The organism is Streptomyces sp. SID5469 (assembly GCF_009862865.1).
In the GTDB taxonomy this organism is placed as follows: domain Bacteria; phylum Actinomycetota; class Actinomycetes; order Streptomycetales; family Streptomycetaceae; genus Streptomyces; species Streptomyces avermitilis.
Window position 1 is genome coordinate 6462073 of sequence record NZ_WWIN01000001.1, and the last position, 57671, is coordinate 6519743.

Here is a 57671-nt window from a genome sequence, read left to right on the forward strand (position 1 = left end):
TCACCGGAACGCGTACCTCACGACCGTTCCGTACGACGGCGACGTCCTTCGCGCCCAGCTCCATGAGGGCGTGCAGGGCCGCACCCGCGCGTCGCTTGGAGCGGGCCTCCAGATAGCGGCCGAGGAGGATGAACGCGACGACACCGGCGGCGACCTCCAGGTAGATCGTGGACGCGCCGTTCCCGCGGGAGACGGTGAAGTCGAAGCCGTGGCGCATGCCCGGCATCCCGGCGTGCCCCCAGAACAGCGCCCACACGGACCAGCCGAAGGCGGCGAGCGTGCCCACCGAGACGAGCGTGTCCATGGTGGCCGCGCCGTGCCGGGCGTTGGTGAACGCGGCCTGGTGGAAGGGCAGCGCGCCCCAGACGACGACGGGCGCGGCGAGGGTCAGCGACAGCCACTGCCAGTTGTCGAACTGGAGGGCCGGGATCATGGAGAGCAGGACGACGGGCAGGGCGAGCAGGACGGAGACGGTGAGCCGCCCGCGCAGCGACGTCAGCTCGGGGTCTTCCTCGGATGCCCGGGACGGCTGGGGTTCCTCGGGCGCCTCGGGCCGCGGTGGTGGCGGCTCCGTCGCCGTGTAGCCGGTCTTCACCACGGTGGCGATGAGGTCGGCGACCTCCACCTCCGCCGGGTAGGAGACCCTCGCCTTCTCCGTCGCGAAGTTCACCGTGGCTGTGACGCCGTCCATCCGGTTGAGCTTCTTCTCGACGCGGGCCGCGCAGGAGGCGCAGGTCATCCCGCCGATGGTGAGCTCGACCTGCGAGGCCGGGCCTATCGGTGCCTCTGCGGTGGTGCTGCTCATGTCCGTACTCCAGAGAATGTGCCGGACCGCACGGATCCAGTATCAGCTGGTCGGTACGGCCCGGTGTGGAGAGTGGGGAGAGGGGAGGTCCAGGGGGCTCGGTGCTCAGGCCCTGCCGGCGAGTTCGAAACCCGCCTCGTCGACCGCGGCGCGCACGGCCTCGTCGTCGAGGGGCGCGGCGGAGACCACGGTGACCTCGCCGGTGGACGCGACGGCCTTCACCGAGCTGACGCCGGCGATCTCGGCGATCTCGCTGGACACCGAACCTTCGCAGTGTCCGCAGCTCATCCCGCTCACCTGGTAGACGGTCGTGGTGGAACCCGGGGTTTCGGTCTCGGCGGTCATGTCGTTACTCCTCATCGAGGCGCGTGGGGCTTAGGTGACTTACAGTATACCCCTAGGGGGTATTTACCCAAGAGGGGGCGCGATGGGTCGACGGGTGCGCTCGGTTCACTCGAATCAGTGAGGCGATGAGGGCCGAGCGCCCGCGGGAAACGCCGGGGGCGCGACGGTGGGGATGCGTCGGTCGGGTGAGAGCCCGCTGGGGAAGCGAAGGAAGCGTCCGTCGGGGTGAACCCCGCTGGGGAGGCGTCCGCTCGGTGGCGGTGGCGGTGAGCGAGCCGGTGGACGCCGGTGGACGGCCGGGTGGGGCGGGTCAGCCCGCGGTGTCCTCGACCAGGGGCTTCAAGTAGCGGTACATGACCGTCTTCAGCTCGGCGATGTACGCGTCCCGCTCGGCGCCCTCATGGGACATGACCAGGTCGAGGCCCGCCTTGAAAAGGGTGACCGTCATCGTCGCCGTGCGGGTGCGCTCGTCCGGCGGGGCGTCCGGCAGATAGCCCGCGATGATCTCCTCGACGCGGGTGAGGATCGCGCCCCCCAGGACGCCCTTCTCCTCGGTGATCCGGCAGGGGGTGTCAGGGCCGTGCATCAGGACGCCGAAGGCGGGGTTCTCGACGTTGAAGGCGATCAGCGGGTCGAGGACCGCGTCGAGCATCTCGTCCAGCGGGAGCCCGATGTTCTCCGCGGCGAGCGCCTGCCCGTGCGACTCCCGCCAGTCGTGGAGCAGCCGGTCGCTGAGGCCGACGGCGATCGCTTCCTTGTTCGGGAAGAACTGGTACAGCGTGCCCGGCGAGACGCCGGCCTCGCGGGCGATCGCGTTCGTGCTCGCGCCGGTGTAGCCGGCCCGGCAGAAGACCGAGGCCGCGGCTTCCAGGAGCTGGACGATACGGCGCTCGCCGCGGGCCTGGCGGCGGCGCGGTCTGTCCTTGTCGCCCGGCCGCTGCTCCTCGGAAGTGTCCTGTTCGTCGGAGGTGTTCGGCCGCTGCTCCTCGCTCTGCTGACTCTCGGGCACGAGTTATCCCCAGCTCTCGGGACGCGATTGACAAACGCGAGTGGTCACTCGCATTCTTGAAAAACGCGAGCGACTACTCGTGTTTGCCAGTCTATGGCAATGGACGACCCATGCTGCCTGCACGGATGTACCGGGACGCGGGGTCACGGTGAAGGGGACACCGCGTCATGTCCGAAGTCAACAGCGCAGATGACGGAGAGCGACCCGACCGGGGCGGTGGGCCGGGGAGGGATCCGGGCGGTGGCGTGCGGCTGGGTGGCTGGACCCGGTTCGTGACCGCGCGGCCACGGCTCTCGCTGCTCGTCGCGCTGCTGCTCACCGCCCTCGCGGTGGTCGCCGGCGGCGGGGTCGCCGACCGGTTGGGCAGCGGGGGCTGGGAGGACCCGGCCGCGCAGTCCACCTACGCGACCAAGGTGCTGGAGCGGGAGTTCCCCGGCTCACAGCCCAACCTGCTGCTCCTCGTCGACTCGGGGCGCCGGTCCGTCGACGCTCCTTCGGTCGCCGCGGAGGCGAAGCGGCTGGCCGCGCGGCTCGCCGCCGAGCCGGGCGTCACGGGCGTCGGCTCGTACTGGCAGTCGGGCGCACCCACCCTGCGCGCCGAGGACGGCCACGAGGCGCTCGTCGCGGCTCGCATCACAGGCGACGAGAAGACGGCGAGCGAGACCCTGGACCGCTTGGCGCCCACCTATCGGGGCGCGCACGGGCCGGTGAAGGTCAAGGTCGGCGGCCCGGTGGCCGTCCGGCACGAGATGCAGACAACCATCCGGGAGGATCTGACCCGGGCCGAGCTGATCGCCCTCCCGGTGACCTTGGTCCTCCTGGTGATGGTCTTCGGCAGCGCGGTCGCCGCCCTGCTGCCGCTCGGCGTCGGCATCGTCGCCATCCTGGGGACCAACGCGGTGCTGCGCGGCATCACGGAGTTCACGGACGTGTCCGTCTTCGCGATGAACCTCACCACGGCCCTGGGGCTCGGCCTCGCCATCGACTACGCCCTGTTCATCGTGCGCAGGTTCCGCGAGGAGCTGGCGACGGGCGCGGAGCCGCCGGCAGCCATCGCCGCCACCCTGCGCACGGCCGGGCGCACGGTCCTCTTCTCGGCCCTCACGGTCGCCGTCTCGCTGGCCGCCATGCTCCTGTTCCCGCAGTACTTCCTGCGCTCCTTCGCCTACGCGGGCATCGCGGTGGTGCTGCTGGCGGCCGGTGCGGCGCTGATCCTCCTGCCGGCCGCCCTCGTCCTGCTGGGACACCGGGTGAACTCGCTGGACCTGCGGCGGGTGTTCCGACGTGGGAAGTCACGAGAGACGACCGGGGCGGGAGCCGCCGGGGAGCGGACGGCCGCCGGGGAGCGGACGGCCGACGGAGGAGCCGCCTGGGGCCGGATGGCGTCGCTCGTCATGCGCCGGGCACCCCTCTTCGCCGTGGCCACCACGGTCGGCCTCGTCGTCCTCGGACTTCCCTTCCTGGGCGTGAAGTTCGGCACGGCGGACGACCGCCAGCTGCCCTCGAGCGCCGAGGCCCATGTGGTGCAGCAGCACATCCGGGAGGGCTTCCCGGGCAGCCCCGGCGGCGGTCTGGAGGTGCTCGCCGAGGGACGGGCGACCGAGACGCAGTACACCGCCTACAAGGAGCGGATCGCCGCACTGCCCGAGGTGCGCCGCGTGGACGGTCCCCTGGTGAAGGGCGACACGGCGTACTTCGCGGTGCAGCCGAAGGGCGAGGCCGTCGACGAGGGCGCCCAACGCCTGGTGGGCGAACTCCGCGCGACGGACGCCCCGTTCGACACCTCGGTGACGGGCACGGCCGCGGTCCTGGTGGACTCGAAACACGCGATAGCCGACCAGCTGCCCTGGGCAGCGGGCTTCATCGCCGTGGTCACCCTGTTCCTGGTCTTCCTGCTGACGGGCAGCGTGCTGATCCCCGTCCAGGCGGTGCTGCTCAACGCACTGAGCCTGACGGCCATGTTCGGCGCGGTGGTCTGGGTCTTCCAGGACGGCCATCTCTCCGGCCTGCTCGGCTTCACCAGCTCCGGCTCGATCGAGACGACCCTTCCGGTCCTGATGTTCTGTGTGGCCTTCGGCCTCTCCATGGACTACGGAGTCTTCCTGCTCTCCCGGATAAAGGAGGAGTACGACCGCACGGGCGACCACCGCGACGCGGTCCGCTTCGGCCTCCAGCGCACCGGGGGCCTGATCACCGCGGCGGCGGTCATCCTGGCCGTGGTGATGGTGGCGATAGGCACCTCGCGAGTGACCAACACCAAGATGCTCGGCCTGGGCATCGCGCTGGCGGTCCTGATGGACGCGATGGTCGTACGCAGCCTGCTGGTACCGGCGGTCATGCGGCTGACGGGCCGGGCCACCTGGTGGGCCCCGGCGCCACTGCGGCGCTTCCACGAGCGGTTCGGACTGAGCGAGGGGGAGCCTCCGGCGGCGCCCGAGGAGAAGGAGGCCGACCAGGAGCGGGACAAGGTCGCGGCACCCGGCTAGCGTTCGGCCGAAGAGACGATCTCCAGGCTCTCCGGTCGGTGGGAGGTCCTGGACGCGGGCGGAAGGCTTGGGCGTATGCGTGCGGTGGTGTTCGAGCGGTTCGGGGAGCCGGCCGAGGTGCGGGAGGTGGCGGATCCGGAGCCCTCGGAGCACGGGGTCGTGGTGCGGGTCGAGGCGACCGGGTTGTGCCGGAGCGACTGGCACGGGTGGGTGGGGCACGACCCGGACATCACGCTGCCGCATGTGCCGGGGCACGAACTCGCGGGCGTGGTCGAGGCGGTGGGCACCCGGGTGAGCGGGTGGCGGCCCGGCGACCGGGTCACCGTACCGTTCGTCTGCGCCTGCGGAAGCTGCGCCGCGTGCGCGGCGGGCGATCAGCAGGTGTGCGAGCGGCAGGCCCAGCCGGGATTCACGCACTGGGGCTCCTTCGCGCAGTACGTGGCGCTGGAGCACGCGGACGTGAACCTGGTCGCGATGCCGGACGAGCTGTCGTTCGGGACGGCGGCGGCGCTGGGCTGCCGGTTCGCCACGGCGTTCCGGGCGGTGGTGGCGCAGGGCAGGGTGGCGGCGGGGGAGTGGGTCGCCGTGCACGGCTGCGGCGGCGTCGGACTGTCGGCGGTGATGATCGCGGCGGCCTCCGGCGCCCGCGTCGTCGCCGTCGACGTCTCGCCCCAAGCCCTCGACCTGGCACGGAAGTTCGGCGCGGCCGCGAGTGTGGACGCCTCGCGCGTCGAGGACACGGCGGCGGCGGTCCGTGAGCTGACCGGCGGCGGCGCCCATCTCTCCCTCGACGCGCTCGGCTCACCCGTCACCTGCGTGGCTTCGGTGAACGGGCTGCGCCGCCGCGGCCGGCACGTCCAGGTGGGCCTGCTGCCCTCGTCCACCGGCTCCACCCCGGTCCCCATGGCCCGGGTGATCGGCCTCGAACTCGAGGTCCTCGGCAGCCACGGCATGGCGGCGCACGCCTACCCGCCGATGCTGGAGCTGGTGCGCGCGGGGGTGCTGCGCCCCGACCTCCTGGTCACCTCGGCGATCCCGCTGGACACGGCCCCGATAGCGCTGGCGGCCATGGGGACGGCCCCGGGGGCGGGGGTGACGGTCATCGAACCGTGGCGCTGAGCCCGTAGTCCGAGGGCGCCGGTGCCGGCGCACGCACCCCGCCCACGTCGGGGGCAGGGTGCGGCAGCGACGCGGTCAGAGGTCTCTGCGGCCGCGGTTGCCCGGCCGGGAGGCGACCCAGGCCCGGACGGTGTCGGCGTACCAGTAGGGTTTCCCGCCCTCCACATGGTCGGGCGGTGGCAGCAGACCGTGCTTGCGATACGACCTCACGGTGTCCGGCTGGACCCGGATGTGCGCAGCGATCTCCTTGTACGACCAAAGGCGACGGTCGGTCATCAGTGGCACCTCCCCGCGCGCGCCGCGGCGTCGGCCGGGACGGCCGTCGGGGGAGCCGGACGCTGCGCTGGCGATCACAAAGCCTGTGCCCCGTGAACGACAGAGAGTGAGGAGAGGAAAGCGTCTGTTGACCGAGTGTGACCCGGGACCCGCCTACACGTGACGGATGTGACAGGAAGAGGGACTTTGTGACACGAGCGAGGTATTTCCCCGGCACGCAGGACGGGCCGGACCCGCCGCGCCGTATCCGGCCCGCCGGCTCCCCGCTTCCCCCGGGCTCCCGCTGAACGCGCAGCGTGCCGTCAGCCGATCCTCCCGGTCTCGGAAAAAGCGCACGGTCCCCCCGAGCGCCGAGCGCCGAGCGCCGAGCGCCGAGCCCCGAGTCCCGAGCCCGGTCCGCCGAGCCCCGAGTCCCGAGCCCGGTCCGCCGAGCCCCGAGTCCCGAGCCCGGTCCGCCGAGCCCCGAGCGCCGAGCCCCGAGTCCCGAGCCCGGTCCGCCGAGCCCCGAGTGCCGAGCCCTGAGTCCCGAGCCCGGTCCGCCGAGCCCCGAGCGCTCGGCGGACCGCAGAGCCCGCAGAGTCCGCACAGCCCGCAGAGTCCGCAGGGGCCAGGAACCCGGAGCCCCGCGCCTCCCGCGGCCCCTCTACGCCCCGCAGGACCGCAAGAACGCCCGGGTTCGCTGGGCGATCGGCAGTGGCTTGTCCGGCTCGCACGGGTACATGTCCTGCTCGACGATCGCGAAGAGGTCGACGTCCAGCTTCTGCGCGGCCGCCAGCACCGGCTCCAGTGCCGGTACGCCGGACGGCGGCTCGCACATCACGCCACGGGCCACGGCCGGACCGAAGGGAACCTCGCCGGCCCGGACGTCGGCGAGGATCTCCGGGTCCACCTGCTTCAGGTGCAGGTAGCCGATCCGCTCCCCGTAGGTCTCGATGAGCTTGACGCTGTCGCCGCCGCAGTACGCGTAGTGCCCGGTGTCCAGGCACAGCGACACCGCGGACGAGTCGGTCCCGTCGAGGAACCGGGTGACGTTCTCCTCGCTGTCGATGTGCGTGTCGGCGTGCGGGTGGACGACGATTTCCAGCCCGTAGCGCTCGCGCACCTCACGGCCGAGGCGCTCGGTCCCCGTCGTGAGGTGCCGCCACTGCTCAGCGGTCAGCGTGCTCGGCTCCAGTACCTCGCCCGTCTTGTCGTCGCGCCAGAAGGACGGGATCACGACGAGGTGCGACGCGCCCATCGCCTGGGTGAGTGCCGCGATGTCCGACACATGCGCCCAAGTGGACTCCCACACGTCCGGCCCCCGGTGCAGCCCGGTGAACACCGTGCCGGCGGAGACCTTGAGCCCGCGCCGCGCGGTCTCCTCGGTGAGCACCGCGGGGTCGGTGGGCAGATAGCCGTACGGGCCCAGTTCGATCCACTCGTACCCGGAGCGGGCGACCTCGTCGAGGAAGCGCTGCCAGGGCACCTGCCGGGGGTCGTCGGGGAACCAGACGCCCCAGGAGTCGGGAGCCGACCCGACGCGGATGCGGGAGAGTGAGGACTGTGGTGACAACGACGTCATGGGCGCCAGCTTCCGACCGGGAGAAAGCGCTGTCAAGGTGTCGTCCGAATGTCTGGACAAAACATTGACAGGGCTCCCGCGACCCGACTAGACCTGTGGGCAGCCGATTGCGAAGGGGAGTCGATGGCGTACGACCTGATCACCATGGGACGGATCGGAGTGGACCTCTATCCGTTGCAGACGGGCGTGCCCCTCCCACAGGTGACGTCCTTCGGGAAGTTCCTCGGCGGCTCGGCGACGAACGTCGCGGTGGCCGCGGCGCGGCTCGGCCGCAGCACCGCGGTTGTCACACGGACGGGTGATGACCCGTTCGGCACGTACATCCACGAGGCGCTGCGCGGCTTCGGTGTCGACGACCGCTGGGTCACGCAGGTCGCCGGGCTGCCGACACCGGTCACGTTCTGCGAGATCTTCCCGCCGGACGACTTCCCGCTCTACTTCTACCGGCAGCCCAAAGCGCCGGACCTGGAGATCGACGCGCACGAGCTGGACCTGGACGAGATCCGCGCCGCGCGCATCTTCTGGATGACGGGCACCGGCCTGAGCGAGGAGCCCAGCCGCACGGCCACCCTCGCGGCCCTCGCCCACCGCGCCAAGTCCGGTACGACGGTCTTCGACCTCGACTGGCGCCCCATGTTCTGGGCCGACCCCGCACAGGCCCGCCCCTTCTACACCGAGGCCCTGCGCCACACCACGGTCGCCGTCGGCAACGTCGACGAGGTGGAGATCGCCACGGGAGAGCGGGACCCGCACTCGGCCGCTCGCGCGCTGCTGGCCGCGGGTGTCGAACTCGCCGTCGTCAAGCAGGGCCCCAAGGGCGTCCTCGCCGTCCATCGCGACGGTACGACGGCCGAGGTCCCGCCCCTGCCCGTCAAGGTCCTCAACGGCCTCGGCGCAGGTGACGCCTTCGGCGGCTCGCTCTGCCACGGGCTCCTCGACGGCTGGGACCTGGAGCGGCTCATGCGGTACGCGAACGCGGCGGGCGCCATCGTCGCCTCCCGCCTGGAGTGTTCCTCCGCGATGCCCACCCCGGCCGAGGTCGAGGACGCGCTCACGGCGGGAGCGGTCCTGTGAGGGCGGGGCAGGTCGGCGGGGGCCGGCACGGAGACGAACAAGGCGCAGGAGACGGCGGCGCGCCGGCGCGAGGCAGCGACGGCCCCGCACGCGCACGAAGCGGAGACGGCCCCACGCACGCGCGCGTGGGCGACGGCACTCCGCACGCGCGCGTGGACGTCGCCCACCTCGTCCGCACCCGCACCCACCACCCCGAGGCGATCGCCGAGGCCGCCGCGCGCCGCCCCCGCCGCGCCCTCCTCGGCAACGACACCGGCCGGCTGATGATCGTCGCCGCCGACCACCCCGCCCGCGGTGCCCTTGCCGTCGGCGACCGCACCCTGGCGATGGCCAACCGTGCCGACCTCCTGGAGCGGCTCTGCCTCGCGCTGTCCCGCCCCGGCGTGGACGGCGTGCTCGCCACCGCCGACATCCTGGACGACCTGCTGCTCCTCGGCGCCCTCGACCGCAAGGTCGTCATCGGCTCGATGAACCGCGGTGGACTGGCGGGCGCCTCCTTCGAACTGGACGACCGTTTCACCGGCCACCGCCCGCAGGACATCGAGCGCCTCGGCTTCGACGCGGGCAAGCTGCTCCTGAGGATCGACTACGACGACCCGGGATCCCTCAACACCCTCGAATCCACCGCCCGGGCCATCGACGACATGGCCGCGCGCAGACTCCCCGTCTTCGTCGAGCCGTTCCTGTCCCGACGCGGGGCGGACGGCAAGCTCCGCAACGATCTGAGCGCCGAGGCCGTGATCAAGTCCATCGCCATCGCCGCCGGCCTCGGCGGCAGTTCGGCGTACACCTGGCTGAAGGTCCCCGTCACCGAGAACCCGGACGACATGGCCCGGGTCATGGAGACCTCGACGCTGCCCGCCGTCCTGCTCGGCGGCGACGTCGGCGAGGACCAGGAGGGCGCGTACGAGAAGTGGCGCGGCGCGCTGCAACTTCCCACCGTTCAGGGGCTGGTGGTCGGCCGGTCGCTGCTGTACCCGGCGGACGGCGATGTGGCCGCCGCCGTGGACACCGCCGTAGGACTGCTGTGAGGGCCGCATGACCACCAACCTGTACGTCCCCCAGGGCGCCACCTCGGGCCCCCAGTACGTCCTCGACATCGACCCCGAGCGGGCCGGCTGGACGTACAGCAGCCTGCGGATCGTGGAGCTCGCGCCGGGCGGCACCCACACCTTCACCACCGGTGACAGTGAGTGGATCGTGCTTCCCCTGGGCGGCGCCTGTACCGTGGAAATCGAGGGCAAAGAGTTCCAACTCCTGGGCAGGGAAAGCGTGTTCGCGGGGGTCACCGACTTCGCGTACGTGCCCCGTGACGCCCGGGCACAGATCGCCTCCGGCGCGGGAGGCCGCTTCGCCCTGGCAGGAGCGAAGTGCGAGCGCCGACTCCCCGCCCGCTACGGCCCCGCGCCGGAGGTTCCCGTCGAAGACCGAGGCAGCGGCAACTGCGCCCGCCAGGTGCGCAATTTCGCCTCCGCCGACGCCTTCGACTGCGACAAGCTCATCGCCGTCGAGGTCATCACCCCCGGCGGCAACTGGTCCTCGTACCCGCCGCACAAGCACGACGAGAACCGGCCCGGAGCCGAAACGGAACTCGAGGAGATCTACTACTTCGAGATCGACGGCCCGAACGGTTTCGGGTACCAGCGCGTATTCCCCTCACGCGTGGGCGGATCCGACGTCCTCGCGGAGGTCCGCACCGGCGACGCCGTCCTCGTCCCCGACGGCTGGCACGGCCCGTCGGTCGCCCAGCCGGGCCACGCCATGTACTACCTGAACGTCATGGCGGGGCCGGGTCAGGAGCGGCAGTGGCGGATCTGCTTCCACCCGGACCACGTAGAGAGCACAGGGGGGTACCGATGACCTCGACGACGAGGCTGACGGTCGCACAGGCGCTGGTGCGCTTTCTCGCCGCCCAGTACACCGAGCGCGACGGCATACGGCAGCGGCTGATCGGCGCGACGTGGGGCATCTTCGGCCACGGCAACGTCGCCGGGATCGGTCAGGCGCTCGTCGAGTACGCCGACGACATGCCGTACCACCAGGGCCGCAACGAGCAGGCCATGGTGCACGCGGCGGTCGGCTACGCCCGGCAGTCGAACCGGCTGTCCACCCACGCGGTCACGACCTCCATCGGCCCGGGTGCGACGAACCTCGTCACCGGCGCCGCCCTCGCGACCGTCAACCACCTCCCGGTCCTGCTCCTGCCCGGCGACACCTTCGCGACGCGCCCGGCGGACCCGGTCCTCCAGCAGCTCGAAGTCCCGTACGCGGGCGATGTGTCGGTCAACGACTGTCTGCGTCCGGTGTCGAGGTACTTCGACCGCGTCACCCGCCCCGAGGCGCTGATCCCGGCCGCGCTCCAGGCGATGCGGGTGCTCACCGACCCGGTCGAGACGGGCGCGGTCACGCTCGCGCTGCCGCAGGACGTGCAGGCGGAGGCGTACGACTGGCCGGAGGAGTTCTTCGCCGAGCGGACCTGGACCGTGCGCCGTCCGGGCGCCGACCCGACCGAACTCGCGGAGGCCGTGCGGGCGATCCGGGTGGCCCGGCGCCCCCTCCTGGTGGCCGGCGGCGGCGTCCACCACAGCCGGGCCGAGGAGGCGCTCGCGGAGTTCGCCGAGGCCACCCGCATTCCGGTCGCCTCGACGCAGGCCGGCAAGGGTTCACTGCGCTGGGATCACCCGCAGGACGTCGGCGGCGTCGGCCACACCGGCACCGCGACCGCCGATGAGCTGGCCCGCACGGCGGACCTGGTGATCGGCGTGGGCACCCGGTACACCGACTTCACCACCGCCTCGCACACCCTCTTCACCGGCGACGGCGTCCGCTTCCTCAACCTGAACATCGCGCCCTTCGACGGCCACAAGCTCTCCGGCCTGCCGCTGATCGCGGACGCCCGCAGCGGCCTCCAGGAGCTGACCGAGGCGCTGCTGATGCACGAGCACCGCGTCCCGCCCGCGTACGTGAGCGAGTACACGGAGGACAAGGAGCGCTGGGAGTACCGGGTCGACGCGGCGTTCGAGGCCGAGGATCCGGACATCCGGCCCACCCAGCCGCAGGTCCTCGGTGCCCTCGACGAACTGGTGGACGAGTCCGACATCGTGCTCAACGCGGCCGGCTCGCTCCCCGGTGACCTGCACAAACTGTGGCGGACGCGCTCCCGCGACCAGTACCACCTGGAGTACGGCTACTCCTGCATGGGCTACGAGATCCCGGCCGCGATCGGCGTACGGCTGGCCGCCCCCGACCGCCCGGTGTGGGCGCTGGTCGGCGACGGCACGTACCTGATGATGCCGACGGAGATCGTCACGGCCGTGCAGGAGGGCATCGCGATCAAGGTCCTGCTGATCCAGAACCACGGGTACGCGTCCATCGGCGGTCTGTCGGAGTCGGTGGGCGGCGAGCGGTTCGGCACCGCGTACCGCTACCGGTCCGAGGACGGCCAGTACACGGGGGCTCCGCTGCCCGTCGACCTCGCCGCCAACGCGGCCAGCCTGGGCATGCGGGTCCTGCGCGCGAAGACGGTCCGTGACCTGCGGGCAGCGCTCGCGGAAGCCCGCGCCGCCGACACTCCCACATGTGTCTACGTGGAGACCAAAACGGCAGACACAGTGTCGGGCGCGCCTCCGGCACAGGCCTGGTGGGATGTACCTGTGGCCGAGACCGCGACCCGTTCGTCGGCGGTCAAGGCACGTGAGCTGTACGAACGGCACGTCTCGACCCGACGCCGCCATCTGTGAAGGAGTACTCGGTCATGACGAAGATCGTCAACCACTGGATCGGCGGCAAGACCGTCGAAGGCGCGTCGGGCACGTACGGGCCGGTCACCGACCCGGCGACCGGCGCGGTCACCACGAAGGTCGCCTTCGCGACGGTCGACGAGGTGGACGCCGCGGTCGCCGCCGCGAAGGACGCCTACGCGACCTGGGGCCAGTCCTCGCTGGCCAAGCGGAGCACGATCCTCTTCAAGTTCCGGGCGCTGCTCGACGCCAACCGGGACGCGATCGCCGAGCTGATCACCGCAGAGCACGGCAAGGTGCACTCCGACGCGCTCGGCGAGGTCGCGCGCGGGCTGGAGATCGTCGACCTGGCGTGCGGCATCACCGTGCAGCTGAAGGGCGAGCTGTCGACCGAGGTCGCCAGCCGGGTGGACGTCTCGTCGATCCGGCAGCCGCTGGGTGTCGTCGCGGGCATCACGCCGTTCAACTTCCCGGCCATGGTGCCGATGTGGATGTTCCCGCTCGCCATCGCGTGCGGCAACACGTTCGTGCTGAAGCCGTCCGAGAAGGACCCGTCGGCGGCCCTGAAGCTGGCCGAGCTGCTGGCCGAGGCCGGTCTGCCGGACGGCGTCTTCAACGTCGTACACGGGGACAAGGTCGCGGTCGACCGCCTCCTGGAGCACCCGGACGTCAAGGCGGTGTCCTTCGTCGGCTCGACGCCGATCGCCCGCTACATCCACACGACCGCCTCCGCGAAGGGCAAGCGTGTCCAGGCGCTCGGCGGCGCCAAGAACCACATGCTGGTCCTCCCGGACGCGGACCTGGACGCGGCCGCCGACGCCGCCGTCTCGGCCGCGTACGGCTCGGCCGGCGAGCGCTGCATGGCGATCTCCGCGGTCGTCGCGGTGGGCGCCATCGGGGACGAGCTGGTGGAGAAGATCCGCGAGCGCGCCGAGAAGATCAAGATCGGTCCGGGCAACGACCCGGCCTCCGAGATGGGTCCGCTGATCACCAAGGCGCACCGCGACAAGGTGGCCTCGTATGTGGCGGGCGCGGCGGCGCAGGGCTCCGAGGTCGTCCTCGACGGCACGGGCCACACGGTCGACGGCTTCGAGGACGGCCACTGGATCGGCCTCTCGCTGCTCGATAAGGTGCCGACGTCCGCGGACGCGTACCGGGACGAGATCTTCGGCCCGGTGCTGTGCGTGCTGCGCGTGGACTCGTACGAGGAGGGCCTCGCCCTCATCAACGACTCGCCGTTCGGCAACGGCACCGCGATCTTCACCCGGGACGGCGGCGCCGCCCGCCGCTTCCAGCTGGAGGTCGAGGCGGGCATGGTCGGTGTGAACGTGCCGATTCCGGTGCCGGTGGGCTACCACTCCTTCGGGGGCTGGAAGGACTCGCTCTTCGGCGACCACCACATCTACGGCAACGACGGCACGCACTTCTACACCCGCGGCAAGGTCGTCACCACCCGCTGGCCGGACCCGTCCGAGGCCCCGGCGGGCGTCGACCTGGGCTTCCCGCGCAACCACTGAGCACCCCCGTAGGGTCTCCGAGGCCGTCCGCATCGCGGACGGCCTCATTTTTTTCGGGGTGCGCGCTGCGGTTCCCGCACGGGCGGAAGAGAGCGCACGGACTGACCATCCGCGACGCAAATCACATGTGGATCATCTTTCAGCTACGGATTCCGTAGATGAACACCTATTGACGCGACGGTTTTCGTCAAGGTTCCATCAGCGCCGGGAGCGGACGAAGTGACGTACGACGCGAGCCGCCGGAGGCGATAGCGCTCCCGCCCGAAACACCTGACGCACGAGTCGATCGGAACCGCTTCATGACCGACACGCTCCGCCCCGCAGAGACTCCCGTACTGGACGCCGGCCCCCTGACGTCCGACGGCCCTCAGAAGCTCAAGCGCTCCATCGGCATCGTCGGCGGCACCCTGCTCACGCTCTCGTGCGTGACGCCCGCCTCCACGCTCTTCGTGGTCGTACCGGACCTCTTCGGTTCACTCGGCACCGCGACCGCCCTCACCATCGCGATCGGCTCGCTGCTCTGTATCGCCGTGGCGTTCTGCTACTCCGAGCTGGGCACCCTCATCCCCAGCGCGGGCGGCGAGTACGCCATGGTCTCCACGATGGCCGGGCGGCTCGCGGGCTGGCTGGTCTTCGTGCTCTCCCTGCTCGTTGTCATGATCGTGCCGCCGGTGATCGCCATGGGAACGGCGGACTACCTGGCGCCGATCGTCCACCTGGACCCGGCCGTCGCCGGCGCCGGCGTGATGCTCCTCGCCACCCTCGCCGGCCTGCTGGACCTGCGCGCCAACGCCTGGATCACCGGAGTCTTCCTGGTCCTCGAAGTCATTGCGGCGGCCGTCGTGGCGGTGCTGGGCTTCGCCCACAGCGAGCGCGGAGCCGGCAGTCTGGTCTCGATGCAGGTGGCCGGCTCCGGGGGCCACACGGACACCGTGACGGGCATGCTGGTCGTCTCGGGGCTCGCGATCGCCCTCTTCGTCACCCAGGGCTTCTCGACCGCCGTCTACCTCTCCGAGGAACTGGAGAACCCGCGCCGCAACGTCGCCCGTACGGTCCTCGCTACCCTCGCCATCTCGACCGTGATCATCCTGGTGCCGGTCGTCGCGATCACCATGGGCGCCTCGGATCTCTCCACGCTCACCGGCGGCGACATCAGCTCCATGGTCACCGCCTGGTCCAACTCCGCCGTCGGCACCTTCGTCAGCCTCTGCGTGGCCCTCGCGATCATCAACGCGGGCATCGTCATGGTCATCCAGAACTCCCGCGTCCTGTTCGCCTCGGCCCGCGACAAGGCCTGGCCCGAGCCGGTCAACCACGGCCTCGCCAAGCTCGGCCGCTTCGGCTCGCCCTGGGTCGCGACCCTCGCCGTCGGCGTCCCCGGCGCGCTCCTGTGCTTCGTCAACCTGGACACCCTGTACGGCGTGACCGGCGTCTCCGTCACCGGCATGTACCTGCTCGTCGCGGTCGCCGCCCTGCTCGCCCGGCGCGGCTCCCACGCCCACACGCCGGCCTGGCGGATGCCCCTGTGGCCCGCGATGCCGGTCCTGCTCATCGTGGTCCTCGCCTACATCCTCAGTCAGCAGGAGACCGGTTACCTCCTGTGGACCGGCGGCATCACGGCCGTGGCCACCTTGTACTGGGCCTTCTACCTGCGCCCGCGCCGCGACACCCGCTGGCTGGTGTCGATCCCGGAGGACACACAGGAGTAGGCCCCGCGGAGCCCGGCCCTGCCCAGGGCGGCACGGGCGACGTCGTTCGGGCGGTCCTCTCCCCGTGTACCACGCTTGCGGTACGCGGGGAGGGGACCGTACGCCTGGGGGAGGGGCACCACTTCCGCCCGGTGGCTGCATCGCTTGTCGGTGGCGGCCCGTACGGTTGACGCATGGATCTTCGACTGCCCGCATTCCGCAGGCCGCGCCGACTGGTGGCCGCGGTGGCCGCCGTCGTCGTGCTGGCCGGTGCCGGTACGTGGACGGCCGTCGCCTCGGACGAGGCGCCACCCGTGCACCGCACCGACAGAGCCATGGCGATGGGCGACGGGGTGAAGATCAACACGTCGTACTTCACCGCGGGCTCCGGCCGCCGCCCCGCCGTCCTCCTCGCGCACGGCTTCGGCGGCAGCAAGGCCGATGTGCGGGACCAGGCGCAGAAGCTCGCCCGCGACGGATACGCGGTGCTGACCTGGTCGGCGCGAGGCTTCGGCGGCTCCACGGGCAAGATCGGGCTGAACGACCCCAAGGCCGAGGTCGCCGATGTGTCGAAGCTCATCGACTGGCTGGCCCGGCGGCCCGAGGTCCAGCTCGACAAGAGCGGTGACCCGCGCGTCGGCGCAGCAGGCGACTCGTACGGCGGCGCGGTCTCGCTGCTGGCCGCGGGGTACGACGACCGGGTGGACGCCATCGCCCCGGCGATCACGTACTGGAACATGGCGGACGCTCTGTTCCCGAACGGCGTGTTCAAGAAGCTGTGGGCCGGCCTCTTCATCAACTCCGGCGGCGGCTGCGACAAGTTCGAGGCGCAGCTCTGCGCGATGTACAACCGGGTCGCCGAGTCCGGGAAGCCGGACGCGCAGGCGCGCGCACTGCTCGACGTCCGCTCGCCGTCCGCCGTCGGCAAGCGCATCAAGGTGCCCACCCTGCTCGTGCAGGGCCAGTCCGACTCCCTCTTCTCCCTCGGCCAGGCGGACGCCGCGGCCAGGGCGATCCGCGCCAACGGCGCGCCCGTGGACGTCGACTGGATCGCCGGGGGCCACGACGGCGGCAACATGGAGACGAACCGTGTCCAGGCCCGCGTCGGGGCATGGTTCGACCGCTATCTGAAGGACGAGAAGGGCGTCGACACCGGCCCGGCCTTCCGGGTCACGCGCACCGGCGGCGTCAACTCGACCGACGGAACGGCCCAGCTGCGGGGCGCGAGCGGGGAGACGTACCCCGGCCTTCGGAGCGGGCGGCGGACGATCGCGCTGAGCGGCCGCGAGCAGAACTTCGCCAACCCGGCGGGGGCGAACCCGCCCGCGCTCTCCGCCCTCCCCGGCCTGGGCGGCTCCGGAGGCCTCTCCCAGCTGTCGTCCCTCGGCATCGGAGCGTCACTCGACTTCCCCGGGCAGTTCGCGCGGTTCGACTCGGCACCCGTCACCCGCGACCTGCGGATCAGCGGATCGCCGACCGCGACGGTGCACGTGAAGTCGACCAGCGAGGACACCGTCCTGTTCGGAAAGGTGTACGACGTCGGCCCGGGCGGCACCCAGAAGGTGCTGCCGTCGCAACTGGTCACCCCGATCCGGGTCGAGGGCGCCAAGGAGGGCAAGGACGTCACCCTGAGCCTGCCCGCCATCGACCACGAGGTGCGGAGCGGGCACCGGCTGCGCCTCGTCCTGGCCTCCACGGACCTCGGCTACGCGTCACCGACGGCACCGGCGACGTACACGGTGTCCCTGAAGGGCGACCTGTTGGTGCCGACCGCGCCCGGCGTGACGACCGCGGCCGCGCCGCTGCCCGCCTGGGTGTGGTGGCTGCCCCTGGCCGGAGTGGTCGTGGCGCTGGCCCTGCTGCTGTCGGGCCGTCGTCGTACGGCGACCCCGGCACCCGATCCCGCACTCGCCGAAGTCCCCTTGGAGATCACGGACCTGAGCAAGCGGTACGCGAAGTCCGCGGACCGGTATGCGGTACGGGACCTGTCGTTCCGGGTGGAGAAGGGCCAGGTGCTGGGCCTGCTCGGACCGAACGGCGCGGGCAAGACCACCACCCTCCGCATGCTCATGGGCCTGATCAAGCCGGACGCCGGCGAGATCCACGTCTTCGGGCACGCGATCCGGCCGGGCGCGCCGGTGCTGTCCCGGGTGGGCTCCTTCGTCGAGGGTGCGGGTTTCCTGCCGCATCTGTCGGGCCGCGAGAACCTGGAGCTGTACTGGCAGGCGACCGGCCGCCCGTCCGAGGACGCCCACCTGGACGAGGCGTTGCAGATCGCGGGCCTGGGCGACGCGCTGGCCCGCGCGGTGCGCACGTACTCCCAGGGCATGCGCCAGCGTCTCGCCATCGCCCAGGCCATGCTGGGCCTGCCGGACCTGCTCATCCTCGACGAACCGACCAACGGCCTCGACCCGCCGCAGATCCGCGAGATGCGCGAGGTGATGATCCGGTACGCGGCGGCCGGCCGCACGGTGATCGTCTCCAGCCACCTGCTGGCGGAGGTCGAGCAGTCCTGCACGCATCTGGTGGTCATGGACCGCGGCCGCCTCGTCCAGGCGGGCCCGGTGCACGAGATCGTCGGTTCCGGCGACACCCTGCTCGTGGGCACGGGCACGCCGGTGGACGAGCCCGTCGTCGAGAAGGTGGGCGCGCTGCCCGGGGTGGCCTCGGCGGTCCGCACGGACGAGGGACTTCTCGTCCGCCTCGACACCGACGGCAGCGCCGGGCGGCTGGTCGTGGAGCTCGTACGGCTCGAAGTGCCCGTGGAGTCGGTGGGACCGCACCGCCGGCTTGAAGACGCCTTCCTCACCCTGATCGGAGGTGCCGCATGAGCACGCTCGTCGAGCGGACCGAGACGGCCGACGGATACCGCGCGCGGCGGACGCTGCCGCTGCGGGTCGAGTTCGTCCGGCAGCTGAAGCGGCGCCGCACTCTCGTCATGGGCGCGATCCTCGCCGTGCTGCCGTTCGTGCTGGTCGCCGCCTTCGCGATCGGCGGCGAACCCGGCGCACGCAACGGGCGGGTGACGCTGATGGACACGGCCACCGCGTCCGGCGGGAACTTCGCCGCGGTGAACCTGTTCGTGTCCGCGGGCTTCCTCCTGGTGATCCCGGTCGCGCTGTTCTGCGGTGACACGATCGCCTCCGAGGCGAGCTGGTCGTCGCTGCGCTATCTGCTGGCGGCCCCGGTGCCCCGGGCCCGGCTCCTGTGGTCCAAGCTCGTCGTCGCGCTCGGGATGAGCCTTGCGGCGATGGTGCTGCTGCCGGTCGTGGCGCTGGCGGTGGGCACGGCCGCGTACGGGTGGGGCCCGCTGGAGATTCCCACCGGCGGCACCCTGCCCGCGGGCACGGCGGCCCAGCGTCTGCTCGTCGTGGTGGCGTACATCTTCGCGTCCCAACTGGTCACCGCGGGGCTGGCGTTCTGGCTGTCGACCAAGACCGACGCCCCGCTGGGCGCGGTCGGCGGCGCGGTCGGCCTGACCATCGTGGGGAACGTGCTGGACGCGGTCACCGCCCTCGGCGACTGGCGCGACTTCCTGCCCGCGCACTGGCAGTTCGCCTGGGCCGACGCCGTACAGCCGCAACTGGAGTGGAGCGGCATGATCCAGGGCACGGCGATCTCCCTGACGTACGCCCTGGTGCTGTTCGCGCTGGCCTTCCGGGGTTTCGCCCGCAAGGACGTGGTGTCGTAGGTCGACGGAGGATCACCCACCGGTCTCGACGAGCCTTGCCCGCGCCCTCTTCGAGACCCATCCCCAACGCTCCGTAGCGCACGTTCCCGCCGCGGCCCGCACGGACGAGGGAGCGACGCCGAAGACGGCGGCTTCGTAGCGCGCCGCGGGCGCTCACCGCGGCGGACGGTCTGCTGCTGACGGGTTGTGTGCCGTGCCGGAGCGGAGACCCCGCACGGCACGCAGCGGACCGGCTTCCCACGCAGCGCGTCCGGCCGGTGCCCGTACGCCGACCATGCCGCGGCCACCGGCCGAGCGCCGGCCCCACCTCCGTGACGAGGCCGGGCGCTCGGTCGGCCACTCCTCCCATCGGGCCTTGCTGCCTGGCCTCTTCTGCGCCGGCCTGCCCACGGTCACTGGCCTCCCGAGGGCTGCCCGCAACAGTCGCCGCCTGCCGCAGTGCGGTCCGCGCCTCCGGTATGACTAAAGGGCATATAAAACATTTAGTCGCACTCAGCCCGATCTGCCGGGAATGAAGTGGTAAGTGAGCCCTGTGTTATCGTCTGTGACTGTCCGAGCACGGTCCGTAAGGGATCCGGGCGCGCGAAGAAATCGGAGAAGTGATGAGCAAGCTCAAGAAGGTCGCGGCCGTAGCGGTCATGGTCGGTGGCATGGCTCTCGGTGGCGGGGTCGCCAACGCAGCCGGCGGCCACGGGTACGACGACCCGGCTGACGTCATCATCGGCAACCTGCAGCCTGTGAACTGCCACCAGGACTTCGAGGGTGGCCTCGCGTTCGCGCCCGTTCAGCTCGCGTCCACCGAGGGCAACTCCCAGAACATCGGCAACTTCTGCACGGTGGTCGGTCCCGTCGAGGACTGATTCCAGGGTGCTGGGAAGAGCTGGTCTCGCACCTTGGGGTGCGAGACCAGCTTGCGTTGTGCGGCCTGTACGGCCATCGCGACGCTGGTTCTCGCGGTCCCGGCTCCGCTCCGAATGGTCACTCACTATTACGGCGCAGCCTGAGAAGTCATTTGGATTAAAAAGCATATATAGACACAAACACTCACTCAAATGGATGTGCCGGAAATGCAGCGTTAAGTGAGCCCTGTGTTAACGTCTGTGACTGTCCGAGCACGGTCCGTAATGGTTCCGGGCACGCGAAGAAAACGGAGAAGTAATGAGCAAGTTCAAGAAGGTCGCGGCCGTAGCGGTCATGGTGGGCGGCATGGCTCTCGGTGGCGGGGTCGCCAACGCAGCCGGCGGCCACGGGTACGACGACCCGGCTGACATCATCATCCCCAATCTGCAGACCGTGAACTGCAACCAGGAGTTCGAGGGTGGCCTCGCCTTCGCGCCCATTCAGGGTGCGGCCCTCGCCGGCTCCAACAGCCAGAACATCGGCAACTTCTGCACGGTGATCGGGCCCAGGAACGACTGATTCCGGGGCGTTGCGAAATGCCGGGTCTCGTGCTTTTGGTGCGAGGCCCGACATCCGCTCCTCGCCCCTTGGCGCATCGGGCGCCCCGATTCAAGGCCCAGTGCCGGCTCTCCCCTTCTGAGGCGCGGGTCTCGCGCCCCTCAGGGAGCCGTCCTTGGATTTCCATGACGTCGGCTCGTCGGCCAGCCCTCCACCCCGCACTTTCCGCGGGCCCGGCTCTCACCCAAATGGTCGCTCGCTATCGCGACGCAGTTCGGTGAGCCCGATGGGGGAAAGCGCATATGGGCATGAGTCATTACTCAATATGGAGTATCAAGAAATGCAGCGTTAAGTGTGCTGCATGTTATCGTCTGTAACTGTCCGAGCACGGTCCGTAAGGGATCCGGGCGCGCGAAGGAAAACGGAGAAGTGATGAGCAAGCTCAAGAAGGTCGCGGCCGTAGCGGTCATGGTCGGTGGCATGGCTCTCGGTGGCGGGGTCGCCCACGCCGGCGATGGCCCCCTGTACGACGACCCGTCCGGCGTCATCATCGGCAACCTGCAGCCCGTGAACTGCGACCAGGAGTTCGCGGGTGGCGCCCTCTTTGCGCCCGTCCAGGGGGCGGCTGCCCTCGGTGACAACCACCAGAACATCGGCAACTTCTGCACGGTGGTCGGTCCCGTCGAGGACTGATTCCGGGGCGCCGTGAAGAGCCGGGTCTCGCACCTCCGTGCGGGACCCGCTCCTCGGCCGGTCCTCCATCCCTTGGTTCTCACGGGCCCGACTCTCCCCCGAACGGTCGCCCGCTATTGCGGCGCAGTTCGGCGAGCCGATGGGAAAGACGGATATGAGTATGAATTACTACTCAATATGGAGTATCGGGAAATTCGGCGTTAAGTGTGCTGCGTGTTATCTTCTGTAATCGTCCGGGCACGGTCCGTAAGGGGCCCGGGTGCGCGAAGAAATCGGAGAAGTGATGAGCAAGTTCAAGAAGGTCGCGGCCGTAGCGGTCATGGTCGGTGGCATGGCTCTCGGTGGCGGGGTCGCCCACGCGTGTGATGGCCCCCTGTACGACGACCCGGCCGGCGTCAGCATTGACAACCTGCAGACCGTGAACTGCCACCAGGAGTTCGAGGGTGGCCTGGCGTTCGCGCCCGTTCAGCTCGCGTCCACCGATGGCAACAGCCAGAACATCGGCAACTTCTGCACGGTGGTCGGTCCCGTCGAGGACTGATTCCGGGGCGCTGTGAAGAGCCGGGTCTCGCACCTCCGGTGCGAGACCGCTCCTCGGCCCTCGGCGCGTCGGGCGCCCCGATCGACTGCCGACTCGGGGCAGCAGGGCGGAGGGGGAAGCTTTCATGGCACACGGGATGTCGAGGCGACAACAGCTCGACGTCCCCTTTTGCGTTTCGTAGTTGCCCTGAGTCAACACATGGAGATGTATATGCACAGGTTCAAGAAAGTCATGCTGGTGACCGCCGCTGTCAGCGGCATCGGTCTGACGGGTGCCGGGACAGTCCAGGCCGACGACCGCGGTGGCGACCCGCACGCCGCCGTCGACAACACGCAGCTTCTGCAGTGTGAACAGGCATTCAACGCCTCCCTGATCACGATCAATGCGCCGATCACCGTGTTGGGCGACAACATCACGAATATCGGCAATTTCTGCTCGCAAATCGGTCCACGCCAGTGAACGGGTGATCGCCCGGCAGTCGGTTCAGGGGACGCGTCCTGTTGATGTGAACGCGGGCCAGTCCCCTGTGCCCGGCAGGTGTGTCGCGCGACCCGGCGTCTCAGGGAATCACGGTCTCCGCGAAGTCTGCGGCAGAGCGCACCTTGTCCGGACCGGCCGGCGGGGCGCCGAATAGAGCCGGATCCTTTCATGTATGCGCAGGGTTAATCCAATACTGACAGCGGCCATCCTTCTATTGGCCGCTGACCCTTTTTCGGGTCCTTTGAAGTAACGTTTTTTCTGCTGCTCCAGCCCCCTCCGATGACCGCTTGTACGTAGGCCATCGCTGCGCCGCTGATCGACTCCAGCCCGCCACGCGAGTCACAATGACTCCCCGTCGCGCCGAACGGAGCAGCCCGTACCCGCTTGCCCGGTGCAATATCATCCGATCAGCTCAATTTACTTTCAGTTGCCATACAGGGCCATGCGGATGAATTTCGATGGCCATTCATCCGCAAGAATGGCACTTGGTTGATGCGGGCTTTCCTGCTGTTGCAGTATTGATTCCCTCCTTCTAGTGAAGAGGAATGTGAGTCGAATCGCGCCTCGGAGGGAATATGAGTGATACGATCATCTTGCCGCGTTGTCCGGAGACAGGGAAAGCATCTTTCCGTACTGAATCCGAGGCGAGGATCTGGCTGATCAAACAGCCGCTGTTAGAGAGAATCCCGGACCGTATCTACCGATGTTCGGATTGTCGGTACTGGCACTTCACCGGATCCCATCACTGGACTAGCCAGAAGATCAAGCGGAGGCGAAACCACGGGAGGCGGGAAGCTGTCTCGGGTCACAGCCGTAGGAAGAGGGGAAAGAGCTGACGAGAGAGTCAGCCCTCTCGCTTCCTGTGTGCGCGGATCCGAACCCATGCCTCACCATGCAGGACACGATCTCAGGGCTCGTACGCGACTGGCGTCGATGATGCGGTGCGACCAGTCGAGCCGCGATGCGGGGTGCAGCTCGCGAGCAGGACTCGCGCAGTCGCTGCTCCCATCAGATCGCGGTGTGCAACGGCCTGTTCCTTCGGTCCGGGGCCGGCTTTTCCCACTTATTCGAGCAGGAAGACGACGAGATTGCGCAAGAACCTGAGCAAGGGAATGGTCGTGGCCGCCGCCGCGACGAGCATCCTGTCCCTGTACGCCATCCCGGCGTTCGCGGACCCGCACTCCGAGGGGACCACCGGGGGATCGCACGGCGCCCTGTCGGGTGACGCCGTCCAGGCTCCGGACGTTCCCGGAGCTTCCCACGGCTCCGACCGTAGTGACGACGACCGCGAGCACGGCGGCTACGGCCACGACAGTGATTACGGCGATGACGCCGATTACGGCGACGCCGCCAGCAGTGTTCCGACGGCGGAGGCGTCGTCGACGGCGTCCCACGACACCTACGGCAGTGGCCACAGCGAGCACGGCGACTACAGCCACGACAGTGGTTACAGCGATGACGCCGATTACGGCGACGCCGCCAGCAGTGTTCCGACGGCGGAGGCGTCGTCGACGGCGTCCCACGACACCTACGGCAGTGGCCACAGCGAGCACGGCGACTACAGCCACGACAGTGGTTACAGCGATGACGCCGATTACGGCGACGCCGCCAGCAGTGTTCCGACGGCGGAGGCGTCGTCGACGGCGTCCCACGACACCTACGGCAGTGGCCACAGCGAGCACGGCGACCACAGCCACGACAGTGGTTACAGCGATGACGCCGACTACGGCGATGACGCCGTTCGCAGCGACGCCAGCAGCACTGGCGGGGCTCCGAAGGCGAAGGCGCCGTCGACCGCGGCCCATGTCTCCGGCCGTGGTGACGACGTCCGTGACCATGGCGTTGCCCGCCAGGACAGTGGTTACGGGGATGACGCCGTTCGCAGCGACGCCAGCGGTACCGGTGGGGTTGCGAAGTCGGGCGGGTCGTCGGCGCCGAAGTCGGGCGGAGCGTCGGCCGCGCCTCGCGACTCCGGCCGTAAGCACGGCGGCGTCGGCGCCGTTCACGGCGACGCCAGCAGCACCGGTGGGGCTCCGAAGGTGAAGACGCCGTCGGCTGCGGCCCATGTCTCCGGCCGTAGTGACGACGACCGTGACCATGGCGTTGCCCGCCAGGACAGTGGTTACGGGGATGACGCCGTTCACGGCCATGACGCCGTTCACGGCCATGACAACGGCAATGGCGGGGTTCCGAAGACGCAGGCGCCGTCGGCTTCGTCCCACGAGTCCGGCCGCAAGGACGACGACCGTGAGCAGGGCGATGCCGGCCACGACAGTGGTTACGGCGATGACGGCGTTCACGGCGACGACAGTGGCAATGGCGGCGGCGACGTCGGCTACGGCGACGACAGTGGCAATGGCGGCGACGCCGGTTACGGCGACGACGGCGGCTATGGCGACGACGCCGGCTATGGCGACGACGACGACAGCGACAAGCCGCCCACGAAGCCCACGAAGCCCGCGAAGCCCACGACGCCGCCCACCACTCCGCCGACGAAGCCGCACACGTGGACGCCACCGGCCACCACGCCCGTGGCGGAGCGGCCTTCCCTTCCCGACACCGGCAGCGGGGAGCAGATGCTCGCGGCTTCGGGTGTCGCCGCGCTGCTGCTGACGGGCGGCGCCATCCTGTACCGACGAGGCCGAGCCGCGTCCCGTCGTTAGTCAGTAGTCAGTGCTTCACCTCGGGTGCCGGACGAATCGCGTCCGGCACCCGAGTGCGTTCGCGGCCGCTTATTCGGTCGGGAAAAGCAGCGACCGTTCGGCCCAGTGCTCACTCGTGCGGGTGGTCAGGGGATGCAAAGACAGAGAATCTGTTCACAGGATGGGCATACATATGACTGATTGTCGGAGGGATACGAAAAACAGGCGGCGCACACGCGTAAAGGCTGCTGCCGATGAGTGGATAAAGGATCAGTCATGGCCGCACAGCAACGGCGCCGCGGAAGATGGCCCGTGTACATCGCGGCCGGCATTGCCGCGTCGGCCGCCCTGATGCCGGGACTGGGATACGCCGTGGGCGCCCGGGAGGAAGCGGCCGCCAAGTCACCGGTACCGGTGCCGGTGCCGACGACAGCGGCGACGGCGGCGGCGACGGCGGTGCCAACGGCATCAGCGTCGGCATCACTACCGGCACCGGCACTGGCAACAGCACCGGCAACAGCACCGGCCACCGCCGAACCGCCCGCCCCGCCCCCCGCATTCGGCGCCTACCTCGACTACGGCCCCCGAGGCGTGACCCGGATGGCCAAACTCAGCCGGTGGCTGGACGGCGCCGAGCTGCGCGTGGGGCACACCTACCTGCCGGGCGACCGCTGGAGCAACATCGAAGGCGCCCCCCGCTTCCTCGACACCTGGGCGAACTGGCGTCGGGAGAGGGACGACCGGATCCTCGTCCTCAACGTGCCCATGCTGGAGCGCAACGAGGAGAGCCACTCCTACACCGAGGTACGCACCTTGCTGCGCCAGGGAGCGGCCGGGGAGTTCGACGAGCACTACCGCCAACTGGCCCAGCGGCTGGTCGACTTGAAGGTGCCGGACACCGTCCTCGTGCTCGGCTGGGAAATGAACGGCACGACGTACACCCATCGGTGCGGGCCGGACCCGGAGGCCTGGAAGACGTACTGGAACAGAATCGTCACCACCATGCGCGCGGTGCCGGGCCAGAAATTCCGGTTCGACTTCGCGCCGAGCCGCGGGCACGACGCCGTTCCCTGGACGGATTGTTATCCGGGCGACGACACGGTCGACATCATCGGCATGGACACGTACGACCAGCCGCAGGGAATGTCATTCGACGAGCAGGTGTCGGAGCCGTACGGGCTACAGAAACACGTCGACTTCGCGAAGGAACACGGCAAGCCCATTTCGTACCCGGAATGGGGACTGTTCCGCAATGGCGACAACGCGGCGTACATGCGGCGCATGCTGACCTGGATGGACGAGCACAAGCCGCTGTACAACACGCTCACCGACTACTGCCCGCACGGCGTGTGGCGGTGCAGACAGAACCCGAAGGCGGCCGAGGAGTACCGGTCCGCGCTCTCCGGCCGCACCGAGCCCGAGCCGACGTCCCCGGTGCCGACGCCGGCGCCCACCCCGGGGTCGACGTCCCAGCCCACCCCGTTGCCCCTGCCTCTCCAGGCATGCTCGCCGCTGGACCTGGGCACCTGGGCCGAGTACCTGCTCGGCGGAAAGCTCTGCGTCCGCTTCGACTGGTGGTCGCGCATCCGGTGACCCCATGACCCGGCGAGCCGCCGGTGGCGGCGGGCGGCTCAGGTCCCGCCGCCACCCCGCTCCCACCACCCGCGCACGAGTTCCTTGCCCCGGCTGCGCGCGGCGACACCGCAGACGATCGCCGACAGCAGCGGGGCGGTGCGCCGCCGGGCCAGCAGCAACCGCTGGTTGACCACGGGCTCGGGGCGCCAGTTGTACTTGTACGGCTCGTCGCCGCGCAGCAGGCTGAGCGTGTCGTGCCCACCGGTGGCGGTGTGCCGCGCGCAGGCGTCCAGCAGCATCGCGGCGACATCCGCCTTCCGCTCGCGCAGCCGCGGATGGGCGCCGTACAGATAGCCGCCCGCAAGACGCGGCGACAGCAGCGTCAGGTCGACCGCCATCACCTCGCCTTCCAGCAGGAACTCGGTGACCACGGCGTCGCCGGAGCGCACCATCGGGCCGACCGCGCGCACCAGATGCGCGGCGAACCGCTCGTGGAGGTGCTCCGGCGTCACCCTGCGGCCCTGCCACTGCAACCGGTGCAGCGCGAGGAGGAGCCGCAGCGCCGCGTCCACCCGGTCCGGGTCCGTGGTCCGGCGCTCCACGCCCAGCGCGGTCAGTTTGCGCAGCTTGGCCCGCGCCCGCTGGGCCTTCGCCGCGGGCAGCCGGGCCGCGAGCTCCGCCATCGGTAGGGCGGGCAGTTCGAGGCAGAGCGAGTCGCCCGCCCGGCGGCGCGGTCCGCGCCAGCACTCGTAGACGCGCTCGACCGCGCCGCCCGGCCGGACCTCCCGGAAGTCGATCAGTGTGGTGCGGGCGGCCCTCGACAGTGCCTCGGCGAGCGCGGCCGCCGCCTGGTCGGCGTGCTCGTCGTCGAGCAGCACATCGCCGTAGTCGGAGATCGTCCCGCCCAGCGGGACGAGCCGGGGCAGCGGACGCCCAACCCGCATCAGCGGCGCGACCGCCCGCAGTTCGCCGCCGTCGCGCACCAGTACCAGCCGCAGCCGGCCGGGCCTGCCGTACGACGTCCACCAGGAGTGCAGCCAGGCATGGCTCTGGAACGGGGTCGCCGCACCGCACCTGCGGTACAGGCGCCCCCAGGCCGGGCCCAGCGCGGCGAACTCCCGCTCGTCGGTGCACAGTTCGGCCCGCAGAGTGCCGCCCTCGGCCCGCGGCGCCCCGCTCACAGCTGGCCGTGTGCGTCGGCGGCGGTGGCCGGGCCGGGCACGGCGGCCGGACGCGCGTCGTCGTCGGCGGCGCGCCGCGGGCGGACCAGCAGCGCGAGGCCGCCCAGCAGGCCGCCCGCGCTCGCGCCCACCAGACCGGTCAGCGCCGGGGACGCCGAGGACGGCTTGGCGGGCTTGACGGCCCGGGAGAACTGGAGGAGTTCGACGTGCGTGGCGTTCTTGGTGTCGTTGGCGTGCCGGATCAGCGAGCGGGAGACCGCGTTGGCCATGTCGGTGGCGAGATCGGCGCGTGCGGAGGTGGCCGTCACGGCGACCATCGGCGCGTCCGGCGAGGTCGCCGACTGCACATTCTCCCTCAGCGTCTTCACCGGCACGCCCGCCCACACCTGGGCGTCGCCGAGTACCGCGAGCTGCGTGGCGACCCGGCCGTACGCCTGGGCGAGGCCGAGCGCCGCCTGCGGATCCGATGTGGCGGTCGGTACGGCGATCACGTAGGCGGTGGCCGAGTAGGCGGGCGGCGTGAGGACGCCGTACGCGCCCCCGGCGAGGGCTCCGGCGAGAGTGCCGGCCGCGAGCAGGGACCACGGCGGCAGCGCTCGCAGGCGCCGGTGCGCCGGATGCCGCCGGGCCGGGGGTGTCGCGGAATCGGCCATGGAGGTCATGAGGTTCATCAGACGGTCACTCCCAGGGGTGACGGGGACGGGGACGAACAGGAGACGGCGGCCGCGTACACGTCCATGAGCTGTGCGGCGCTGCGGGTGATGCAGTAGTGGCGGGCAGCGACGGAGACCGTGCGGCTCGGCGGGCACGAACTCCGGGCCTCGGCCAGGGCGCGCGTCTGCGCCAGTGCGTGGGCGAACGCGTCGGCACCACCCCGCACCCGGCGGGCCTCGGCGGAACGCGGCGGCAGGTCCTCGATGGCCGGACAGGAGGCGTACAGCACCGGCAGCCCCGCCGCCAGGCCCTCCACGAGAGCGAGGCCGAAGGCCTCCTCCGGGCTCGGCGAGGCGAGCACGTCCATCGCCGAGGTCAGCGCCGGCAGATCAGAAACGGGGGTGCCGTCGGGCTCGTACGGCCGCTCGCCCGTGAACAGCACCCGGTCGGTCACCCCCGCCCGCTGGGCGGCGCGGCGCAGCACGTTCTCCTCCGGGCCACCGCCGACCAGCAGCAGCCAGCAGTCACCGGGGAGGTGGGCGAGCGCGCCGATCAGGACGTCGAACCGCTTGCCCGCGGTCAGCCGGCCGATGCCGCCGACGACATACGCGCCCTCCGGCAGCCCGAGCCGGCGGCGGGTGCGTTCGCGGGTGACCGGGTCGAAGCGGAAGCGGGCCACGTCGATGCCGTTCGGCACCACCTCGATGCGCGGCTCGGGTACGCCCCAGCGCCTGAGCCGGTCGGCCACCGGGCCCGAGACCGCGACCGTGGTGCGGCCCAGCCGCTCGCTGGCCAGGTACAGCGCGCGCACGCCGGCGCTCAGGGCGCGGCCCTCCAGCTGCGTTTCGCCGAGGGAGTGTTCGGTGGCCACCACGGCCCGGACGCCGGCCAGGCGCGCGGCCGTCCTGCCGTACACGCAGGCCCGGTAGAGGTGGGTGTGGACGAGGTCGTAGCCGCCGGACCGGATCAGGCGCACGAGGCGTGGCAGCGCGGACAGGTCGCGGTTGCCGGTCATGCCGAGGTGGACGACACGGACGCCGTCCGCCGTCAGGCCGTCGGCGACCGTGCCGGGGTTGGTGAGCGTCACGACGTCGCAGTCGACGGGCAGGTGGCGCAGCAGCAGCCGGAGTTGCTGTTCCGCGCCGCCGACGCCGAGGCCGGTGATGATGTGCAGTGCCTTGAACTCGGGCATCGCGGGAGGCTCACACCCTCTCGGCGGGGCGGTGGTGCAGCCGGCGCAGTTGGTGCAGCCGGTGCTTGAGATGCAGCCGCCAGGCCGTGTCGTGCTCCCCGACGTGGACGCGGGGCAGGGCGAGAGGGCCGGTCAGGTCGCCGGGACCGGTGGCGCAGGCGTACGTGTAGCCCGCTTCCCGTACGGCGTCCACGGCGCGGCGGTCGACCCTCCCGTACGGGTAGCAGAAGCCGTCGACGAGAGCACCGGTCATTTCGGAGAGCAGTGCTCTGCTGTCGCTCACCTCGGCGCGGAGCAACGCGTCGTCGGCCCGGATCAGGTCCACGTGCGTGAGGCCGTGCGAGCCGATCTCGACGCCCTCGGCGGCGGCTTGCCGGATGCCCGCCGCCGACAGCAGCGGCTTGCGCGGGCCGAGCGGGTCCCAGGCGTTGTCCCCGTCCAGCCTGCCCGGCAGCACGAACAGGGTGGCACCGCAGCCGTGGCGGCGCAGCAGCGGCAGGGCGTGCGCGACGAAGTCGGCGTACCCGTCGTCGAAGGTGAGCCCCACCAGGTCCTGCCCCGCGCCGCGGGCGCGCGCGGCGAGCAGCTCGCGCACGCCGACACCGCGCAGACCCCGGCGACGCAGCCAGCCCAGCTGCCGGTCCAGGCGGCGGGGCGAGACGGTGACGCGGTACGGGTCGTAGGAGCAGTCACCCACGGAGTGGTACATCGCCACCCACGGGGGTGGGCCGGGTCTGCGCCGGGTCGGGTCGGGCGCCGGGCCGGCGGACGGTGCGGGGTCAGCGGATACGGGCATACGGCAGCCTTCGGGTGACGGTACGGAGTGCGGGTGCGAGGTCCTGCACGCCCAGGACCCGGGCGAGCAGGAGGAAGACGACGGTCACGGCCGTGCCGCCGGCCGCGAGCCCGAGGGCGGGGGAGTCGATACGGCTCGCGCAGAACCCGCCCACGACACAGGCGACCACCGCCGCGCGCAGCGGCTTGCTCATCTCGGCCAGCACCCGCCGGGTACGGATCGGCACGCTGCGCGCCCCCATGCCGTACAGCAGGATCAGTGCGGTGAGGGTGATGCCGGCCGCGTTGGCCGCGGCGATCCCCAGCACGCCGAACGAGCCGACCGCCCACGCGCCGAGCCACGACGTGGCGACGATGCCGGCGGTCATGGCGGCCATGGGGTACCAGGTGGGCCGCCCCGCCGAGAAGTACGAGCGGACGAGCGCGCCCACCAGTGCCTGGCCGAGCAGCCCGAGCGCGTACACCCGCATCACGGCGGCGGTGGCCGCGGTGTCCCGCGCGGTGAACGCGCCCCGCTGGAAGAGGAGGTGGACGAGCTGCGGGGCACACGCGACGATGGCCGCCGTGCCGAGCAGTACGACGCACGACACCACCCGGAGGTCGCACTCGACGCGGTCGCGTGCCCGCTCGGTGTCGCCCTCGGCCAGCGCCTGCGCCACGACCGGAAAAGTGACCGTGCACAGCATCAGGGAGAGCACCATCGGCATCTGGGCGACCTTCTGGGCGTAGTTCAGATGCGAGATGGCGCCGGCGGGGAGCGTGGAGGCCAGGAACCGCTCGACGAGGACCTGGGACTGGCGGCACAGGGCGAAGAGCAGGACGGTGACGATGAGGGTGAGGTTCATGGTGCGCCGGTCCTTCGCCGGGGCTGCCGCGTCTGCCGTGTCCGCCGGGTCTGCCGTGACTGTCGTGTCCGCCGGGTCTGCCGGGTCTGCCGTGACTGCCGTGTCCGCGGCGTCCGTCTTGTCCGTCGGATCCGCCCTGTCTGTCGCGGGCGCCGTCTGCCTGCGGTGCAACTGCCTCAGCAGAGAGGGCAGTTGGGTGACGACCATGAGGGCCCCGCCCACCGCGACACCGACCGCGGCCGCCCGTACGCCCCAGCGCGCGCCGAGGGCGAACATCGCCGTGATGATGGCGGTGTTGTACGCGACGTAGATGGCCGCGGGCGCGACGAACCGGCGGTGCCCGCGCAGGGCCGCGCTGCAATATCCGGCGAGCCCGAAGGTCAGGACACAGGTGCCGGTCAGCCGGGTGCAGTCCACCGCGAACCCCGGGTTGTGGAGCCCCGGCGCCAGCGCCTCGACCAGGTACGGCGCCCCGAAGACGAACAGCGCCGACGCGACGGCGAACGCCAGTGACAGGCGGGGCAGGGTGCTGCGGACCAGGGCGCGCACCGGGTCGCCCGTATCGCCGTGGGTACGGCGGCGGGCCACGGCCGCGCTGAACGCGGGGACGAGCGCGAAGGCCAGCCCGTCCTCGATCAGCAGCGTCGCCGCGAACTCCGGTACGGTCCAGGCGACCAGGAAGGCGTCCGTCTCGCTCCCGGCCCCGAAGAGGCGCGCCAGCACCTGGTCCCGGCCGAGGCCCAGCAGGGCACCGGCCAGGGAGAGGCCGACGGTGACGAGCGCGGCCCTGGCGAGGAAGCCCTGTGAGACGGCCCTGGCGCTGCCGGGGTCCGGGCGGTCCGCGCCGAGGCGCGCCGGGGGAATCGTGGCGTCCCCCGCCTGCGGAGGGGTGACCGTCATCGTGCGGCGGCCTCCTCGGCGACAGCCGTACCGGGGTACGCCGGCGCCGCCTCGGCGACAGCCGGACCGGGACTCGCCAGTGCCCACCACGCCGTCAGTCCGAAGCAGACGGCGCTGAGAACGGTCGAGGGACCGCCGATGTCGGCGTACACGAAGTCGATCAGCTGCCAGACCAGCAGGCCGCAGGCGATGAGCGCGCAGTCGAGGCCGGGGTCGTTCGCCCCGCGGGCGCGGACCAGCCTCCGCAGCCCCAGCACCAGCAGCGCGAGCCAGCTCCCCGCCAGCGTCAGCAGCCCGATGAGCCCCTGCTCGCTGAGCACCAGCAGATACATGTTGTGCGGTGACAGCAGCGGCTGCCTCCGGTACGCCGCGTTCGCGCCCTCGGTGTCGCTGCCCGACGACAGTGCCAGCGAGGCGTGCCCGTCGCGGTGGTCGGGGAAGCCCTTGAGGCCGATGCCCGTCAGCGGCCGCTCGCGCCACATGTCGGTGGCCGCCGCCCACATCGTGTACCGGTCGGTGACCGACTGGTCGGGTGCGTCGGCGACCTGCCCGATGCTGCTGAGCCGCTGCTCCAGCAGCGTGGAGCCGACACCGAACCCGCCGACGAGGATCACGGCGACGGCGGCCACCACCGCGCCCGCCCTGACCGCCCGGCGCAGGCCCGCCAGTACCAGTTGCGCCCCGCAGGCGAGGGCCGTCGCGATCCACGCGCCCCGGCTGAAGGACACCGCCAGCGGCATCACCAGCAGCAGCGCGCACACCCCGGCCCACACCCTCTGCCGTGCCGACGCGGGTCCCAGCGCCAGCCCCACCGCGCACACCAGCCCGAAGGAGACGACGGTCGCCATCCCCATGATGTCGCCCGGCCCGAAGGTGCCGACGGCGCGGATGTCCCGGCCCGTGTACGAGGCGCCGGTCCCGGTCGCGTACTGGTGCACCCCCAGGGCCCCCTGCCACACCGCGAGCCCCACCATCGACCAGACCAGCAGCCGCAGGTCGCGCCGGTCGCGGACGAGCAGCAGCACGGCGGCCGGGACGAGTACGAAGATCTGCAGATAGCGCCCGAAGCCGGCGACCGCCGCGCCCGGCGTCGCGGCCCCCGTCGCCGCCACCGCGAACCCGACCACGGGCAGGCCCAGCACCACGGCGGCGGTACGCGACAGGGGGCGCCGCCGATGCCGCAGCAGACGTACCGCGCAGCACAGCACGACGACACCGGACGCGGCGTCGGCGAGGGTCGCCCCGCCCTCGCCCCCCGGCGCGACGGGCAGCGCGAGCAGGGCGACCACCGCCACCACCGGCAGGACGGGCGTCAGCCCGCGCGCGGCGGGCGGGGCGCATGCGTGGCTCACCGGCGTTCAGCTCCCCGTCGCGCGGACCAGCGCGGCGGCCGTGCGCAGCAGGACGCAGATGTCCTGCCACAGGGACCAGTCGTCGATGTAGGCGTTGTCGAAGCGGGCGCGGTCCTCGATGGACGTGTCGCCGCGCAGCCCATGGATCTGGGCGAGCCCGGTGACGCCGGTCCGCATACGGTGGCGGGCGGCGTAGCCGGGGTGGAGCTGGCTGAACTTGGCGACGAAGTACGGGCGCTCGGGGCGCGGCCCGACCAGGCTCATGTCGCCCCGCAGGACGTTCCACAGCTGGAGAAGCTCGTCGAGCGAGGTGCGGCGCAGGAAGCGGCAGAAGCGGCTCATGTTCCGCTCGTCCGCCACGCTCCAGCGGGTCGCGGCCTCGTGCGCGTCGGCCGGGCGATGGGTACGGAACTTCAGCAGCGTGAAGGGGCGGCCGTCCTTGCCGACACGCTCCTGGCGGAAGACGACCTTCGGCCCGTCGCTGACCCGCAGTACGACCGCGCAGGCCAGCAGCGCCGGGCCGACGAGAAGGAGCAGGACCCCGGAGACCAGGACGTCGAAGGCGCGCTTGGCGGGACTGCCGAGGTGTCGGCGGACATCCAGGCGGCGGCAGCGGAAGCCGGCGATCCGCTCGCCCGGGGCCCGGTCGCGGGTCGTGCGCCCGGCCCCTTCGTACGCGGCTCTCCCCGCCCGGTCGTACGCCGGTACGTCCGCGTCGACCTCCCACAGCGCGCAGCCCGACTCGGCCAACGCCCGCAGCAGTGGGCCGTGTTCGCCGACCGGGCCCACGATGAGCACGGCCCGCACGCCGTTCTGGATGACGGCCCGCTGCGCCTCCTCGCCCGTGCTGAGCTCCGGCAGCCCCTCGCCGCCGGCCGCGTCGTCGGCGAGGATGCCCACCGGCCTGAGGCCGCATCCGGGGCGGCGCAGAAAGGCGGCGGCCACGCGCCGGGCGGTGGCGGCCGGGCCGACGACGAGGGCCGCGGCGGGGTGACGGACCAGCGTCCGGCGGCGGCGCCAGTGCAGCGTGCCGCGGCCCGCGCAGCTCGCCGCCGCCTGGAGGACGCAGCCGGTCAGCAGCGTGCCGGCGGACAGGATGTGGGCCGGGGAGAGCGCCGCGACCAGAGCCGCGAGCGCGCACCAGCCCACCGCGATCCGGGCGCAGACGGCGGGGAGTTCGTCCAGGACGGCGGGCACGGCGGTGGGGCGGTACAGCGCCGCCCGCGCGTTCAGACAGAGGACGGCGAGCAGCAGGGGGGGAACGGTCAGCAGGGGGTGGGGGAGCGCCAGGGCGGCGGTGAGCGCGGCGGCCGCGTCCGCGGCGAGCAGGGGCAGCCCATGGGGGCGCCGCGCCGCGGTCCGCTGCCCGGCGGGGAACCGGAAGCCGGCCGTGGCATCGCGCGGGGGGATGACCGAGACGGGCGGGAATCCGTGTACCGGTGGCTGGCCGCCTGGGGGAGGAAGGGTACGTTCGGCGGTCACGAGCGGATGGACTCCCTGCACTCGGTGTGTTCCGCGAGGTCGGCGCACTGGGTGTGTTCCGCGGGGTCGGCGCACTCGGCGTGTTCCGCGGGGTCGGCCGAAGTGCGCCCGGTGCCGAGGAGTTCGCGGTAGAGGGCCGCGACCGCCTCGGCCGAGTGCCGCACGTCGTGCGCGGTCAGTACGTGGCGGCGCCCCTGGTGGCCGAGCGATTCGCGCAGCAGCGGATCGAGCAGCGCCCTGGTGAGCGCGTCGGCCAGCGGGCCCGGCCGGCCGGCGGGCACCAGACAGTGCTCCCGGTGGCCGGGCGGCAGACTCTCGCGCGCCCCGGCCACGTCCGTGACCACCACGGGACGCCTGCACGCCATCGCCTCCAGCGGGGCCAGCGCCATGCCCTCCCAGCGGGACGGCAGCACCACCAGGTCGGCGGCCTGGTACCAGGGGACGGCATCGGCGACGGCCCCGGCGAACAGCACGCCCTCGGGCGCGAGGTGACGCAGTGGCCGCTCCTGTGGCCCGTCCCCGACGAGCGCCAGCCGGGCCCCGGGCACCCGCCGCCGCACCGAGGACCACGCCTCGAGCAGCACGTCCTGCCCCTTCTGCCGGCACAGCCGTCCCACGCAGACCACCAGCGGAGCGGCCGGATCGAGGCCGGCGAGCGGTGCGAGGGCGGCTCGTACGGTGGTGACGGCGGCGGGGTGGAAGCGCCCCGGGTCGATGCCGTTGGGGATCACCCGCCAGTGGGCGCGTACCCCGGCGCGTACGCCTCGCGCGCGCTCCGCCTCGCTGACGCACACCACGCGGGCGGCCCACCGCGCCCCCCACCGCTCCCACGCCGTGGCGACCGCCGCCGTGACCCCGCCGACCGCCTCGAACGACCAGGCGTGCGGCTGGAACACCGTCGGGATCCGCCCCCGTACCGCCAGCCGGGCGGCGAGACCGGCCTTGGCGCTGTGGGCGTGCAGCACGTCGGGCCGGACCTCCTCGACGAGGCGAGCGAGCCGGCGCACCTCACCGGGGAGCGACGGTCCCGGCGCCCGCGTGGCGGACCAGTGCCGTACGCCTGCGCCGAGTTCCCGTACTGCCTGGGCGAGGCCGTGGCCGGGACACGCGACCGTGACGTCGAAACCGGCCGCACGCTGCGCACGCACCAGCTCGGTGACCACGCGGGCGACGCCGCCGTCCACCGGCTGGGTGACGTGGAGGACGCGCGGCGAAGGGGCGGTTGCTGGCTGGTACATGCGCGGATCCCTCACGTACGGGCGGAGCCGGGGGCGGTGGGAGCGAGCGTCATCGCTTCGCCTCGACGGCGACGAAGAGCGCTCCGGCCCGCTGCCACGTGGCGCCGCACGGCGATCCGGAAGGCCGGCTGGTCACCACCGTGCGGGACCACCTGGAAGGCGTCCGGCCCGCCCTGACGGCCCGTCGGACAGGCGGACCCCAGTGCGTGTCGTGGTGGAAGACCCCGGGTGTGAGGCATGACCGGCGTTGCCTTTCACGAGAAACGTCAACTTTTCGGTTGATTCGGGAACGCGTCACTCTATCCCGCTGTTCCGTATTTACCGGGCAAGAGCGACAAGTAAAATGAAAGCGGATGATTTCGTGTCAGGTGTCCCGCCTGGCTGTTGTGACAGCCGAGGGGCCTGCCGAACTGCGGTCGGCACCACCGGCGTCACCCACCGCCCGCGACGCCCACGGCGCCGACCGCGCTCGTGAACACCGTCACCGCCGACCTGCTCGGCACCGGTCCGGCGCATCGCTTTCTCGCGTTCATAAGAAGATGAGAAACGCGGATGAGATACGGCCTTCATTCGGGTGAACCCTCGTGCGGCGTGCCGGAATTTTCTATGTACGGGGTTTCCGCGACGTTCGGGGCTCGTTAGGGGCGGTGAAGCAATTCCCGCTGGTGACTTCCGAGTTGCCGAAGAAAGGAACACGATGAAGTCTCTGAAGGCTGCCGCCGTCGTTGCCGGTTCCATGGTTCTGGCCGGTGCGGTCGCGCCCGCCGCTGCCCACGCCGCCACGGAGGTCCCGCCCGCCAGCCTCACCGGAGCGGTGAACCAGCTCACCAAGGGCCCCGTCAACCTGTCGCCGCTGCACGCGGACAACAAGGGTTCCGCGCTCGGCACGGTCAAGGGGGCGGCGGACTCCCTCACCCAGCAGGGGAACGCCCGGCTGATCGGCGGACTTCCCCTGGGCTGAGCGGTTCGGGCGCTCTTCGGTCTCAGGCCTTTACTCGGAGGCCGTCCCGGGCTTTCACTCCGGCTTTCTGCCGGACTTGCGCCTCAAGAGCCTGTGGACGAACTGGGGTCGATTCCGCCGCATGCGGGATCGGCCCTTGCTCTCGGCTTTTCATGGCGGCCCGTCGGTTTGTCCGGCGGGCCGCTTCGATGTCACGGCCTTGCCGAGGGGAAACAGTAACTCCACTTGCATTTAGGGGAAGTTATGGGTCGGCGGCCCTGCCGGGCGGGCGGAGGCCGGAGGTGCGGGCTGTCCGGACTGCTCGGCCTGTTCGGTCTGCTCGGTCGGTTCAGTCTGTTCGGTGTTCGGTGTTCGGTGTTCGGTCTGTTCGGCTGTGGGTGGTCGGAGAATCCCTCATTCGTGTGGTCGTGTTGGCGCGGGTGGTCCGCTCGGGTGAACGAGCGCATGGGTATGTTCCGGTGCGTCGATACAGTTCCGCGGTGACCTCAACCACCAGCGAAACGTGCCCTTTTCGAGCCGCCGACCTGCCGCCCCTCAAGGCCCGGTGCGCCACGCCGGCGGAGGGACCGGCCTCCTTCGGTCATCCGCGCTCACCGGGTCTGACTCCGGGAGAGCCGTGGCCGGGCCTGCGGTCGCCGAGGTCGCGTCCGGGGGAGCGGTGACCGGGGCGGTGAACACAGCGGCCGACTCCGCGAGCCCTGTGGCCGACTCCATGTGTCCGCGGCCCGCCGTCAGCCCCACGGAGGTCACGGGACGGCGGCGGGTGCTGCGGGTGCTGTTCGCGCTGGGGGCCGGAGTGACGCTGGCGCCGGTCTTGGCGGCGTCGGGGTCGGCCGGCCCGGAGGAGGCGCGGTTCGACGAGACGTATCGCGGGCGCCGTATCGTCGGCGACAGGTACGACGCCCAGCGGTCCGGGGACGCCTACTCCGGCGCGTGGCACGTCACCGTGGACGGGCGGCCGCTGCACTTGATGCGCCGGGCCGACGGCAGCTGGATGACCATGGTCGACCACTACCGGTCGTATCCGACAGTGCTCGCCGCCGCGCGCGCGGCCGTCGACGAACTCGGCCCCACCGCACGGCTGGGCGTGCCGCACGGCGGTGGCGGCCACATGGACGACAGCGGTACGCCGGGCGGGCGCAAGGGAGCCGAGAGGGATCATGGCAGTGGTGTACACGCGTAAGGACGTCAGCACGCTCACCCGGTCCGAGCGGCGTCGGCTCGTCGCCGCACTGCTCGAGGTCAAACGCCGCGGCGAGTACGACGAGTTCGTGCGCATGCACATCAAGTACTACGTTGCCGACGGCGAGACCGGCCTGCGCGCCGCCCACATGGCACCCTCCTTCCTGCCCTGGCACCGCATGTTTCTGCTGGACCTGGAGCGGGTGCTGCGCCGGGTGGACGAGTCGGTGACCATGCCGTACTGGGACTGGACGCGCAGCCGCAGCCGGACGGCCGCACCGTGGACCGAGGACCTGCTCGGCGGCACCGGGCGGCAATCCGACCGCCAGGTCACCACCGGCCCCTTCGCCTACCGTCACGGTGGGTGGCCCATCAAGGAGGGGATCACCGACGCCGAGTACCTCATGCGTGACCTGGGCCGCTCCCGGGACCCGATCGCGCTGCCGACGGCCAGGGATCTGCAGGGCGCCCTCGACGATCCCGTCTACGACACGGCCCCGTGGAACTCCACGTCCGCCAAAGGATTCCGCAACAGGCTGGAGGGGTGGGGTCCGGGGCGGGGAGCCGCTTCGTGGCGCAACCACAACCGGGTCCACCGTTGGGTCGGCGGCCACATGGTGAGCGGCGCCTCCGTCAACGACCCCGTCTTCTGGATGCACCACGCCTTCGTCGACCTCCTCTGGTCCCGCTGGCAGCAGAGGCACCAGGGCGCCCGCTATCTCCCCGAGCAGCAGCCCGCCCGGGGCGACGCCCAGCGTGGCCGCATCGTCGCGCGGCACGAGAGGATGCCGCCGTGGGACGTGACACCGGACCAGCTGGAGGATCACAGCGGGATCTACCGGTACGCGTAGCACGTACGAGCACGGGGAAGCCCCTGGCGGTCGCGTACCGTCGGGGGCTTCTCGGCTGTGGTGCCGGCTCGGACGCCGGTTCATCGAGGACGCGCTTGGTCTCAGCGCTGCGCGAACCGGACACGAAGAAGCCCCATCGGCGTTTCCGCTGGTGAGGCTGGGTTTGCGCCCCCGGCAGGACTCGAACCTGCGGCCAAGCGCTTAGAAGGCGCCTGCTCTATCCACTGAGCTACGGGGGCCGGGTGTGGTGGCCTCTGTCCTGGTGCCCGGGTGTGGGCGGGATCCGCGACCTTGCCGGGACAAGGATAGGGCTCCCGGGTCCTTGTCCCTGGCGCTTCCCCTCCGTGGCTCGATGTGGAGGTTCAGTGAAGCGGTCCTGATAATCGCAGGCAGGTACGAATCGTGCACCGCTTTTGGCGTCTGGCGCACCGGGTGTTGTGCACTCGTTATGCCTGCGCCCCAGTCGTCCCTTCCGTCCCCTGTGTCCTGTCGGCGCGCAGACATGTCTATATGCTTCAGAAAGCCTCCAAAATTGGGCATTCTTCGCATGTGGTGACCTTGGACGTACGGCCTCAGCTGCTCGACGCACTCTCCGCCCTGCGCGACCGTGTCGCCGCCGCAAGCTTTCCGCTGCCCCTGGCGGGGGCTCCACGCGCGCGTGCCAACCGCGACGAGCTTCTCGCGCAGCTCGACGACTACTTGGTGCCCCGGTTGAGGGACCCCGAAGCGCCGTTGCTGGCCGTCATCGGGGGATCCACCGGGGCCGGCAAGTCGACCCTCGTCAACTCCCTCGTCGGGCGCAGGGTCAGCGAGGCGGGCGTGCTGCGGCCGACCACCCGTACGCCGGTGCTCGTATGCCATCCGGAGGACCATCACTGGTTCAGCGGGATGCGCGTACTGCCCGACCTCACGCGCGTGTGGGTGCCCCATCAGGAACCCGGGGACGATCTGCACGCCCTGGTCGAACGGGGGGAGCGGACGCTGCGTATCGAGACCGCCGAGACGCTGCCGCCCGGGCTCGCCCTCCTCGACGCGCCCGACGTCGACTCCCTCGTCGCCGACAACCGTGTCCTCGCCGCCGAGCTGATCTGCGCCGCGGACATCTGGATCATGGTCACCACGGCCGCCCGCTACGCCGACGCGGTGCCGTGGTATCTGCTGCGTACCGCCAAGGAGAACAAGGCGACCCTGGTCACCGTTCTCGACCGGGTGCCCCATCAGGTGGTGTCCGAGGTCTCGCGGCAGTACGGGGCCCTGCTCGCCAAGGCCGGGCTCGGCGACGTCCCCCGGTTCACCGTGCCCGAGCTGCCCGAGTCCGCGTGGGGCGGGGGGCTTCTTCCGGCCACCGCGGTGGCGACCCTGCGGACCTGGCTCATCCAGCAGGTGCAGGACCCCGCCGCCCGGCAGCAGGCCATGGCCCGTACGGCGTACGGAGTCCTCGACTCGCTCAAGTCGCGCATGCCCGAGCTGGCCGGCGCGGCGGCCGCACAGTACGCCGCCGCGCTGCGCCTCACCGCGGCCGTCGACGGGGCGTACGACAGCGAGTACGCGCGCGTGAAGGGGCGTTTGCAGGCCGGGGCCGTGCTCGCGGGTGACGCGCTGAAGCGATGGCGCGCCTATCCGCTGGACTGCACCGCCGGCGAACTGCTCGACGCGCTCGTCGAAAGCCTCGGCTCGCTCCTGCTGTGCGCCGTCACGGCCGCGGACGAGCGCGTCGACGAGGCCTGGCGGCGCGAGCCCGCCTCGGGTGCCCCGGAGCTGACGGACCGTGATCCCACGCTGGAGAGCGCCGAACACCGGATCGGGATGGCCGCGCGACGCTGGCGGCGCGTCCTCGAGGAGTACGCCGAGGAAGAGGTCCGCAACCTCGACAAGAGCCTCGCGCCGGACGCCGAGGTGGTGGCCGCCCTCGTCGCCACGGCGCTGCTGGGTGGCCGGCGGGCGCGGGCCGCCGGAGAGGGGCTCGCCGAGCGGATCGGCGCGCACGGCGCCCTCAGACTGCGCGACCGGGGCGGACGGCTGCTCTCCGAGTACGTCGACACGACACTGCACATCGAACGCGAGCGCCGTCTCGCCCCCCTCGACGCGCTCGACGTGCACGCCGAGCCACAGGCCGAACTCATCGCCGCGCTGTCCGTACTGCAGAAGGAGAGGTGACCGCGGTGACTGCCGTCACTGACCACACGGATCACGCCGATCATCCCGAGGACGAGCCCACGGCGGCCGAGCGCATGGGGGGTGACGGCGCGAGGGGCGAGGGCGAAGGCACGGGAGACGTAGCTACGGGAGGCGAAGGTACGCGGGATGAACCCGTGACGGACCGGCCCGGGAAGGACCGATCGGGGAAGGACCGGCCCGGGAAGGATGAGCCGACGGGGGAGGGCTCCGGCGGGGACAACGCCGCCGGTGACGCAGACGGCGGGCACGCACGTGTGGAGCGCGATGCGCTTCACACACGCGTGAAGCGCGGTTTCCCGCCCCCGTCGGCCGCCGACGCCGACGCGTCGGGCCGTACGGAGTCCACGGAACCCGCGGATTCCACGGAGTCCGGCGAGCCCTGGGGCGACGGGCTGATCGCCCGGCGCGTGTCCGAGACGGCCGACGGGCAACAGGAGGTGGCCGCCCTCCTGGAGACCAGGAGCAAGGCCGTCCAGCCGCCCGAGCCCCTCGCGTACGACGGGTCGTTGAGGTCGCGGTTGGACGCCCTGCGCGAGCTGGTGGGGCTGTCGCGGACCCGGCTGGACAGCCGGACGCTCGCAGAGGCAGGCCGGGTACTGGACGAGGCGGTGGCGCGGCGCCGGCTGTCCGGGGAGCACACCGTCGTCGCCATCGCGGGCGCGACCGGCAGCGGCAAGTCCCAGCTCTTCAACGTGCTCGCCGGAGTGACCATTTCGGAAACCGGCGTACGCAGGCCGACCACCGCGGCGCCCATCGCGTGCAGCTGGAGCGACGGCGCGGCCCCGCTCATCGACCGGCTCGGCATCCCCGGACGGCTGCGCAGGCGCCCCCTCCAGAGCCCTGAAGGAGAGGCACAACTGCGCGGGCTCGTCCTGGTGGACCTGCCCGACCACGATTCGGCGGCCGTGCAGCACCGCGAACAGGTCGACCGGATCCTGGCGCTCGTCGACGCGGTCATCTGGGTCGTCGACCCGGAGAAGTACGCGGACGCCGTCCTCCATGAGCGCTATCTGCGGCCCATGGCGGGACACGCCGAGGTCACCTTCGTCGTCCTCAACCAGGTGGACCGGCTGCCCGGCGAGGCCGCACACCAGGTTCTCGACGACCTCAGGAGGCTGCTCGACGAGGACGGGATCGCTCTGGGGGAGTACGGCGAGCCGGGCGCGACCGTGCTCGCGCTGTCCGCCCTCACCGGGGACGGCGTCGGCGAACTGCGCGAGTCGCTCGGGCAGTTCCTGGCCGAGCGCGGGGCCGCCGCGCGCCGCATCTCCGCCGATGTGGAAGCGGCCGGTGCGCGCCTGCGGCCCGTCTATGCGACCGGTCGGCGTACCGGCCTCAGCGAGGAGGCGCGCGACGACTTCGCCGGCCGGCTCGCGGACGCGGTGGGTGCGACCGCTGCGGGCGAGGCCGCCGAGCGCGCGTGGCTGCGCAACGCCAACCGAGCGTGCGGCACGCCCTGGCTGCGGCTGTGGCGGTGGTACCAGGACCGGAGCGAACCCACCACGGGTCGCCTCAGGGTGGGCGCGCCCGCGGACGAGGAGGCGACCGCCCGACAGCGCGTGGAGCAGGCCGTACGTACGGTGGCGGACCGGGCCGCGGTAGGGCTGCCCGCGCCGTGGGCACAGGCGGTGCGCGAGGCGGCCGTACGGGGGTCGCAGGGGCTGCCGGAGGCGCTGGACGAGCTTGTGGTGCGTACGGGGTCGCCGGCGGGGCGGCCGCCGCGGCCGGGCTGGTGGCCGGTCGCCGTGCTCGCTCAGGCGTCGATGACGCTCCTCCAGGTCTTCGGCGGCCTGTGGCTGCTGGGGCAGGTGATCGGGTTCATGTCGCCGAATCTCGGGGTGCCGGTGCTGTTGATGGTCGCGGGCATCGTCGGGGGACCCGTTGTGGAGTGGAGTTGCAGGCTGGCGGCGCGGGGGCCGGCCCGGCGGTACGGACTCGAGGCCGAGCGCCGGCTGAGGGAGGCGGCCGGGGGGTGCGGCAGGGCGCGGGTGCTGGATCCGGTGGCGGCGGAGCTGCTGCGGTATCGGGAGGTGCGGGAGCAGTACGCGAAGGTCATGGGGGCCGGGGCTGGGGCTGGGGCCGGCGCGGCTGGGGTCGGCGCGGGAGCCGGAGCCGGGACGGGAGCGGGGGTGCAGGCTCGGGTGGGGTGAGGGGGGACCCGTTCGGGTGACGGAGTTGTCCACAACCGGGCGGTAGCACACAGCGCTCAGCGGGCTCGGGCCGACGGAGGCAGTCTGAACTCGCGGCGATCGCACGGACGCGGTCGTCGCGGCAGACGCAGCCGTACGGGACGGGCCCGTACGCGTATCCGCCCGGCGTGGGCGCCGGGACGAGGGAGGGGTTCGCGATGAACGAGACGATCGTGTGCGTGGTGGGGAACGTCGCCACGCGGCCGGTGTACCGGGAGCTGGCGTCGGGCGCATCGGCGCGGTTCCGGCTGGCGGTGACGTCGCGGTACTGGGACCGCGAGAAGAGCGAGTGGAAGGACGGGCACACCAACTTCTTCACGGTGTGGGCGAATCGAGCCCTGGCCACCAACGTGGGGGCGTCTTTGTCCGTGGGGGATCCGGTCGTCGTGCAGGGCAGGCTGAAGGTGCGCACCGAGGCGCGCGAGGGGCAGAACTGGACCTCGGCGGACATCGACGCGCTGGCGGTCGGCCACGATCTCTCGCGCGGCACGTCGGCATTTCGCCGTCCCTCGGCCAAGGACGGGGAAGCGGGAGTGAGCCCCGCCGCGCGGCCGGAGCCCAACTGGGAGACAGAGCCAGGAAGTCAGCCCTCGGTGGAGCACCAACCCCAGCCGGAGCCCGCTGGAGTGACGTGATGTCAGGTGCCGTCGGGTGGAGTCGACCGAACTGCGGCTTATCGGCGAAAGCGTTCCGAACGGTCCCATTGATTCGTCGATAAGCGCAGCTCACAGCCTGTGCAAGCGATAACGATTCCGAGTCGGATCGGTTATCCGATGACATGTCCGGGGAGAGCGGTGCGCCGCGTCCTTAGGATGCCGGGCATAGCTCTCGGGGCTTCTGATTCTGCTGGCGGGACCACACCCCCCACGTCAACCGGTCCTGCTCGAAGGGGAATTCTGTGTCATTTGCGTTCTCTGCGTTCTCGGCGCTGTCCGTGCGTGGACGGGGGGCCGCCCGCCTCGCCGCCGCGACGCTGGTGTCCGGCCTCGTCGCCGCGGGTGCCCTGGTCACCGCGGGCCCGGCCGTCGCCGACTCGACACCGCAGAGCGGGGGCGGCGCGACCGCCACCATGGGCGGCCTCAAGACGTACGGGGACGCGGTGATCCACGACAACGGCGGGGACGAGCAGGTCTCCGCGGGCCTGTTCGAGATGGCCGTCGACGGTGGCGGCATGCTGCAGACGTACTGCATCGACATCCACAACCCGACACAGAAGGACGCCAGGTACCAGGAGACCCCCTGGAGCGGCACATCGCTGAGCGGCAACGAGAACGCGGGCAGGATCCGCTGGATCCTGCAGAACTCCTATCCGCAGGTGAACAACCTGACGGCGTTGGCGCGGCAGGCGGGCGCGAGCGGCCTCACCGAGCAGGACGCGGCGGCCGGAACGCAGGTGGCCATCTGGCGCTACTCGGACGGCGCCGACGTGGACGCGGTCGACCCCCAGGCGGAGAAGCTCGCGGACTACCTGGAGAAGGCCGCGCGGAATCTGGCGGAGCCCGCGGCTTCACTGACCCTGGACCCGCCCGCGGTCTCGGGGCATGCGGGCGAGCGCCTCGGCCCTGTCACGGTGCACACGAACGCGGACAGCGTGACGGTGACGCCGCCGGTGGACGCCACGGCGAACGGGGTGAAGATCGTCGGCAAGGACGGCAAGGCGATCACCTCCGCCGCCGACGGCAGGCCGATCTACTTCGACGTGCCCAAGGACGCCGCGGACGGCTCGGTCGCGCTGACGGTGCAGGCGTCGACCACCGTGCCGGTCGGCCGCGCCTTCGCCTCCGAGTCCCGCAGCCAGACCCAGATACTCGCGGGCTCGAGCGAGTCGACGGTCTCCGCGACCGCGACGGCGAACTGGGCGGTCAAGGGTGCGATACCCGCGCTGTCCGCGGTGAGGAACTGCGCCAAGGGCGGGGTCGACATCACGGCGGCCGACGAGGGCGACGAGGCGTTCACGTTCGAACTGATGGGGAGCGAGTACACCATCGAGGCGGGCAAGTCGCAGACGGTGACGATCCCGCTCCAGGAGGACCAGGCGTACGACTTCACCATCAAGGGGCCGGGCGGCTTCGAGGAGCGCTTCAAGGGAATCCTCGACTGCAAGACCGAGAGCGGCGCGGGCGGCGACGCGACCCAGACGCTCAGCGAACCCAGCCCGGCCACGGTGGGCGGCACGTCCACGGACACGAACCTGGCCGAGACGGGCAGCTCGAGCGCGACGCCGTTCATCGCGGGCACGGCGATAGCCCTGGTGGTCATCGGCGGCGCGGCACTCGTCCTCGTCCGCAACAAGAAGACATCGACGCAGGACTGAGCAGCACACAGCACCTTGGTAACTCAACAGCGAGTGACGGGCCGTGACGCCATGAGCAGGCTGCGTATCGACGACTCCGGGCCGTCCCCGGGCCGGGCGAGGGCGCTCGGCAGTGATCGACGGCGACAACCAGTGACAGAGCAGCTACCGGGGCGGTCGGCGAACGTCCAGGTCACGGACCCCTGACCGAACGGGTTTCCTTCGAGGGGTGGCAGTCAGGCAAGATGGGGTGTATCTGCCCACTGCCGATTTCAAGCGTCCGGACGGTTTCTCTTGGCTGAGTTCATTTACACCATGCGCAAGACGCGCAAGGCGCACGGCGACAAGGTGATTCTCGACGACGTCACCCTGAACTTCCTGCCGGGTGCGAAGATCGGTGTGGTCGGTCCGAACGGTGCCGGTAAGTCCACCGTTCTCAAGATCATGGCGGGCCTTGAGCAGCCCTCCAACGGTGACGCGTTCCTGTCGCCCGGCTACACGGTCGGCATGCTGCTCCAGGAGCCGCCGCTCGACGAGTCCAAGACCGTTCTGGAGAACGTCCAGGACGGCGCCGCCGAGATCATGGGCAAGCTCAAGCGCTTCAACGAGGTCGCCGAGCTGATGGCGACCGACTACTCGGACGCGCTCCTGGAGGAGATGGGCAAGCTCCAGGAGGACCTGGACCACGCCAACGCGTGGGACCTGGACGCTCAGCTGGAGCAGGCCATGGACGCCCTGGGCTGCCCGCCCGGCGACTGGCCGGTCACGAACCTCTCCGGTGGTGAGCGCCGCCGTGTCGCGCTGTGCAAGCTGCTGATCGAGGCCCCCGACCTGCTGCTCCTCGACGAGCCCACCAACCACCTGGACGCCGAGTCCGTGCAGTGGCTGGAGCAGCACCTCGCGAAGTACGACGGCACCGTCGTCGCCGTCACCCACGACCGGTACTTCCTCGACAACGTCGCGGGCTGGATCCTGGAGCTCGACCGTGGCCGCGCCATCGGCTACGAGGGCAACTACTCCGTCTACCTGGAGAAGAAGCAGTCCCGCCTCAAGGTCGAGGGCCAGAAGGACGCCAAGCGCGCCAAGCGGCTCAAGGAAGAGCTCGAGTGGGTGCGGTCCAACGCCAAGGGCCGGCAGGCCAAGTCCAAGGCGCGTCTGACCCGCTACGAGGAAATGGCCGCAGAGGCCGACAAGATGCGGAAGCTGGACTTCGAGGAGATCCAGATCCCGCCGGGCCCGCGCCTGGGCTCCATCGTGGTCGAGGTGAACAACCTCTCCAAGGCCTTCGGGGAGAAGGTTCTCATCGACGACCTCTCCTTCACGCTGCCGCGTAACGGCATCGTCGGTGTCATCGGCCCCAACGGTGCCGGCAAGACCACGCTCTTCAAGATGATCCAGGGCCTGGAGACCCCGGACACCGGCACGATCAAGGTCGGCGAAACCGTCAAGATCTCGTACGTCGACCAGAGCCGCGAGAACATCGACCCGAAGAAGTCCCTGTGGGCCGTGGTCTCGGACGAGCTGGACTACATCAATGTGGGCCAGGTCGAGATGCCCTCGCGTGCGTACGTCTCCGCCTTCGGCTTCAAGGGCCCGGACCAGCAGAAGCCGGCCGGTGTCCTCTCCGGTGGTGAGCGCAACCGCCTCAACCTGGCGCTGACCCTCAAGCAGGGCGGCAACCTGCTGCTCCTCGACGAGCCGACCAACGACCTCGACGTGGAGACGCTGTCCTCGCTCGAGAACGCGCTGCTCGAGTTCCCGGGCGCCGCGGTGGTCGTCTCCCACGACCGTTGGTTCCTCGACCGGGTCGCCACGCACATCCTCGCCTACGAGGGTGACTCCAAGTGGTTCTGGTTCGAGGGCAACTTCGAGTCGTACGAGAAGAACAAGGTCGAGCGGCTCGGCCCGGACGCCGCGCGTCCGCACCGCGCCACCTACAAGAAGCTGACTCGGGGCTGATCTTGCGGCACATCTACCGCTGCCCGCTGCGCTGGGCGGACATGGACGCGTACGGCCACGTCAACAACGCGGTCTTCCTCCGCTACCTGGAGGAAGCACGTATCGACTTCCTGTCTCCCCCCGGCAAGCAGTTCAAGCAGGGGTCCGTGGTGGCGCGCCACGAGATCGACTACAAGCGGCAGCTGGTCCACCGGCGCGAGCCGGTGGACATCGAGCTGTGGATCACGGAGATCCGAGCGGCGTCGTTCACGATCACCTATGAGGTCAAGGACGCGGATCAGCTCTACGTCCGGGCCGCGACGGTGGTCGTGCCGTTCGACTTCGAGGCGCAGCGGCCGCGCCGGATCACCGCCGAGGAACGGGAGTTCCTGGAGGAGTACCGGGACGACGTGACCGAGACCGTCGCGGCATGACCGTCCTGTACCTGGCCGACGAGGGGGAGGCGGCGGACCTCGCCGCCTTCCTCGCCCGGCTGATCCACTACGACCGCGGGGCGGCGGTGCGGCTTCAGGCGTCCGGGACCGCGCTGGCGGTCTTCGGACGGCCGCCGTCCTTCGACGTCCTCGCGATCCGGACGGCGCGGCTCGGCAAGCCGTACGAGGACGGCCTCGACGTCTCGCTCGATGTGACCGTCTCGGCCGGTGAACTCCTGGAGTCCATCGACGAGTCGGCGGCCACGGCCGTCGTGCCCGCCGCGGTCACCGGGCCGCCGTGGGCCGGACTGCTCCCGCCCCGGGGCGGCTGGCAGCCGGAGCCCGGACTGCCCGCGCCGGACGCGCTGCGGGCGACGGTGGCCGCCGCGGTGAGCGAATTCCGCTCCCGCACCCAGCAGTTGCCGCCCGAAGGACGTACCCGGGCCGAACTCGACCGGATCGGGCGGGAGATCTGGTCCCGGACGCTGGGCGACACACGCCTCCCGGTGCGGGCCGCGCACGCGGCTCAGTCGCTGGGTTTCCTACGCCCTGCACCGGGCGGCACGAGCACGCCCGACGAGGCGCCGCTCGGGCTTTTCTCGTCGGGCGCGTGGCTGCGGCTGCGTACGCCGTACGGATCGATCGCGGTCCGCAGGGCGGGCCTCGGCGCGCTGGACGTCAGCGTCCGCTGACCAGGCCGCACCAGGAGCGGGCCGGGCGTCAGCTCTCCGTGTTCACCATCGAGGCCGCGGCGTACGTCAGGTAGTTCCACAGCGTGTGCTCGTGCTCCTCGGAGAGGCCGAGCTCGTCGACGGCGACCCGCATGTGCTTGAGCCAGGCGTCGTGCGCGGCCCGGTCGACGGCGAAGGGGGCGTGGCGCATCCGCAGCCGGGGGTGGCCGCGCTGCTCGCTGTATGTCGTCGGGCCGCCCCAGTACTGGATCAGGAACAGCGTGAATCGCTCCTCGGCCGGACCCAGGTCCTCCTCGGGGTACATGGGCTTCAGCAGCGGGTCCCCGGCGACGCCCTCGTAGAAACGGTGGACAAGACGCCGGAAGGTCTCCTCGCCGCCGACCTGCTCGTAGAAGGTCTGCTCCTGAAGCGTGCCGCGCCGAATCTCATTCACCCGTCCATGGTCTCAGACGCGGTGACCGAGGACTGAAGGCTTAGGACCAGCGGTCTCAGGAGGGGAGAGGCGCACCCGGTCCGAGGCGCCGGTTCCGGATCCGTCGGGTGTGGCGCTCGCCTCACGGCGTCTGCCGCAGCACAGTGGAGACATGAGCGCGCACGCACTCGACCACGACCTGGAGGCCCTCGCCGCGTCGGCGCGGGCGGTACTTCTGCGCGAGATCGACGCGAGCGGGGCCTGGGATGCCGATCCGCGGTGGCGGGAGGCGTTCGAGACGGTCCCGCGCCACCTCTTCGTGCCGTACTACTACGCGGGCGCCGTCGGCGGCTACGAGCGCCTGTGGCGCGACAGCCCCGACCCGCGCGCCCGGGAGCGCTGGGTGCGCGGCGCGTACGCCGACGCCCCGCTGGCGACCCGGGTGCGCGACGGGGAGCTGGTGTCCTCCAGCAGTCAGCCCTCCCTGATGGCGAAGATGCTCGTCGAGTTGGACGTGCGGGACGGGGACGCCGTCCTGGAGATCGGTGCCGGCACCGGGTACAACGCGGCCCTGCTCGCCCACCGGCTCGGCGACGAGCAGGTCACCACCGTCGACCTCGACGCCGAGATCACCGAGTCGGCGCGGCAGCACCTGGCCGCCGCCGGACACCACCCGGCGGTCGTCACCGGCGACGGCGCGCGGGGAGTGCCCGCCCGCGCCCCCTTCGACCGGATCATCGCCACCTGCACGCTGACGTCGATCCCGCGCCCCTGGCTCGCCCAGTGCGTTCCCGGAGCCCGCATCCTGGCGCCGTTCGCGACCGGTCTGATCGCCCTGCGGGTACGGGACGCCGGGTACGCCACCGGGCACTTCCTGCACACGCCCGCCTACTTCGTACCGCTGCGCGGTGTCGTACGGCCCGAGCAGGAGCCCCCGAACCTGGGCGGGCTGCCGCGCCGGGCCAGGGGCCACGAGCTGTTCCGGTTCCTGCTGACCCTGACCGCCGGCCGCCTCGACCCGCAGGAGGCGTACACCCTGTGGGAGCGCGAGGGGCAGCCGGGGCGCGAGCGGTACGGGGTCACGGTCGGCGACGGGCGCTCCTGGGCCTGGCTGGACGACCCCGAAGGGCCGTACACCTGGCCACTGCCGTGAATTCCGTACGCCTGCGCGGACGAATGCCGCCGCTCAGCCCCGGCGAATCGTGATCGTCGTCCACGCCCCGACGTGCACCCGGTCCCCGTCCTGGAGCGGGATCGGCACGAAGGGCTGAATCGGTTCCTCGGCGCCGTTGACCGTGGTCCCGTTGGTGGAGTTCTGGTCGACGACCGCCCAGGAGCCGTCCGGCTGCTGGACCAGGACCGCGTGCTGGTGCGAGACGCCCGGGTCCTCCGGCGGCACCGACAGGTCGATGTCGGGGGTGTCGCCGGTGGAGTGACGGCGGCGGCCGATGCTGATCTGGTTGCCGGTGAGCGTGCGCTGCTGCTCCGGCGAGTACGCGGGCAGGTTCAGGCCCGCCGCCTCGGGGCCCGAGCGCTGCATCATCGCCATGAAGTAGTCACGGTCGGGGCCGATCGTCGCGCTCCAGGTCAGCGGCTGCTGCTGGTAGCCGGGGCCGGGGGGCGCCTGGGTGGAGCCGGGCTGCGGGTAGCCGTAGCCGCCGCCCTGAGCACCGCCGGGGCCACCAGGGGAGGACGACGACGGCGGGGAGATCACCCAGTCGTCGTCACCGCCGCCGAAGGACGGGCCGCCGGGCTGCCGGGGTACGGGCGGTTGCCCGGTCTCCTGCGGGAACGCGGGCGGAGCGGGCGGACCCGGCCGCTGGAACACGGGCGGCGGTCCGGCCTGCTGGAACGACGGCGGGGCACCGGGACCACCGGTGCTCTCAGGCCCACCGGGCGCACCCGGCCCACCGGGCGCACCCGGCCCACCGGGCGCACCCGGCCCACCGGGCCCGGGCGGCGGCGGGACGGGACGAGACGGGTCGCCGCCAAAAGCGGACGGACGCGAGGAATCCCCACCGAAAGCGGAAGGACGTGATGAATCGCCACCGTAGCCGGGAGGGCGCGACGGGTCACCGCCGAAGCCGGGCTGGCGCGAGGGGTCGCCGCCGAAGCCGGGCCGGCCGGACGGGCCCGAGGGGTCACCGCCGTACGGCGGGCCCGGCGGGATCGGCTCCGCGGGCCGGTTCATCTGCGACGGGCGCGAGCTCTGGTACTCGTACGGGTCCCCGCCGGGCCCGGTCGGCTGCCCGGGGCCGCCCTGCTGGAAGCGCGGCGCGGGATTGGGCGTCGACGGACGGGGGGCCGCCGGCGTGTACGAGGTGGCCGTGTTGGTGAGGAAGTTCCACCGGCACTCCTCGCAGAACGGCGCACCGCCCTCACGGGGCGTGCGGCACTGCGGGCACAGCTCCGGCTCGGGCCCCGAGGACAGGTGCGGGCGCCCCCCGGGCTGACCCCCGGGCTGGCCTCCCGCGCCCGGAGGCGGCGGAGGCGAGCCGGGCGGCGGATAGCCGTATCCGGAAGCCGGCGGTGGTGGCGGAGGCGGCGGGGGCACGGCACCTGCCATGCGGTGACCGCAGATCTCGCACCAGTCGTCGGAACCCGACTGGTGTCCGTTCGGGCAGGTCGGCATGTCGGCGCTTCCCCCTTTCCTGTTCCGGCCGTTATGGCCGGGTTTCTCCAACCCCTCGGGATGGCCCCAGGGGGTCGGGCTCGCTGCTGTCAGTGTCCCTCTAGGTCACTTCTTTACACGAACAGTCTTTGTGGACCGTGTTTCGAGGGTCATTTCGTCGGCCTCTTCCACCTTGGCCTTCAATCGCACAGTACCTGCCGCGGCATCGACCACGTCCACCACCTTCGCAAGCAGTTTCGCAGTATCCGTGTTCCCCGACGCACTGGCGAGTTGGACGGCCCGGCCCAGTTTGGCCGTTGCTCCGTCGACATCTCCCGATTTGCGGGCGTCCAAACCCTGCTGGATGACTTGCGCCAGTTCGGCCTGACCTGTGTAGTGCGCTACCTGGGGGTTGATCGACGTGGACGCCTCCATGTCGTCGGTCCAGACCGCCCGTACGAGCCCTTGCGCGCCGAGGTTCTGGGTGCTGCCGTCGCTCTGTGGGACGACCAGGGAGATCCGGCCGGCCAGCATCTCCTGGCCGAGGCCGGCGGCGGGCACCTCCACGCACACGTGGTAGTCGCGGGACTCGTCGCCCCAGGAGCCGGTGGGGTAGTCCCCGGCGCGCGGGCCCGCCTCGGTGCGACGGTCGGTCAACTCCTCGACCGTGGGGGCCACTTGCTTCACGAACTTGATGGCCGTGCCGACGGGTGTCCACAGCCGCAGCGCGACGTCCGCGACCTCCTTGCCCATGGCTGTTTCCATCATCCGCGTGAAGTCCTCGGACAGGGCGGCCGGGTCGGCGACGATGTCGGCGGTGCCGAGCAGCGCGGACGCGATCCCGGTGACCTCCTTGACCTCCCAGTCGGTGCCGACTCCACGCGCGTCACAGGTGAAACGTCCGGCACAGGCATCGAGTGCGGCCCTGAGGTCCTGGGGCGACTCGTGTTCGTTGCGGCCGTCGGTGAGCAGGATGCCGTGCCGTATCGACACGTCCGCCGAGGACAGCAGCCGGTCGGCGAGGCGCAGCCAGGTGCCGATCGCGGTGCCGCCCCCCGCGCTCAGCTTGCGCAGCGCCTGCTTGGCCTGGTCGCGGGTGCGCGCGTCGGCGACGGCGAGGCGTCCGCCGCCGGGGTAGACCTCCTTGGCCACATGGGTGCCGCCGATCACCGCGAAGTGCACGCCGTCCCGCAGGGTGTCGATGGCCGCGGCCGTCGCGTCACGGGCGTTGCGCATCTTGGTCGGCGGGTAGTCCATCGAGCCCGAACAGTCGACCATGACGGCCACGGCCGCGTCCGGGGCAGCTCCCGACGCGTACGGACGGGGAGCGGCCACCGCGCTCTTGGTCGTGCCGCCGCCGGTCGCTGTCACCGTGACGATGGCGTTGACCTCGCGGCCGCCCTCCGGCAGGTACTCGTTCTGATAGACGTCCACCGAGAACTGCGGCGCGTTCGACTTCGAGAAATTGGCCATGCCTTCTCTGATCCCCCTCAAGAACCCCATCGCTGTGAGGTGATGACTGGTGGCGGACCGGTCCCCTCCGGTCCTGGGGTCGACCCCCGTCGCTCCCCGAGCCGGCCCCCGCCGGCCGGGAAAGCACCGTCGCGGCCCCTCAGGCGGATCCGTCCCTCAGGCGGATCCTGCCCCCTGCGGCGGGGCCGGGAACGGGAGGACGGCCACTGTTACGTTGTCGTGGCCCCCGCCGTCCAGGGCGTGGCCCACAAGCACCTGGGCGCTGTGCAGCGGCCTCAGCGCGGCGTCGAGGGGCACGATCTCCGCCATCTCCTCGGCGGCCTCCGCGTAGTTCCACAGCCCGTCGGTGCACACCACCACCACGCCCGGCCGGTCCGGCTTGAAGGAAGCGGTGTGCGGCTCCAGTTCGTACGCGTCCGCGCCGAGCCAGCCCGTGATGGCGTGGGCGCGCTCGTCCGCGTACGCCTCCGCCTCGCTCATCAGACCGGCGGCGACCATCTGCGCGGCCCACGAGTCGTCCTCGGTGAGCCGGACCGGCGGGAGCGCCCGGTCCACCGGGATCCAGTACACGCGGCTGTCGCCGACCCAGCCGACGACCAGCAGACTCGTGGTGACGACGGCGCCGACGAGCGTGCAGGCGGGCGCGTTCTGGTGCGGGGAGTGCTCCTGGGCCGTCTCCGGTTCCGTGGCCAGGGAGTTGACGGCGTGCGACGCGGCGATGATCGCCTCGTGCATGGCCTGCTGCGGATGGGTGCCGCGGGGCAGGGCGGCCAGCAGCGACTCGCCCGCGGCGCGGGAGGCGGCGAGGGACGCCTCGTCGGGGCGGGTCGCCGAGGAGACCCCGTCGCAGACGACCGCCACGACGGCGGGGGAGCCGTCGGGCAGGGCGGTCGAGGAGACCGCGAACGCGTCCTCGTTGCGGTGGTGGCGCAGGCCGCGGTCGCTGACGGCGGCGACCGCGTCCAACTCCTGCTCCATGTGGTCGCGTTCGCGTGGCTGTGCGTGGCCGCAGTTCTCGCAGTAGCCGTCGCTGTCGACATGGCCCGCGCGGCAGGCCACGCAGAGCTTGGTGCCGGCCGGGGGAGTGGGCAAGTCGGCCGTCCGTGGGTCGGCGGCAGGGCGGGGCGCTGCCAGTGGATAGTCGTCGGGCTCGGCGGGCCGGTCGAACCGTACCCCCGTCGAACCGCTCATGGCGGGTTTCCCGGCGGGCAGTTCGGAGCCGCCGGAGTCCGTGCCCGGCAGGTCGGTGGGCAGATGCACCGCGGCAGGCGCGTGGGAGCCGTCCACCTCGGGAGCGATGGGCCAGTCCACGGACGCGACCTGTGAAGGGGGCCGCGGCGTCGCGCCGTTCATGGTGAGCGTGGGCGTGTCCTGCGGCGGCACGGGCACCGCCGAGAGGTCGTACCCGCACGCACCGCAGAAACGGTCACCGGACTCGAGGGGCTCCGCGCAACTGGGGCACCTCGAAAGAGCCGTCGGCTGAGGCATCTGCGACATCAATCACACCCACGTCCGGGGGCGGTAGCGGTTGGCACGCTCCACCAGGTCGATCCTTTCCTCGCCGCCCTGCGCCAGCCGGGCCAGCGTCCGGTACGAGCGCTCCAGGCCGAAGCGGAGGCCGCGCTCGTCCAGTTCATTGCCGAGCAGTGCGCGTCCGCCGTCCGGAGGCGGAGCGGAACCCTGGCTACCGGAGAGTACCCAGTCCAGCGCGCAGCCAAGGACCTCTGTGGACAACTGCTCACGGCGCACCGCGTCCAGACCGTAGCCGTTCAGCGCCTCGACCTGCCCGGCGGCGGCGCCGAGGTCGTCCAGGAAGGACGCTTCCGGCGCTTCGTTCGTACGGTGTCTCAGGCGCGCCCGTACGGCGGCCACGCGGGCCGCGGTGTAGTGGATCGACGACTCGGGCACCGACTCCAGCGTCCGTACGGCACCGCGCCGGTCGCCGGCCGCGAGCTGGACGCGGGCCAGGCCGAACGCCGAACCGACATAGCTCGGGTCGGTCGTCCACACCAGACGGTAGTACTCGGCGGCGTTGTCCAGCTGGCCGAGCACCTCCGCGCACAGCCCGAGGGCCAGCTTGGGGGCCGGCTCACCCGGGAAGGCGTCGTAGATCGCGTCGAAGGAGAGCGCGCCGACCTCGTGGTCGCCGGTGACGAGCGCGGCCACACCGCGGTACCAGACGACCCGCCAGTCGTCGGGCCGCTCGTCCTCCAGCTTCGCGAGGACCTCCAGCGCCGTGTGCGAGTCGCCGTTCTCCAGCCGGGCGCGGATCTGGCGCAGCCGGGTCTCGACGGAGGGCGAGGGGGCGTTGCCGAGCGCCGCGACGAGCTCCAGCGGGCCGGACGTCATGAGCCCGGCGAGGAACCCGGCGTTGGGGTCACCGGGGTCGACCCGGGGGACCGGCAGCGCGAGGGCGGCGGCGGCCGTGTCGAGGGGCTTGACGAGGGTGCGCGTGCCGCGGCCCGGGACGACACCCGACGCCGTACTCGCCGCCCGGCCCCGCTTTCCGACCGGCACCACGCGCGCCCCCAGCCGCGACACGTCCCCCTCCAGCTCCGCGAACAACACCGTGTCCGTGACCTTGGTCTCGGGCCCGAACAGGGTCGACAGGGCCGGCCGGGCGCGGCCCGTCTGCAGGGACACGACCTCCCTCAGCACACCCGTCAGCTGCTCCGTCATCTCCTGCGCGGAGGCGAACCGGCGGACCGGGTCCGGGTCGGTGGCGCGGACCAGCAGCCGGTAGAACGACTCGTACTGGCGGAAGACCTCGATGTGGTCCGGGTCCGGCAGCGAGTCCACGAAGACGTTCGTGTACCCCTGGAAGTCGAAGGTCAGTACGGCGAGGGTGCGGGCGACCGTGTACAGGTCGCTGGCGACCGACGGGCCGACGTCCGCGACCTCCGGCGCCTGGTAGCCCACCGTGCCGTAGATGGCCGACTCCTCGTCGTCCATCCGGCGCACCGCGCCCATGTCGATCAGCTTCAGCTGGTTCTCGGTCTGGATCGCGTTGTCGACCTTGAAGTCGCAGTACAGCAGGTTGCGGCTGTGCAGGTGTCCGAGCGCTTCGAGCGCCTCGATGCCGTACGCGCACGCCTGCTCCACCGGCAGCGGGTCCCGCTTCCCGGTGGGCGTACGGCGGTCGTTGGCGATCTCCTTGAGGGACTTGCCGCCGACGTACTCCATGACGATGTAGCCGTCGAGCGAGCCGGTGCGCTGGTCCAGGTGTTCCACGAAGTTGTAGATCCGCACGATGTTGGCGTGCTCGATCTCCGCGAGGAAACGCCGCTCGGAGATCGCCGCCGCCATCGCGTCCTGGTCACCGGTGTCCAGCAGGCCCTTCAGCACGACCCAGCGGTCGGACACGGCACGGTCCACGGCGAGATAGACCCAGCCGAGGCCGCCGTGCGCGAGACAGCCCACGACCTCGTACTGGCCGTGCACCACGTCACCCGTGTGCAGCTTCGGCACGAACGAATACGGGTGACCGCACTTCGTGCAGAACCCCTCCGTGCGCCCCGGATGCTCGCCGCGCGCCCGCCCCACCGGCGCCCCGCAGTCGGAGCGCGAGCAGAACCGCTTGCGCTCGGGCACCTCCGGGTTCTCCAGCACCATCGCGCGCGGATCGGGCCGCGGCACGTCCGGCACCTGCACCAGGCCCATGCCGAGCCGGCTGCGCCCGGAGGTCCCGGCGGTCGAACCCGAGCTGCGTACCGACACCGAGCGGCCGGACGTCTTCCCCGACAGGGCACGCGACAGCCGACCCGACACCGAGCGCCGGGACTGCGAGGAACGCGAGGACGCCCGGGAGCTGGCGCGGGAACTGCTCCCCGAACCCCGGGAGCCCCGGCCACCGCCGGTGATCCCCGTCGCCGGCGAACCGACCATGCCGCCCGCCGCGACGACCGGCGCCAGCCCGCACATGTCGCAGTACAGCTCGCCGCCGCCCACGTCCTCGTACGACCCCGTGCAACCGGGGCGCTGGCACTTCTGCTGCGCCTCACTCACGCCGCACCACCTCCACCGCTCACGCGACGGGCCCCCTCCGGTCGGTCGGACCGCCCTGGTCGGGCACCCGCGGACTCAACAGGTCGGCGGCCGCCCGCTGATAGCGGAGCACCGCCTCCTCGGCGACCCGCAGGTCGCAGGGCGCGCTCCACAGCATGCGGCGGGCCGCGTCG

47 protein-coding genes and 1 tRNA gene (2 of these 48 only partly in view) are annotated in these 57671 nt (G+C 71.4%); 28 read left to right on the top strand and 20 right to left on the bottom strand.

Annotated features, from left to right (window positions below; translation table 11 throughout):
- From GTY58_RS27865 to GTY58_RS27875, 3 genes are all read right to left on the bottom strand, one after another.
- Positions 1–805, bottom strand: partial view of a heavy metal translocating P-type ATPase gene (locus GTY58_RS27865; RefSeq protein WP_010986734.1) — the beginning only. 1448 nt of this gene lie to the left of the window's left edge; 805 of the gene's 2253 nt are visible here — the first part of the coding sequence; it begins with the start codon at positions 803–805; its stop codon lies beyond the left edge, outside the window.
- A gap of 105 nt (positions 806–910) precedes the next feature.
- Complete coding sequence (locus GTY58_RS27870) at positions 911–1150, bottom strand: cation transporter (protein ID WP_010986735.1); 240 nt, start codon at positions 1148–1150, stop codon at positions 911–913.
- Between the two features lie 310 nt (positions 1151–1460).
- Positions 1461–2159, bottom strand: coding sequence for a TetR family transcriptional regulator (locus GTY58_RS27875; protein ID WP_010986736.1), 699 nt, complete (start codon positions 2157–2159; stop codon positions 1461–1463).
- A 167-nt stretch (positions 2160–2326) separates the two neighbouring features.
- Here GTY58_RS27875 and GTY58_RS27880 point away from each other — a divergent pair, with 167 nt between their 5' ends.
- Entirely contained in the window at positions 2327–4645 is a 2319-nt protein-coding gene (locus GTY58_RS27880) for an MMPL family transporter (protein WP_010986737.1), read from the top strand.
- A gap of 75 nt (positions 4646–4720) precedes the next feature.
- Positions 4721–5764 (top strand): zinc-dependent alcohol dehydrogenase family protein, encoded by a 1044-nt coding sequence (locus GTY58_RS27885; protein ID WP_010986738.1) that lies wholly within the window; start codon positions 4721–4723, stop codon positions 5762–5764.
- Positions 5765–5839: 75 nt separating this feature from the next.
- Here GTY58_RS27885 and GTY58_RS27890 read toward each other — a convergent pair whose 3' ends face one another.
- The gene (locus GTY58_RS27890) at positions 5840–6040 is read right to left on the bottom strand and encodes a MerR family transcriptional regulator (RefSeq protein WP_037649824.1); all 201 of its coding nucleotides are present in this window, start codon (positions 6038–6040) and stop codon (positions 5840–5842) included.
- A 643-nt stretch (positions 6041–6683) separates the two neighbouring features.
- Positions 6684–7601 (bottom strand): sugar phosphate isomerase/epimerase, encoded by a 918-nt coding sequence (locus GTY58_RS27895; RefSeq protein WP_037649822.1) that lies wholly within the window; start codon positions 7599–7601, stop codon positions 6684–6686.
- A gap of 123 nt (positions 7602–7724) precedes the next feature.
- On the opposite strand from GTY58_RS27895, the gene iolC reads away from it, so the two are divergent.
- The 15 genes from iolC to GTY58_RS27970 all read left to right on the top strand — a co-directional run bounded on the left by iolC (position 7725) and on the right by GTY58_RS27970 (position 26658).
- The gene (gene iolC, locus GTY58_RS27900) at positions 7725–8675 is read left to right on the top strand and encodes a 5-dehydro-2-deoxygluconokinase (RefSeq protein ID WP_010986741.1); all 951 of its coding nucleotides are present in this window, start codon (positions 7725–7727) and stop codon (positions 8673–8675) included.
- Between the two features lie 125 nt (positions 8676–8800).
- A complete protein-coding gene (locus tag GTY58_RS27905; RefSeq protein WP_078234516.1) occupies positions 8801–9706 on the top strand; it encodes a deoxyribose-phosphate aldolase in 906 nt (301 codons plus the stop codon).
- A gap of 7 nt (positions 9707–9713) precedes the next feature.
- Positions 9714–10535, top strand: coding sequence for a 5-deoxy-glucuronate isomerase (gene iolB / locus GTY58_RS27910; protein ID WP_010986743.1), 822 nt, complete (start codon positions 9714–9716; stop codon positions 10533–10535).
- On the top strand, positions 10532–12415 hold the full coding sequence (iolD, locus tag GTY58_RS27915; protein ID WP_010986744.1) for a 3D-(3,5/4)-trihydroxycyclohexane-1,2-dione acylhydrolase (decyclizing): 1884 nt from the start codon (positions 10532–10534) through the stop codon (positions 12413–12415). Before iolB ends, iolD begins: the two co-directional genes overlap by 4 nt.
- Positions 12416–12429: 14 nt before the next feature.
- The gene (gene mmsA, locus GTY58_RS27920; protein ID WP_010986745.1) at positions 12430–13932 is read left to right on the top strand and encodes a CoA-acylating methylmalonate-semialdehyde dehydrogenase; all 1503 of its coding nucleotides are present in this window, start codon (positions 12430–12432) and stop codon (positions 13930–13932) included.
- Positions 13933–14231: 299 nt separating this feature from the next.
- Positions 14232–15641 carry an APC family permease gene (locus tag GTY58_RS27925; RefSeq protein ID WP_010986746.1) on the top strand — a complete coding sequence of 470 codons (1410 nt, stop codon included), beginning with the start codon at positions 14232–14234 and terminating at the stop codon, positions 15639–15641.
- 173 nt (positions 15642–15814) lie between these two features.
- The gene (locus GTY58_RS27930) at positions 15815–18451 is read left to right on the top strand and encodes an alpha/beta fold hydrolase (RefSeq protein WP_037649818.1); all 2637 of its coding nucleotides are present in this window, start codon (positions 15815–15817) and stop codon (positions 18449–18451) included.
- Positions 18448–19311: an ABC transporter permease gene (locus GTY58_RS27935; RefSeq protein ID WP_010986748.1), complete on the top strand. Its 864-nt coding sequence runs from the start codon at positions 18448–18450 to the stop codon at positions 19309–19311. Before GTY58_RS27930 ends, GTY58_RS27935 begins: the two co-directional genes overlap by 4 nt.
- Positions 19312–19913: 602 nt before the next feature.
- Positions 19914–20171, top strand: coding sequence for a hypothetical protein (locus GTY58_RS27940; protein WP_042493633.1), 258 nt, complete (start codon positions 19914–19916; stop codon positions 20169–20171).
- 298 nt (positions 20172–20469) lie between these two features.
- Positions 20470–20730, top strand: a complete 261-nt coding sequence (locus tag GTY58_RS27945; RefSeq protein ID WP_010986750.1) for a hypothetical protein — start codon at positions 20470–20472, stop codon at positions 20728–20730.
- A 411-nt stretch (positions 20731–21141) separates the two neighbouring features.
- Positions 21142–21402: a hypothetical protein gene (locus tag GTY58_RS27950; protein ID WP_063774004.1), complete on the top strand. Its 261-nt coding sequence runs from the start codon at positions 21142–21144 to the stop codon at positions 21400–21402.
- A gap of 283 nt (positions 21403–21685) precedes the next feature.
- A complete protein-coding gene (locus tag GTY58_RS27955) occupies positions 21686–21943 on the top strand; it encodes a hypothetical protein (protein ID WP_042493636.1) in 258 nt (85 codons plus the stop codon).
- A gap of 210 nt (positions 21944–22153) precedes the next feature.
- A complete protein-coding gene (locus tag GTY58_RS27960; protein ID WP_037649816.1) occupies positions 22154–22402 on the top strand; it encodes a hypothetical protein in 249 nt (82 codons plus the stop codon).
- A gap of 1109 nt (positions 22403–23511) precedes the next feature.
- Positions 23512–25086: an LPXTG cell wall anchor domain-containing protein gene (locus tag GTY58_RS40935; RefSeq protein ID WP_042493644.1), complete on the top strand. Its 1575-nt coding sequence runs from the start codon at positions 23512–23514 to the stop codon at positions 25084–25086.
- A 255-nt stretch (positions 25087–25341) separates the two neighbouring features.
- On the top strand, positions 25342–26658 hold the full coding sequence (locus GTY58_RS27970; RefSeq protein WP_037651449.1) for a glycosyl hydrolase: 1317 nt from the start codon (positions 25342–25344) through the stop codon (positions 26656–26658).
- Between the two features lie 38 nt (positions 26659–26696).
- On the opposite strand, the gene GTY58_RS27975 is transcribed toward GTY58_RS27970, so the two are convergent.
- Genes GTY58_RS27975 through GTY58_RS28010 form a run of 8 tightly spaced genes read right to left on the bottom strand, consistent with a single transcriptional unit; the run spans position 26697 to position 36279 of the window.
- Positions 26697–27821, bottom strand: a complete 1125-nt coding sequence (locus GTY58_RS27975; RefSeq protein ID WP_010986755.1) for a GNAT family N-acetyltransferase — start codon at positions 27819–27821, stop codon at positions 26697–26699.
- Positions 27818–28483, bottom strand: a complete 666-nt coding sequence (locus tag GTY58_RS27980) for a lipopolysaccharide biosynthesis protein (protein WP_237529562.1) — start codon at positions 28481–28483, stop codon at positions 27818–27820. Before GTY58_RS27980 ends, GTY58_RS27975 begins: the two co-directional genes overlap by 4 nt.
- Positions 28484–28491: 8 nt before the next feature.
- Complete coding sequence (locus GTY58_RS27985) at positions 28492–29667, bottom strand: glycosyltransferase (protein WP_010986757.1); 1176 nt, start codon at positions 29665–29667, stop codon at positions 28492–28494.
- Between the two features lie 10 nt (positions 29668–29677).
- The gene (locus tag GTY58_RS27990) at positions 29678–30463 is read right to left on the bottom strand and encodes a polysaccharide deacetylase family protein (protein ID WP_042493648.1); all 786 of its coding nucleotides are present in this window, start codon (positions 30461–30463) and stop codon (positions 29678–29680) included.
- A complete protein-coding gene (locus GTY58_RS27995; protein ID WP_010986759.1) occupies positions 30447–32207 on the bottom strand; it encodes a lipid II flippase MurJ in 1761 nt (586 codons plus the stop codon). The genes GTY58_RS27990 and GTY58_RS27995 overlap by 17 nt, the downstream gene beginning before the upstream one ends.
- Positions 32204–33559 carry an O-antigen ligase family protein gene (locus tag GTY58_RS28000; protein ID WP_010986760.1) on the bottom strand — a complete coding sequence of 452 codons (1356 nt, stop codon included), beginning with the start codon at positions 33557–33559 and terminating at the stop codon, positions 32204–32206. Before GTY58_RS28000 ends, GTY58_RS27995 begins: the two co-directional genes overlap by 4 nt.
- 6 nt (positions 33560–33565) lie before the next feature.
- Positions 33566–35041: an exopolysaccharide biosynthesis polyprenyl glycosylphosphotransferase gene (locus tag GTY58_RS28005; protein WP_010986761.1), complete on the bottom strand. Its 1476-nt coding sequence runs from the start codon at positions 35039–35041 to the stop codon at positions 33566–33568.
- Positions 35038–36279 carry a glycosyltransferase gene (locus tag GTY58_RS28010; RefSeq protein WP_010986762.1) on the bottom strand — a complete coding sequence of 414 codons (1242 nt, stop codon included), beginning with the start codon at positions 36277–36279 and terminating at the stop codon, positions 35038–35040. The genes GTY58_RS28005 and GTY58_RS28010 overlap by 4 nt, the downstream gene beginning before the upstream one ends.
- A 697-nt stretch (positions 36280–36976) precedes the next feature.
- On the opposite strand from GTY58_RS28010, the gene GTY58_RS28015 reads away from it, so the two are divergent.
- From GTY58_RS28015 to GTY58_RS28025, 3 genes are all read left to right on the top strand, one after another.
- Positions 36977–37240 carry a hypothetical protein gene (locus tag GTY58_RS28015; protein WP_010986763.1) on the top strand — a complete coding sequence of 88 codons (264 nt, stop codon included), beginning with the start codon at positions 36977–36979 and terminating at the stop codon, positions 37238–37240.
- A gap of 712 nt (positions 37241–37952) precedes the next feature.
- Entirely contained in the window at positions 37953–38423 is a 471-nt protein-coding gene (locus tag GTY58_RS28020; protein ID WP_078234534.1) for a tyrosinase family oxidase copper chaperone, read from the top strand.
- A complete protein-coding gene (locus GTY58_RS28025) occupies positions 38407–39273 on the top strand; it encodes a tyrosinase family protein (protein ID WP_037651451.1) in 867 nt (288 codons plus the stop codon). The genes GTY58_RS28020 and GTY58_RS28025 overlap by 17 nt, the downstream gene beginning before the upstream one ends.
- Before the next feature lie 166 nt (positions 39274–39439).
- On the opposite strand, the gene GTY58_RS28030 is transcribed toward GTY58_RS28025, so the two are convergent.
- Positions 39440–39512: transfer RNA gene (locus GTY58_RS28030), tRNA-Arg, on the bottom strand.
- Between the two features lie 310 nt (positions 39513–39822).
- Here GTY58_RS28030 and GTY58_RS28035 point away from each other — a divergent pair.
- From GTY58_RS28035 to GTY58_RS28065, 7 genes are all read left to right on the top strand, one after another.
- Positions 39823–41430 carry a dynamin family protein gene (locus GTY58_RS28035; protein ID WP_037651453.1) on the top strand — a complete coding sequence of 536 codons (1608 nt, stop codon included), beginning with the start codon at positions 39823–39825 and terminating at the stop codon, positions 41428–41430.
- A 5-nt stretch (positions 41431–41435) separates the two neighbouring features.
- The gene (locus GTY58_RS28040; RefSeq protein ID WP_063774006.1) at positions 41436–43601 is read left to right on the top strand and encodes a GTPase; all 2166 of its coding nucleotides are present in this window, start codon (positions 41436–41438) and stop codon (positions 43599–43601) included.
- 197 nt (positions 43602–43798) lie between these two features.
- Positions 43799–44275 carry a single-stranded DNA-binding protein gene (locus GTY58_RS28045; RefSeq protein WP_010986768.1) on the top strand — a complete coding sequence of 159 codons (477 nt, stop codon included), beginning with the start codon at positions 43799–43801 and terminating at the stop codon, positions 44273–44275.
- A gap of 263 nt (positions 44276–44538) precedes the next feature.
- Entirely contained in the window at positions 44539–45954 is a 1416-nt protein-coding gene (locus GTY58_RS28050) for a Cys-Gln thioester bond-forming surface protein (RefSeq protein ID WP_010986769.1), read from the top strand.
- Positions 45955–46227: 273 nt separating this feature from the next.
- Positions 46228–47892 carry an energy-dependent translational throttle protein EttA gene (ettA, locus tag GTY58_RS28055; RefSeq protein WP_078234517.1) on the top strand — a complete coding sequence of 555 codons (1665 nt, stop codon included), beginning with the start codon at positions 46228–46230 and terminating at the stop codon, positions 47890–47892.
- A 2-nt stretch (positions 47893–47894) separates the two neighbouring features.
- Complete coding sequence (locus GTY58_RS28060) at positions 47895–48305, top strand: thioesterase family protein (RefSeq protein ID WP_010986771.1); 411 nt, start codon at positions 47895–47897, stop codon at positions 48303–48305.
- On the top strand, positions 48302–48997 hold the full coding sequence (locus GTY58_RS28065; protein WP_010986772.1) for a hypothetical protein: 696 nt from the start codon (positions 48302–48304) through the stop codon (positions 48995–48997). Before GTY58_RS28060 ends, GTY58_RS28065 begins: the two co-directional genes overlap by 4 nt.
- A 28-nt stretch (positions 48998–49025) precedes the next feature.
- Here GTY58_RS28065 and GTY58_RS28070 read toward each other — a convergent pair whose 3' ends face one another.
- Positions 49026–49430: a globin gene (locus GTY58_RS28070; RefSeq protein ID WP_010986773.1), complete on the bottom strand. Its 405-nt coding sequence runs from the start codon at positions 49428–49430 to the stop codon at positions 49026–49028.
- Positions 49431–49581: 151 nt separating this feature from the next.
- Here GTY58_RS28070 and GTY58_RS28075 point away from each other — a divergent pair, with 151 nt between their 5' ends.
- Positions 49582–50562 (top strand): methyltransferase domain-containing protein, encoded by a 981-nt coding sequence (locus GTY58_RS28075; RefSeq protein WP_010986774.1) that lies wholly within the window; start codon positions 49582–49584, stop codon positions 50560–50562.
- A 33-nt stretch (positions 50563–50595) separates the two neighbouring features.
- Here the strand turns inward: GTY58_RS28075 and GTY58_RS28080 are convergent, their stop codons facing one another.
- From GTY58_RS28080 to GTY58_RS28100, 5 genes are all read right to left on the bottom strand, one after another.
- The gene (locus GTY58_RS28080; RefSeq protein WP_010986775.1) at positions 50596–52041 is read right to left on the bottom strand and encodes an FHA domain-containing protein; all 1446 of its coding nucleotides are present in this window, start codon (positions 52039–52041) and stop codon (positions 50596–50598) included.
- Positions 52042–52146: 105 nt separating this feature from the next.
- Positions 52147–53493, bottom strand: a complete 1347-nt coding sequence (locus GTY58_RS28085; RefSeq protein ID WP_037651457.1) for a VWA domain-containing protein — start codon at positions 53491–53493, stop codon at positions 52147–52149.
- A gap of 156 nt (positions 53494–53649) precedes the next feature.
- Complete coding sequence (locus GTY58_RS28090) at positions 53650–54993, bottom strand: PP2C family serine/threonine-protein phosphatase (protein ID WP_010986777.1); 1344 nt, start codon at positions 54991–54993, stop codon at positions 53650–53652.
- Positions 54994–57498, bottom strand: a complete 2505-nt coding sequence (locus tag GTY58_RS28095; RefSeq protein ID WP_010986778.1) for a serine/threonine-protein kinase — start codon at positions 57496–57498, stop codon at positions 54994–54996. It abuts the gene before it with no gap.
- A 19-nt stretch (positions 57499–57517) separates the two neighbouring features.
- Positions 57518–57671: the 3' portion of a hypothetical protein gene (locus GTY58_RS28100; protein ID WP_010986779.1), read on the bottom strand. 1172 nt of this gene lie beyond the right edge of the window; the window shows 154 of its 1326 coding nt (coding positions 1173–1326); its start codon lies off the right edge, out of view; its stop codon occupies positions 57518–57520.

Excerpts from the sequence above, each read along its gene's own strand:
- iolC (WP_010986741.1), top strand. The coding sequence starts at position 7,725 with ATGGCGTACGACCTGATCACCATGGGACGGATCGGAGTGGACCTCTAT.
- GTY58_RS28085 (WP_037651457.1), bottom strand. The coding sequence starts at position 53,493 with ATGGCCAATTTCTCGAAGTCGAACGCGCCGCAGTTCTCGGTGGACGTC.
- GTY58_RS28080 (WP_010986775.1), bottom strand. The coding sequence starts at position 52,041 with ATGCCGACCTGCCCGAACGGACACCAGTCGGGTTCCGACGACTGGTGC.
- GTY58_RS28010 (WP_010986762.1), bottom strand. The coding sequence starts at position 36,279 with ATGTACCAGCCAGCAACCGCCCCTTCGCCGCGCGTCCTCCACGTCACC.
- GTY58_RS27940 (WP_042493633.1), top strand. The coding sequence starts at position 19,914 with ATGAGCAAGCTCAAGAAGGTCGCGGCCGTAGCGGTCATGGTCGGTGGC.
- iolD (WP_010986744.1), top strand. The coding sequence starts at position 10,532 with ATGACCTCGACGACGAGGCTGACGGTCGCACAGGCGCTGGTGCGCTTT.
- GTY58_RS27960 (WP_037649816.1), top strand. The coding sequence starts at position 22,154 with ATGCACAGGTTCAAGAAAGTCATGCTGGTGACCGCCGCTGTCAGCGGC.
- GTY58_RS28020 (WP_078234534.1), top strand. The coding sequence starts at position 37,953 with ATGTGTCCGCGGCCCGCCGTCAGCCCCACGGAGGTCACGGGACGGCGG.
- GTY58_RS28075 (WP_010986774.1), top strand. The coding sequence starts at position 49,582 with ATGAGCGCGCACGCACTCGACCACGACCTGGAGGCCCTCGCCGCGTCG.
- GTY58_RS27950 (WP_063774004.1), top strand. The coding sequence starts at position 21,142 with ATGAGCAAGCTCAAGAAGGTCGCGGCCGTAGCGGTCATGGTCGGTGGC.
- GTY58_RS27885 (WP_010986738.1), top strand. The coding sequence starts at position 4,721 with ATGCGTGCGGTGGTGTTCGAGCGGTTCGGGGAGCCGGCCGAGGTGCGG.
- GTY58_RS27985 (WP_010986757.1), bottom strand. The coding sequence starts at position 29,667 with ATGCCCGAGTTCAAGGCACTGCACATCATCACCGGCCTCGGCGTCGGC.
- GTY58_RS27870 (WP_010986735.1), bottom strand. The coding sequence starts at position 1,150 with ATGACCGCCGAGACCGAAACCCCGGGTTCCACCACGACCGTCTACCAG.
- GTY58_RS28045 (WP_010986768.1), top strand. The coding sequence starts at position 43,799 with ATGAACGAGACGATCGTGTGCGTGGTGGGGAACGTCGCCACGCGGCCG.
- mmsA (WP_010986745.1), top strand. The coding sequence starts at position 12,430 with ATGACGAAGATCGTCAACCACTGGATCGGCGGCAAGACCGTCGAAGGC.
- GTY58_RS27945 (WP_010986750.1), top strand. The coding sequence starts at position 20,470 with ATGAGCAAGTTCAAGAAGGTCGCGGCCGTAGCGGTCATGGTGGGCGGC.
- iolB (WP_010986743.1), top strand. The coding sequence starts at position 9,714 with ATGACCACCAACCTGTACGTCCCCCAGGGCGCCACCTCGGGCCCCCAG.
- GTY58_RS27935 (WP_010986748.1), top strand. The coding sequence starts at position 18,448 with ATGAGCACGCTCGTCGAGCGGACCGAGACGGCCGACGGATACCGCGCG.
- GTY58_RS27925 (WP_010986746.1), top strand. The coding sequence starts at position 14,232 with ATGACCGACACGCTCCGCCCCGCAGAGACTCCCGTACTGGACGCCGGC.
- GTY58_RS27895 (WP_037649822.1), bottom strand. The coding sequence starts at position 7,601 with ATGACGTCGTTGTCACCACAGTCCTCACTCTCCCGCATCCGCGTCGGG.
- GTY58_RS28065 (WP_010986772.1), top strand. The coding sequence starts at position 48,302 with ATGACCGTCCTGTACCTGGCCGACGAGGGGGAGGCGGCGGACCTCGCC.
- GTY58_RS27930 (WP_037649818.1), top strand. The coding sequence starts at position 15,815 with ATGGATCTTCGACTGCCCGCATTCCGCAGGCCGCGCCGACTGGTGGCC.
- GTY58_RS27995 (WP_010986759.1), bottom strand. The coding sequence starts at position 32,207 with ATGACGGTCACCCCTCCGCAGGCGGGGGACGCCACGATTCCCCCGGCG.
- GTY58_RS27955 (WP_042493636.1), top strand. The coding sequence starts at position 21,686 with ATGAGCAAGTTCAAGAAGGTCGCGGCCGTAGCGGTCATGGTCGGTGGC.
- GTY58_RS27890 (WP_037649824.1), bottom strand. The coding sequence starts at position 6,040 with ATGACCGACCGTCGCCTTTGGTCGTACAAGGAGATCGCTGCGCACATC.
- GTY58_RS28015 (WP_010986763.1), top strand. The coding sequence starts at position 36,977 with ATGAAGTCTCTGAAGGCTGCCGCCGTCGTTGCCGGTTCCATGGTTCTG.
- GTY58_RS27990 (WP_042493648.1), bottom strand. The coding sequence starts at position 30,463 with ATGCCCGTATCCGCTGACCCCGCACCGTCCGCCGGCCCGGCGCCCGAC.
- GTY58_RS27880 (WP_010986737.1), top strand. The coding sequence starts at position 2,327 with ATGTCCGAAGTCAACAGCGCAGATGACGGAGAGCGACCCGACCGGGGC.
- GTY58_RS27980 (WP_237529562.1), bottom strand. The coding sequence starts at position 28,483 with ATGACCTCCATGGCCGATTCCGCGACACCCCCGGCCCGGCGGCATCCG.
- GTY58_RS27970 (WP_037651449.1), top strand. The coding sequence starts at position 25,342 with ATGGCCGCACAGCAACGGCGCCGCGGAAGATGGCCCGTGTACATCGCG.